Consider the following 57,671-nt stretch of genomic DNA (forward strand, 5'->3'; position numbering starts at 1 on the left):
CCTTGCGGCGGTTTATTTTCTGTGGCACTTTCCTGCGGGTCGCCCCGAGTGGGTGTTACCCACCGCCGTTCCCTGTGGAGCCCGGACGTTCCTCGAATATCTCTACTCGCGACCGCCTGAACAGCTCATTCCGTGGGTCTAGTCTACGCAGATTATTTTCTACTCGCTAGCGCTATGGAAAAATTTTGCGTCACTTATTTACTCGCAGCACCTATTACTGCGTCACTTATTAAGAATCTAGCACTACCACGATGCATTCATATTCTTCCGAGAGATATATTTCTTCCCGATTAGCAGCTCTTACGGCTGCTACTTCCATAGGTGAAAGCTGAATTCCCCCGGTAGAAGTGCCATCAGGATGCAATCCAATTACGCTCAATCCACCACTCGCTTGCGAACGCTGATAAGCTGCCTGCAAATCCGGAGCCAAAGGTTGATAGAGCGCGGCTCGTGCTTCTTCTATCTGTATTTTTTCAGTCTGTAATTCTTCAATAGCCGCCTGGAATTGTAATGCAATTCCTTGCCGCTTTTCCCTAGCTTCTTTAGCTGCATTGTCTAGCTCTTGCAACCGCAATTCTGCTGCGTCGATTTTTTCTAACACCGCCAGCGCTGCTGCTTCCTGCTTTTCTAAAAGCTCTTTACCTTGAGCTATCTCCGTCTGCAGCGCTACCAACATCCGCGAATCCATCCCGGCGCCACTGTGCAGCTTTTGCATTTTTTCTGCAATAAGTGCACTGCTCTGATTCGCCTTTTGCTCCCAGCTCTGCACTTCTTCCTCGGCCGCCCTAATCTCTTGACCAATAGCAGCTATCTGCGTGTCTATCTGCTCAATCTCTGCATCTACTGTAGCAAGCTGCGCCTTCCCCGGATGATTCTCCAGCTGCGTCTGTATTTTATTAATTTGCGCATCCAGTTGCGCCACTTCCATGAGTGCCAATTGGTCACGATGCGGGGCAAAAGCCATATCTCTCTCCTTCTAGATATTCTCTTTTAGATACGCATACTCCACGGATCGGTTTGCAATATCGATATATAGGTTTCTACCGCAAAATTTTCGGCAATCCGCTTTTGCAATGCCGGTAAAAGTGGCCATTCGGAAGCAAAATGAGTAAGGCCAATCAGCGGGCAACCTCCATCCCACAGATGATCAGTAGCTGGATGGTGGCGTAAATCAGCAGTAATATACACATCCGCTTCGCTCTCCCGCACAGCAGCAAGAAAAGAATCTCCGGAACCAGGAGAAAGCGCCACTCTTTTCACAATTCTTTCTGCGTCTCCGCCAATAGTTATCCCCGCCGGAGTGGGTGGAAGCAGCGCCTTTAATCTTTCCGCCACTTCTCGCACGCTCATGCTCATTGGCAGATCTCCTATTTTTCCCAGCCCGATTGCGGAATTTACATACGGAACTAGCGGGCGCTGATTTTGCAGCTCCAGTAAATTAGCGAGAGCAGTAGCCGATCCATCCGGCGCCGCATCCGCATTAGTATGCGCAGCAAAAAGCGCACAACCGCCACGAATCAATTGCGTCACCCACCGACCTTTCGCATTAGTGGCCGCCACGCTAGAGGTGCCGCGCAGATAAAGAGGATGATGGGTAATCAATAGCTGCGCTTGCTTATCGAGCGCTTCTTCGACTGTGCTTTGGCAGGGATCTACCGCAAAACCAATTTTAGTTATTTCAGCCTGCGGATCTCCTACTATTAGCCCTACTCGATCCCACTCTTCTGCCGTTTCCGGAGGGTAATACTTATCTAGCAGCGCTAAAATATTTTCTAATTTTTCTGCCATAGCTAAATTCTAGCAAGCTTTATTAAGGCTGGCATACTGCCAAGCAGGCATCCTACGAAAGCTGCCTATATAATCTCTCAGTGGACTCTACCGGACTCGAACCGATGACAACCTGGGTGTAAACCAGGTGCTCTACCAACTGAGCTAAGAGTCCGTAATGAATCTTAATCAGAATCTACCCACTGGCGCAAACTACCAGCTAAAAAAGTGACGTGCAGCGCAGTATACGGGCATAATTTTCTCTTTACGTATCTATTTCCGTAAATATACCTATGCAGCACGCGCGCCAAATATGGCGACTACCAGCGCAACCGCCCTAGTTTTACCCACTGAAATACTCTTTACCATTTACAGAGGCAAAGAAAACACTAAAATCCGCGCAATACTAAAATCCGCGCGCTGTAATATGAAATGCCGTCCAGCCACTGTGCAGACTAAAGGTGGTGGTAACCGACTGCCCCGCTAGTTTTGCTGCTTCGTCAATATCTGCCGCCGCCACCTGATAGGGGCTTTCGCGGTCGGGAACTACTAAAAATATACTGCCACTGCCCGATTCAAGTGAAGCAGCACCGTCCATTAAATAGTCTGCTAAGTCTTCTACATCACCGTCATCGGAGCGCCACCAAGCCAATACCACATCGGCTATTCCCCGATAATCTTCGTCTTCCAAGTTTTCGCCCGTTATCTCCTGAATGGAATCGCGAAATTGGAAATCGATATCATCGTCGTACCCAAATTCCTGGACTATATAGCCCTGCTTAAATTCTGCTTTTATACCGGTACTTTCGCCGGACACGGCAACCGCCTTTCAAGACGCTAGTTCTACTCCTCTAAGTTACCCCAGATTTAGCGTAAATGTCTTGTATTGACGAAAACCACTTTTATTTTCTTTTCCACTAGCACTGCCTGCGTCCACAGCGTTACCGTAAGCATAAAAACTAGGTCATTTGACCTATTTCAGGTAGATTAGTGCCGAGTGGATTTTTCATAAAATTTTTCCGCAGATATTTTCCATATAAGGAGCAGAAGTGAGCCAGATTCCTATTCGTCCCTTGATTAACGGGTTGCTAAGCCAAGTACCGGATGTAGATAAGGAAGAAACGCAGGAATGGTTAGATTCTTTAACGGCTCTTATTGATAGTCAAGGTAATCCGCGCGCCCGTTATATTTTAATGGCTTTGGAACGGAAAGCGCGGGAACGAGGTGTGCAGCTACCAGGAAATTTAGTGACTCCGTACGTAAACACTATTTCCGTAGACGATGAGCCTTTCTATCCGGGAGATGAAAAATTAGAACGAGAATACCGGCGCTGGATTCGTTGGAATGCAGCAGTACTGGTCACGCGTGCACAACGACCGGGAATAGCCGTAGGAGGCCATATTTCTTCTTTCGCTTCCCAAGCCACTCTCTACGAAGTGGGATATAACTGGTTTTTCCGTGGGAAAAATTCGCCAGGAGGCGGAGATCAGGTCTATTTCCAAGGCCACTCCTCCCCCGGTAATTACGCCCGCGCTTTCTTAGAAGATCGGCTCACTGTAGCTGATTTAGATTCTTTCCGCCAGCAGGCAGCTCCCCAACCGGGTGGGCGCGGCTTGCCATCTTATCCGCATCCGCGCCAACTTCCGGATTTTTGGGAGTTTCCTACCGTATCGCTGGGTCTTGGCCCCATTGGTGCTATTTATCAGGCGTGGTTTAACCGCTATTTACAAGAGCGGGGCATAAAAGATACATCGCAACAGCATGTATGGGCTTTTATGGGCGACGGCGAAATGGACGAAGTGGAGGCGCGCGGTCTTTTACACTTAGCGGCGGCGCAGAATCTGGACAATCTCACCTTTGTGGTCAATTGCAATTTGCAGCGGCTAGATGGGCCAGTGCGCGGAAATGGGCAGATCATTCAAGAACTGGAAGCCTCCTTTAAAGGAGCAGGCTGGAATGTAATTAAAGTGATTTGGGGGCGGGAATGGGATGAGCTGCTACATGCCGATAAAGACCGCGCCCTCGTAAATATCATGAATAATACGCTCGATGGCGATTATCAGACCTTTAAAGCTAATAACGGCGCTTATGTGCGCGAACATTTCTTTGGCCGCGATCCCCGCACTAAAGCGATGGTGGCGGATTGGTCAGATGAAAAAATCTGGTCACTTAAGCGCGGCGGGCATGATTACCGCAAAGTCTATGCAGCTTATAAGGCAGCTACGGAGCATAAAGATCAGCCGACAGTAGTGCTGGCCCACACTATTAAGGGCTATGCTTTAGGCTCTAATTTCGCTGGGCGCAATGCCACCCACCAGATGAAGAAATTAAATTCGGAAGATCTGAAATTACTGCGTGATACCTTGCACCTAGATTTTTCCGATAAAGAGCTGGCCGATCCGTATAATGCACCTTATTTCCGCCCAGATCCAGATTCCCCTGCTTTGCAATATATGCTCGAACGCCGGCAAAAACTCGGCGGCTTCCTTCCGGAACGCCGGGTGCTAAGCAATGGTATAAAATTGCCGGAAGAAAAAGTGTGGGACGTATTGAAATCTGGTTCCGGCAAACAAAAAATTGCCACTACCATGGCTTTTGTACGCCTTCTCAAAGATTTAATGCGAGATAAGGATTTCGGGCATCGAATTGTACCAATTGTGCCCGACGAGGCGCGTACCTTCGGTTTGGATGCTATCTTCCCGACGGCAAAGATTTTTAATGTGCACGGTCAGCACTATCATTCTGTAGATTCTGATCTATTGCTCTCCTATAAAGAATCTACCCGTGGCCAGATTTTACATACCGGAATTACCGAAGCTGGCTCCACTGCCGCTTTCACTGCTGCCGGCACCTCCTACGCTACGCACGCTGTGCCGATGATTCCGGTATATATTTTCTACTCTATGTTTGGTTTCCAGCGGACGGGAGATCAATTCTGGTTAGCAGCCGACCAGTTAGCACGCGGCTTCATTATCGGCGCTACTGCTGGGCGCACTACGCTCACCGGCGAAGGGCTCCAACACTTAGACGGTCAATCGCATGTATTGGCTTCCACTAATCCGGCAGTTGTGCAATATGATCCCGCCTACGCCTACGAAATTCGCCATATTATGCGTGACGGTATTGTGCGCATGTATGGAGATGGCAGTGACGGGCGCGATCAAGACGTCATGTACTATTTAACTCTCTACAATGAGCCACTTTCCCAGCCGGCCGAGCCAGAGAATGTAGACAAAGAGGGGATACTGCGCGGAATTCATCAAATTGCAGCACCGGCTAATAACGGAATGCCGCAAGTCCAGTTGCTCGCTTCCGGAGTAGGCGTACCTTGGGCCCTCGAGGCTAAAGATATGCTGGCACAAGATTGGGGGGTAGACGCCGGAGTTTGGTCAGTCACCTCTTGGTATGAATTGCGCCGCGATGGTTTAGCCACCGATGATTACAATTTATTGCACCCACAGGAAACCCCCCGTTCCGCTTATTTAACTACAAAATTAGCTGCTGCACAGGGGCCGTTTATTGCTTCCTCGGATTGGGAGAAGCAGGTACCAGACGCTATTCGCCCATGGGTACCTGGTGATTACTATGTACTAGGCGCCAATGGCTTTGGTCTTTCGGATACGCGCGCCGCCACGCGGCACCATTTCCGAATTGACGCTCCCGCTATGGTGCTGCGCAGCTTGCAGGCCTTGGCAGATAAAGGCGTTATCGAACGCGCCAAAGTAGCAGCGGCACTAGAGAAATATCAGATTTCTTAAGCGCTACTTTTGCTGCTTTCGCAATTTCCCGCCAGAATAAAAGAGTGACTCTTATTGACTTAGCAAAAAATTTTCTGCGTGCCCATAAATGGCAGGTGGTGGCACTCGTCCTCTGCCAAATTGGGCAAGTGCTGCTGAGTCTCTGGCTTCCAGCTATCAATGCCCGCATTATTGACGAAGGAATTATTCCGCAAAATACCTCGCTTATTTGGCAGCAGGGAATCATCATGCTGATCGTCTCCCTCCTCCAAATTTCTCTCTTGGCTACTGCGGCTTATTTAGCTTCGCGAATTGCCATGAGTTTTGGAAAAGACTTGCGCAGCCAGATATTTCGCAAAGTGCAAAATTTTTCTGAAATCGAGCGGCAAGAATTTGGCGCTCCTACTTTAATTACGCGCGCTACTAATGATGTGGTGCAGATACAGATGGTACTTTTATTCAGCTTCGTCATTATGATAATTGCGCCCATTATGGGAATAGGCGGAATAATAATGGCGCTGGCGCAAGATAGATATCTCTCCATCCTCTTGGTGATTATGGTGCCACTTTTAGCCCTAATAATTGGGGTAGTGATGGCAATGCTCATACCGCGCTACCAAATACAGCAAAAAAGAATTGACCGCATCAATACTTTGCTACGGGAACAACTAAGTGGAGTGCGCGTGATTCGCGCCTTTGGTCGAGAGGGCTATCTACAAGAAAAATTCGCCACGGCAAGTGGAAAATTACGCCAAGTTGGCCTGCAAATTGGCTGGCTCTGGGCTTTCCTTATTCCAAGTACTTCGCTAATAGTCGGATGGAGCAGCGCCGGGGTACTGTGGCTAGGGGCATCGCGTATCGCCGCTGGAAAAATGCAGATAGGGGCACTTACTGCATATATTACCTACTTACTTCTCATATTCTTTTCCATAATGGCGGCCGGAATGATGGCCATGGTGCTACCGCGCGGTGAAGTATCGGCTCGCCGAATAAAAGAGATACTGGAAATTCAACCGGCTATCGCTTCCCCGCTTCATCCGCAACCCCTGCCAGCCCAGCCACATTCGCTGCAGCTACGCAAAGTATCTCTGCAGTATCCGCAGGCAGAAGCAGCCGTATTGCAAAATATAGATTTTACAGTGCAACCAGGGAAGATTTACGGAATTATCGGTTCTACCGGAGCGGGAAAATCTTCTTTACTGCGGCTTCTCCCCCGCCTAATTGATCCCAGTGCCGGCGAGATCTATCTGGGGAATATTCCGCTCACGAAATTTGCTTTGCCGGAGCTACGGCAAAAAATAGCTTATGTACCCCAAAAAGCATTTCTTTTTTCTGGTTCGATTGCCAGCAATATAGCTGGATCACTACCCGGCAGCTCCGCAGCGGCACGCCAATATGCAGTATCTATTCCGCGCATTAAAAAAGCACTACATATAGCGGGGGCAGATTTCGTAGAAAAATTGCCCAATGGAATAGAGAGCAAAGTAGAGAGTAGCGGCAGTAATTTTTCTGGCGGGCAGCGCCAACGCCTGAGTATTGCTCGCGCCGTCTATCGCTGCCTATCTGATACGAATGGAGAAAACGCAGCCGATTTTCTGCTTTTGGATGATTCTTTTTCTGCTCTCGACTACGCCACAGAGGCGGCGATACGCAAAAATTTACGCCAAGAGTTGAGCCACATCGGCATAGTGATCGTGGCACAGCGCGTAGCGTCTATACAAGCAGCCCAAGAAATTATCGTCTTAGACTCCGGAAAAATTGCTGGGCGCGGAACTCACGCAGAGTTACTAGCTACCTGCCGTATTTATCAAGAAATTGTCGATTCTCAAGGCGCCGCAGCGGAGGAAGATAATGAGTAAAGCTACACCCGCTAATCCCGCTGCGGTGGCAAAAAATAGCCGCTACGCGCTGCGCCGTATTTTACATTTAGTTTTTTCGGAGCGCCGGCGCCTATTTGCAATCCTCTTCTTATTACTTCTCGCTACGAGTGCCAACGTGATAGCCCCGAAGCTACTCGGAGATGGCACCAATATAATAGTGGCTGGCATCCAGAGCCCAAATGGAATAGATTTTTCGGCACTTTCCTGTATTTTAATTACGGTATTGATTTGTTATAGCGTCTTCGCACTTATGAACTTTTTAGGTGGAGTCCTAATCCGAATTGTGGTGCAGAATATCGCCTATCGGCTGCGGGAAAAAGCGCAGACAAAAATTGCCCGACTCTCGCTTTCGGTGCTCGATAGTCAAAAGAAAGGCGATCTACTTTCGCGCGTAACTAACGATATAGATAACCTTCATCAGAGTCTGATGCAGACTCTCAACAGCATTATTAGCGCTTTCTATACCATATTGGGAATTACCGCCCTCATGTTCTGGATTTCTTGGCGACTCACCCTAATCTCCCTGCTACTTTTCCCAATCGGAATTTTTCTTATCGGGAAAGTCTTAGGCCGTTCGCGCCCCCAGTTTCATCGGCAATGGGAATTAACCGGAAAAGTTTCCAGCATTATTGAAGAATCTTTTACCGGGCAAGAAATAATAAGCGCTTTCACTATGGAAGATGAATGTGACGAGATCTTTACCCAAGCGAACGAAGAACTCTTTCAAGCAAGTTTTCGCGGGCAATTTCTCTCGCAACTTCCCTATCCCATAATGAGTTTTATTTCTAATTTAAGTTTCGTAGTAGTGGCCATTTACGGCGGTTTACAAGTGATTTCGGGCGCACTCACTATTGGCGGAATGCAGGCTTTTATGCAATACTCCCGCCAACTCAATCATCCGATTTCTTCAATCGCACAAGTGGCAAATTTACTGCAATCAGGAGCTGCTTCCGGCGAAAGAATATTCGATTTCCTTGATCTCCCCGAAATGCCAACCGAGAGGCTTCCGCGCTACCAAGATCTACTTCCACGTGTGGAGCAAAAAGGCCGCGTAGAATTTTCTCATCTCTGCTTCGGATATAATCCCGACATTCCAATAATTAAAAATTTCGATCTCCAAGTACCACCCGGGCAACAAATAGCTATTGTGGGGCCGACGGGCGCCGGAAAAACCACTCTCGTCAATCTATTGATGCGTTTTTACGAAAGCACCAGCGGCACTATCGCAATTGACGGCATACCGATAGAAAAAATCTCTCCCGAATCTCTGCGCGCCCAGATTGGAATGGTGCTGCAAGATACCTGGCTTTTCTCCGGCACTATTAGCGATAATATCGCCTTTGGAAATCCAAATGCCGATATATATCAAGTTGAAAAAACAGCAACCGAGCTGGGAATTGATCAACTTATTCGGCGTTTTCCCCACGGCTATTCCACTCTTATTGACGTCGAAGGAAGTGGAATTTCTGCCGGCGAAAAGCAACTTTTGACGATTGCGCGAGCTTATATAGCTGATCCAGCAATTTTAATTCTCGACGAAGCAACTTCGTCGGTGGATACTCGCACCGAGATGCTGATTCAACAGGCAATGAAAAGACTACGTAAAAATCGCACTTCTTTTGTAATCGCCCATCGCCTCTCTACAATTCGGGAGGCAGATCAAATAGTGGTGATGGAAGACGGAGAAATAGTAGAGCAGGGTAAGCATACCGAACTACTAGCCGCCCACGGTGCCTACTATCACCTTTATAAGGCACAATTAGGCGAGCAATAGCTTTTCTAGATCTAGTGCTGAATCTGCTAGCTGATAGGCTTGCTGATACTCCTCAGCCGGAGCTGCTCCCCAAGTAAGAAGAATAGTAGCTATATTATGAGTTTTTGCTCCGACGATATCGTAGATTCTATCTCCTACCATCACCACATCGGAACGATAATTTTCCACATCGCTAGGCTTATCTAGCTGCCCAGCTTCGTAAAATCCTTGTAAAGCTCTTCCAATAATTGTGGCTTTATCCGCTTTTTTATCTGCCAAATCTGCACCACAAATTTTTGTAAAGAAATGCGCAATATCTAATTCTGCGCAGATTTGCTGTGCTAAATCTTCTCGCTTCGAAGTGGCTATCGCCATGAAAATTCCGCTATTTTGCAGCTTTTTTAGCAACTCCCGCACCCCCGGAAAGAGTGGCGTCTGATTGATAGTTTGTGAATAGAGACGCCGATATTCTTCTACATAAGCGCTAGTTTCTGCCCCGGCCCCTAAATTCCGAAAAGTGGTAGAAAGCGGCGGACCTACGAATTGTTGCAAATCAGCAAGCGGAATATGCTTACCCGTCTTATTTATCATCGTCTGCTGAATTGCCTGCGTCACTAAAGGCGCTGAATCTATAAGGGTGCCGTCCAGATCAAAAATAACTGCGCGTAGCTGCGTCATACGCTAATACTCTCTTCCGTAAAATACACTATTTTCCTTATCAGTATATCGTGCAGAAGAAATTAATAAATTTTGGCATTAAGCCGGCAAAAGAGTGAAATTTTACGTACTCCTACCCAAAAATTTTCCCTACTTTCGCTAGAGAAAAGATGCCGTATCCCCTGCACCTTGCCGCACTACCTCAATTGCGCCGGTAGAAAGATCTAGCACCGTCGTCGCCCCTTTTTCACCCACGGGGCCTTCCACCACTAAATCAAGTGCATTTCCCAGCTGTTCATTTATTATCCACCCTTCAGTAAGTGGTTCAGTACTACCAGGAACTATAAGCGATGATGAATTTAAAGGCTCTCCCATTTCCGCCAAAATAGCTTGCATAATTTTATGCTGCGGAATCCGCACTCCTACTGTGGATTTCCGCGGATTTAAGCTCATACGCGGCACTGCTTTCGTGCCTTTAAGAATAAATGTATACGGCCCCGGAGTGAGCGATTTAATGAGCCGGAACGAAGCATTGTCGATTATTACCAGCTGCCCGAGTTGCGCAAAATCGTGGCAGAGCAAAGTAAAATCGTGCTTCTCTCCCACTTGCCGAATCGTGCGTATTCTTTCTAAGCCAGCTTTATTTCCCAAGGCACACACTATTGCATAACCAGAATCGGTAGGAAGAGCAGCCACTTCTCCGCGGCGTAACCGATCTACCACTTTTTTCACTAGCCGCTGTTGTGGATTATCGGGATGAATTTCTATATAGCCTGCCATAGTAATCTCCTGCCCGTAGTGCCAACTACTTTTCTATACTCTATATTCTAGCTATATACTGGCAATACGATAAGAGGCATTGGGAAAGGAAATTGATGCCTAGCATTTCATCTCTCCAACCGGATCAGCAGTTGGCTTTAGCCCAAATTCGCGTAGAGCTATCCCACATCGCTCCGGAAATTCCGGAAGTAGAAATTCTCCCAGATTCTGAGCTAGAAAAAGATCTTTGCCTCGATCTTCCTTCTCGCTGGGTACTAGCCACTGCCTTAGAGCGCCTCTGTAAAGTACAGCTAAAAGACGCCGACATTTCCCAGGCCGGCACCGTCGCCGATTTAATGAAACTCATTATCCAGGATTCTCCTACCTTTCCTGATTCCGCGGTAGTTTCGCCTAGTTCTACTGGAGGCTCAGCAAATTCCGGAGCAGGAAATACTAAATCAACGGCGAAAAATACTGCAACTGCCGCAGCTATATCCGCTACTTTATCTCCAGATACGAAAATATCCGCGGCAGATTCATCGCCTAATTCGCCAGCCACCGAAGCCGATGCCCTTGCCGCAGCTACCGCAGAGCTAGCTAATTTTTTCAATAGCTAGCACTGGCGTAATCAAAAAGCGCATGTAAGTTCTCCATATACCCAAAACGCGCACAAAATTTCTCCGTATGTGAAAAGTACCAGACGCCCGCAAAGACGCTATTTTCCTAACCGACACGATGCAACCAGCGTACTGGCGCTCCGGCACCTGCATAGCGGAATACTTCTAATTCATCATCCCAGGCCTGCCCCAAGGCCACATCGAGGAGCCGCCGCAATTCGTTCGCATCCCCTGCCGACTGCTCAATAGCTGCCCGAATACGATTTTCGGGCACTACCACATTTCCTACTAAATCAGTCTGAGCGTAAAAAATACCTAATCCGGGGGTGCAAGACCAGCGCCCACCGTCAGAGATTGGAGTAGCTTCTTCGGTGATCTCAAAACGCAGATGCTCCCAGCCTCCTAAGGCCGAAGCTAAAATAGCGCCGGTACCAGCTTCACCTGTCCAAGATAATTCTCCCCGATTCATATTTGGGAGGGCAGGCTGTTTCGTCCACTCAATATAGACTTGGTATCCGAGCACACTAGTAATAGCCCACTCTACGTGCGGTTGCACAGCGGGCGGAACCGAATGAATAAATATGACACCACGGGTGGTGTATTTTTTGCTCACCGTGACCTCCTGCGTTTGGGTGAAATTCCCCTTAACACCTAAACCGGGTCACTTGATTTTAGAATATCGGCAATTAGCAAAAAAATCTATTCGCCACACCCTTTTATATGCCGCTTTATATGCCGCGCTCACTCATCTCTTTTAAGGCAGCTTTTCGATATTTGCGCTGTAATCTATCGATGTAAATATGACCATCGAGATGGTCCACTTCATGCTGAATAAGCCGTGCCCAGATTTCCTCCCCCTCTAGCACCACTTTTTCACCATTAAGATCAATTCCCTCTGCCTTGGCATACCAGGCTCGTTCGCAGGGATACCATAAACCGGGTACGGAAAGGCATCCTTCTTCCCCATCTTGATATTCCTCTTCCGAAAGTTCCACTATCACCGGATTTAGAATATAACCACGCTTTCCTTCGATATTCCACGAAAAAGCCCGATAGGTCTGCCCAATCTGGTTCGCCGCTAAACCAGCTCGACCATCCTCATTCACCGTCTCTAAAAGATCTTCTACCAGCTGGTGAATTCCAGGAGTTATTTCTTCAATAGGGCTGCACACCGTGCGTAGTACCGGATCGCCAATTACGCGGATATCTCTATAAGTCATAGCTATATTCTACGGGATTTTTAAAAATATTATTTTTCAAGCCACTTTTAGCGACGAATTAGTTTTAGCCGAATAATTTTAAAACTAGGCGCTGCCTAGAATCAGAATAATTTTCGAATCAAAATAATTTGCAAACTATGCGCTATCTAAAAACTAATGGCTCCTGCGGTTGGATTCGAACCAACGACCGCCCGATTAACAGTCGGGAGCTCTGCCGCTGAGCTACGCAGGATTGGAACTCATTTAGGATACCAAATTTTTGCCGGTAGGCAAATTCTTAACCGCAGCTTAGGTAGACTGTGCTAATCAACACAGGTAAATCTAGGGAAGAATACGGCAGAAAATCTACCTACCACTACCTACTCCACCCCGTTTAGACCTGCCGCGTCCCGTAAATCTGCTTCTAAATTCCACAAAACTTCTTGATCTTCGGGAGCAGGAGCCGCATCAGCAATTATTTGGGTAAAAAGCGATTCATCTGCATTGCGCCGCACTTGCCCGCGCGCAATTCCTCCACTCGGCAATTCAGTAAACTGCTGGAAAACAACTGAGCGATCAATGCGCTCCCGAATCATTAAAATAAGGGTTTCGTCATAGTCAGCAGGAAATTGAAATATAAGCGCCTCTAGCTTTGGATTCACAAAAGTGAGAGTGAGGGTGCGCGATTCACTATCCCAAGTTCCCCGCAAGAAATCAGCCCACTCAATAAAGTCACATACCTCGGCGCCAATAATTCCCAATTTTTGCGGCCAAGCGGCAAGCCAGAGCTCGGTATCAGCGGCAGTTTCGAGCACTGAAGCAGCGAGCGGCGGCTGGGTGGCAGCAGCATAGATAAAATCCGGTAAAGACGCTCTGCGGCGATTAAACATCTACATCCTTTCCATTCCGGCAGATATTCCTAGATAAGAGAAATCCGAATCCCATACTACTACTGCAGATGCGTGAGGTTCTTTTTCCGCTTGCACCGCCCGGCCGGCAAAAAACCCTAAAGTCATTAGTATTGCTCCTAGCCCACAACCGACTATAAGCGCTTTCCGGCGCGATTTTCGCCGGAGTTCCACCCATTCAGTATCGGAGATTTCGGGCGCAACCTCCGGCATTTCTGCCTTATCTGCCATATCCTTTACTTCTTTCCCTTATTTTGGAGATATCACAGTACCCCCGGGATACCACAATATTCCAACTGCACTACTTACTTTGCGCACCGCACGCTATTTCCGTACCTTATAAAGTGCAGGCTATTTTCGTACCTTATAAAGCAATTATCTAAATTGCCAAGCTAATTTCTAAAAACCATACTTTTAGGAAAATAAAGTGCGGAGAATCCAAAGACCTCGGTAAGACCTCCCCTTTTATCTTAATATTTCACCTCTCCGGTAGGTGAAATCCGCTTCTTTGGATTCTCCGCGTATGCTTACTATAGCAAGCAAAACTCGCAAATAAAGCAGTTTTCCACAGAAATTTTTTGCAAATTTAGGCGAATTTCGCGCAGATATTCACCATCTCGATAGCTCCTAAAGCGGCGTCATATCCCTTATTCCCTGCCTTAGTGCCAGCTCGCTCGATAGCTTGCGTAATTGTATCGGTAGTGACCACCCCGAACATCACTGGAATGCCCGATTCCATACTCACTTGCGCAATTCCCTTTGCCGCCTCATTGCATACGTAATCATAATGCGAAGTGCTGCCCCGAATCACCGCTCCGAGGCAAATTACTGCATCATACTTACCGCTTTCCGCCATCTTTTTCGCCAGCAAAGGAATCTCAAAAGCTCCTGGCACCCAGGCAATCTCCACATCCGCTTCTGCCACCCCATGCCGGCGTAATCCGTCAAGCGCTCCTTCTAAAAGCCGAGCAGTAATAAAATCATTAAATCGAGAGACGACGATGCCAAATTTCTTTCCACTCGCCGTATAGTCTCCTTCGTATACCTGCATAATTTTCCTTTCCACTTTATTTATAAGCAATTTCTTTATAAACAGATATCTTATAGAGCATCGAGAATATGCCCCATTTTTTCTTTCTTAGTACGAAGATAATTTTCATCTGCACTGGTAGGCGGAATTTCAATAGGTACCCGCTCCACAATGTCCATACCGAATTCTTGGAGCTGGTATACCTTATCGGGATTATTGGTAAGTAAACGCAAAGTTTTAATCCCTAAATCTTGCAAAATTTGTGCTCCGATATAGTATTCTCGGGCATCTCCCGGCAGTCCGAGTGCCAAATTAGCTTCTAAGGTATCCATGCCTTCTTCTTGCAACTTATAGGCGCGCAGTTTATTAATTAAACCAATTCCGCGCCCTTCTTGATGCATATAAAGCAAGACTCCCCGGCCGGCCGTTTCAATAGCGCGCAAAGCACTGTGCAACTGTTCTCCACAATCGCAGCGCAAAGAAGAGAAAGTATCGCCAGTTAGGCACTCAGAATGAACTCTGCACAGCACCTCTTCCCCACTACTAATATCTCCTTTTACTAGCGCAATATGGTTTTCTTGATGTAAATGATCAATATAGCCATAGGCAGTAAAATCTCCATACGCAGTCGGTAGATGTACTCCCTCTATCCGCTCCACAAATTTTTCGTGGGTCTTTCGATAATGCTGTAAATCGGCAATGCTAATAATCGGAATTTGCATCTTTTCCGCCAAAGCGTGCAATTCACTCCGCGGCATCATATCGCCATCTGCGCCGATTATTTCGCAGCAAAGCCCCACTTCTTTACAACCCGCCAAGCGCAGCAAATCCACGGTAGCTTCGGTGTGACCATTGCGTTCTAGTACCCCATTTTTCTTAGCTACCAGGGGAAACATATGCCCTGGCCGGCGAAAATCTTCCGGACGCGCCGTTTCCGCTACAAATTCTTGCGCCGTCACCGCTCGTTCTCGGCAGGAAATACCGGTACGGGTAGATACATGATCAATCGAAATAGTAAAAGCAGTGCTGTGATTATCAGTATTGTGCTCCACCATCTGCGGTATCTGCAGTTTTTGCGCATACTTTTCACTAATTGGCATACAGAGCAACCCTTTGCCAATAGTCACCATTTCATTAAGCAATTCATTAGTAGCGTACTGCGCAGCAGCGATGAAATCTCCTTCGTTTTCTCGCTCTTGATCATCCACCATAATGATGAGCCCACCGGCAGCTAGCTGCGTTAAGGCTGATTCTATCGAAGCAAATTTTTCCATCCCTATATCCCTTTTGTTCTATTTCCGAAGTCGAAATAATTCCTGGTAATTCCCTTAAAATCCATTTTTTGCTAAAAATTCCGCATCTATTTCCTCATCCACCTGCGAGTGCGCAGTATCGATAGACGTAGCGTGCAGCATTTTTTCCACGTATTTTCCTAGCACATCGCATTCCACATTCACCCCTCCGCCTAACGGCACTTCCGGCAGATTAGTATGCGCCAAGGTATGCGGTATTACGGCGACGGAGAAAGTACTCTCATCTACTGCACTCACCGTGAGGCTAATTCCGTTGAGAGCAATTGAACCTTTTTCCACTATGTAGCGCAGCAACTGCGGCGCAGCAGCGAATTTATAAATCTGCGCAATTCCATCAACTTGCCGCGAAAGCAGCTGCGCTACCCCATCTACATGCCCTAATACAATATGCCCATCAAAACGGCCATTAGCTAGGAGCGGACGCTCTAAATTCACTTTATTGCCAATACGTAGATCCCCTAAATTAGAACGCTGCAGACTCTCGTGCATCACATCGCAAGTAAAACCACCACTCGGCAAAGAGGTAGCCGTGAGGCAGACGCCGTTTACCGCTATAGAATCACCAATTTTTAAGCCTGCCCCTATTTCGCGGCAGCTGATTAAGAAACGCCGCGCGTTCGCGCCTTCTTCTAACTCGCGAATTTCACCTATTTCCGAAATAATTCCCGTAAACATTAGGGCCTCTTTTCTTCGTTATTAGACGTTACAGAGCTATTGAGAAAAAATAGCGAATCAGCAGCATTTTCGGCCGCCGGGGCGCCGGCAGCTGAGCTCGGTATTTCTCCGGTGAGAAGTAAATCTTTCCCCAATTTCCGACTTTCCAAGTTCTGCAATTTCCAACTCTCCGCAAGTATCGGGAATCCCGCTCCTTCTACCGGAGTCAAAGCTGCAGCTCCACCAATAATCACCGGAGCAATAAATGCATAAACCTTATTTACTAAACCACTTTCTATAAAAGACCAGTGCACACGGCCGCCGCCTTCTACAAAAACTGAATCAATTTTTTGGGCGGCTAGTTTCTTCAATAAGGGGGCAATAGCTATTTGCCCATCCACCAACTCCGTCTGCAGAATCTGCACCCCTTTTGCTTCTAAGAGCTGCGCTTTTTCTGCGCGTGCCGCCTGATTTGTACTAGTAGACTGAACTGCACTAGCGCCCTGAGCTACCTTAGAGAGCGACGCCGCAGATTTCTCAGCAAAGGGCAAAAGAAAATCAGTGGCAATAATAGTGGGAATTTCGCCAGCAGTTTCCACTAGCTTAGCTTGCGGAGAAATGCGTAACTGTGAATCTAATACAATGCGCACCGGCTGATTAGCACCGCTAAAACGCGCAGTTAAGAGCGGATCATCAGCTTGCGCAGTACCTCTCCCAATTAGCACCGCTTTATACTTGTGCCGCAGCCGATGACCATAACTACGGGCTTCAGCTCCGGTAATCCATTGCGAATCACCGCGGCAAGTTGCGATTTTCCCATCTAAGCTCATCGCATATTTAAGCGCCACATAGGGAAGACCTGTGGTGATGTAATGAAAAAATATCGGATTGAGCTTATCGCATTCGCCGCGCAGAAAATCAGCTGTAACCGCAATTCCAGCTGCAGCTAATTCAGCTTGCCCTTTTCCGGAGACGAGCGGATTCGGATCGCGGGAGCCGATTACCACCCGCGTAATTCCGGATTTTTTAATCGCTTCCGTGCAGGGCGGCTGCTGACCTTGATGGCAGCAAGGCTCCAAAGTGCAATACAAAGTAGCGCCCCGGGCATTTGCTCCGGCCGCAGCGATTGCACGCACCTCGGCGTGTTCTGCTCCGTATTTTTGATGACAAGCAGCCGCTAGCACTTGCCCATCTTTTACAATTACCGCTCCCACTAAGGGATTAGGAGATACGAACCCGGTACCTTCCCATGCAAGGCTTATGGCTTGGCGCATAAAGACAGCATCATTCCGTTGCTGAGCTGCTATCTGCGTAGAAGATATGCGCACCGGTTGCCTTTCTCGTATAAAAAATGCCCCAATCTTCGGGGCACTATTCAACGCCAGCACTTAGCTGACTCGGCAAGCCACAGCTCCACAGCTGCTTCGCTTTCAGAATTTCATCTTCTTTCATCCAGACTTTACGGTCGGCTTCGGAATCACACCGAATCATGCCTTGCGGCGCGTGGGCTATAACCACCGGTCGGGAATCGCACCCTGCCCTGAAGATTTTTATTCAGTACCTCAATTCTATACTGCTCAACCTCGGTATTCAACGTACAGATGGAAAATGCGCAGATAGAATCAGTAAAAAATCTCCGACTGCTACTTTTCCCCTCCATATCGCCCATCTAAATATCTTTTTCCAAATAATGAAACATAGATTGCCGTATTTGTATCAAAATATGAAATAGATAGCGTTGGCGTGGAATCTATAAAGCGCGCCAGCTATATTAAAAGATGTCAATACGGCTTTAGATTTTAAAGGATACTTTGGGCGCACAAACACCAAAGTTCCAGCTAGAGCTGCTGGCAGCTCTAAAAAGCACGTCTTTATTCCACGCCGAGACTTCGGAGGGCTCGTGAAAAAAATTGGCATCGTAATGGGGTCAGATTCTGACCTCCCAGTTATCGAAAAAGCAATCAAATATTTGCAGGAAGTAGGTGCCGATTTTACAGTCAATGTATATTCCGCACATCGCACTCCTGATGAAGCAATAGCTTTCGCGCGCAATGCAAAAAATAATGGCTACGGGGTACTTATTGGTGCGGCAGGTATGGCCGCCCATCTCGCCGGCGTCCTCGCTGCCAATACCACCCTGCCGGTGATTGGCATTCCCTGTAAAGCAAAAGCTCTGGAAGGAATGGACGCTCTCTTGGCCACGGTAATGATGCCTCCAGGAATACCGGTGGCCACGGTAGGCATAGACGGCGCCAAAAATGCCGCTATTCTCGCTTGTGAAATTATTGCTCTTACCGATCCGGATTTAGCGGCGCGTTTAGAAGAACAACGCCACGCCAATACGCAGGCGATTTTAGAAAAAAACGCCCAGATTAACGCCGAGTATTCCTCTCACTGACGATTCCGCTACTAGTAAATCTTTTTGCACCAAATTTTAACCACTTAGATCTTTAACCATCCCAAACACAAATCACTAACTCAAAGGAGTAAGTATGGAAAAGAAGCTCGTCTATAAAGGAAAGACCAAAGATCTCTTTGCTCTTCCGAATGGCAATTTCGAGCTGAAATTCAAGGACGACGTGACCGGAAAAGACGGTAAGTTCGATCCCGGGGAAAATCAGGTAGGGCTTTCCATCGCGGGGGTGGGAGATATTAACCTCAAGATGACCACCTACTTCTTCGAAATTTTAAAAGAAAAAGGCATCAAGACGCACTGGGTAGCTTCCGATATGGAAAACACCACCATGGAAGTACTCCCCTGTACCGTATTTGGTAAAGGGCTGGAAGTGATTTGCCGCTATAAAGCAGTCGGCTCTTTCTATCGGCGCTACGGCGAATACTGTGAACTGGGGCAGGATCTTCCCGCTTATGTGGAAATGACCTTTAAGAATGACGAAAAGGGAGATCCGCTAGTCACCAAAGACGCCCTCGTAGATTTAGGGGTAATGAGCGGTGAACAGTACGATGCCACTAAAGCAGCTACGCAGGAAATTACGGCCGTAGTAGCAGAAGAAATGACTAAGCGCGGCCTAGAACTCTACGATATTAAGTTCGAATTCGGCTACGATGCGGAGGGCGAAGTAATCCTGATTGATGAAATTGCCTCCGGAAATATGCGCGTATATCGCGACGGCGAGTATGTGGAACCACTAGAGCTAAATAAGCTCTTCTTCAATTTATAAAATTGCCTGCGGGAGGCCGGCACAGCTAGAGAGCGCGCGACCTCCCGCTCGCCAGCGCGCTTCTAAATAGAGCCGCCTGCCAAACCAAATATCGGAAATCTGCACGCATATGCGCAAAGATACAAACTGAAAGAATAGCTGTGGGTGGATTTTTTGCACTGACCTCTCGCCGGCAAATTAGCGAAGACATTTTTTTCGGCACTGATTACCATAGCCACTTAGGCAACTACCGCGCTGGGCTAGCTCTCTGGGATAAAGAGCTCGGTTTCCAACGGGAAATTCACAGCATTCAAAAAGATTCTTTCCGTTCCCGTTTCTCCGATTTTCTTTCTGAAGCACGCGGTACTGCTGGCATTGGCTGTATTGCTGACGACGCCCCTTCGCCCCTCATTATTTCTTCTCACCTTGGGGTATACGCTATTTGTTTCGTCGGAGTAGTCAATAACCTCTGTGAACTGCGCGATGAGCTTCTGAATAGTAAAAGCATTCATTTTAATGCTCAAAGTGCAGCGCGCATCAACCCAACTGAGCTCATAGCAGCACTTATAAATACGCAGACAGATTTCGCCGCCGGAATAAAGTATGCCCAAGAACGTATTATTGGTACCTGTAATTTGGTGCTAATGCAGGAAGATGGCACCCTAATCGCCGCCCGCGATCGCTTGGGGCGGTTGCCGATAATTATTGGTAAAGACGAAGATGGCTATGCCCTCTCGGTGGAGTCTTTTGCTTTTGAAAAACTCAGTTACACCTACTGTTATGAACTGGGGCCGGCGGAAATTGTAGAGATTCACCCTAGAGAAATTCGCCAATTAGCTCCTCCGGGCAACGAAATGAAGATGTGCGCCTTTATGTGGAATTACTACGGCTACCCCACCTCTACTTATGAAGGGGTAAATGTGGAAATCATGCGCAATCGGAACGGCGAGATCATGGCAGCTAATGAAAAAGATCCAGCCTTTTTCCAAAAACTCGATTACGTATGCGGCGTCCCAGATTCCGGTACTCCCCATGCGCTCGGCTACTCTTTTGCCAGCGGGGTAAAATTTGCGCGCTGCTACATTAAGTACACCCCCACTTGGTCGCGTTCTTTTATGCCGCATCTGCAGGGTTCCCGCAATCGCATAGCAAAGATGAAACAGGTGCCGGTAAAAGAACTAATTGATGGAAAAGATATTCTTTTTGTAGATGACTCGATAGTGCGCGGCACGCAGCTGCGAGAAACGGTAGAGTTCTTAAAAGCTAATGGTGCGAAAGAAGTGCATATGCGCTCCGCCTGCCCGCCGATGATGTACTCTTGCCCGTTCTTAAATTTCTCTTCTTCTACTTCCCAGATGGAGCTAATTACTCGGCGCATCATTATGGAATGTGAAGGCGAAGCCGGCTTTTCCCATATTGATGAATACGCCGATACTCATACGGAGCGTGGGCAAAAACTGCGAAAAATTCTGGCGGAGCGTTTCAATTTTGCCACCCTCGAGTTTCAGTCTCTAGAGGGCATTATTAAAGCAATCGGCATAGATCGCAGTAAACTCTGCACCTACTGTTGGAGTGGCAATAAAGCCGATTTTGGAAGTAGCTATAAAGCAAATCCCGCAATAACGAACCCAGAGCAGCCAGCGCAATCCGAAAATCCAACGCAACCAACCAATCCGGAGCAATCATCACAAAAAGAAAATTCCGGCATTGACCCTTGCCTTAAGCAAAACTCACAGCCCAACCCAGACCTAAAAAATTAAGTAATAAATACCTACGAACAGAGTGGAAAGAAAATGCGTGATTCTCAGTCACAGAGCTACAAAGAGGCCGGCGTTGATATTGAAGCAGGCTACGAAGCAGTAGAACGAATCAAGAAGCACATTAAGACTACCCTGCCCGGAGGGATGTCTTTTGACAGCACTGGTTTCGGCGGCATGCTTCCCTTGGCCGTAGCGGGAATGCGCCAACCTTATATTATTTCCGCGACTGACGGAGTGGGGACGAAACTGAAGCTTGCTTTTTTAATGGATAAGCACGATACGGTAGGTATTGATTGTGTGGCAATGTGCGTAAATGATGTACTCTGCGCCGGCGCACTTCCCATCAATTTTCTCGACTATATCGCTTGTGGTAAGAATTTTCCGGAAAAAATAGAAGCTATTGTACAGGGAGTAAGCGAGGGATGCCGGCAAGCGAATATTCCACTCGTAGGCGGGGAAACTGCTGAGATGCCGGGCTTCTACCCAGAAGACGAATATGATTTAGCCGGATTTTGCAACGGCATAGTAGATTTACCAGACGTATTAGATAAAAATACGGTAAATAGCGGCGATGTACTGATCGGCATTGCCAGCTCTGGGGTGCATTCCAACGGTTTTTCTCTGGTGCGGAAAATTTTCGATATCACTACCCGCACTGGGCTCGAACAGCATTTTCCCGAGTTAGGAGAGCTAAATCTCGGTGAAGTACTACTAGAGCCCACAAAAATTTATGTGCAAGCAGTTGGGGCGCTTCTCCAGTGCAAGCTAGTGAAATCCCTAGCTCATATCACGGGCGGCGGTTTCTATGAAAATATCCCTCGCTCCCTGCCGAGTGGCCACGGAGTCGTGATAGATAAGAGCGCTTGGGAAATACTGCCAATTTTCCGGCTAATTCAGCGTATTGGCAATATCTCCGCACACGATATGTTTAACACTTTCAATATGGGAATCGGAATGACGGCCATAGTTGCTCCCGAAAATGCCGATACGGTAATAGAGATTTTGGCGGAGCACGGAGAAAAAGCCTTTAAAATCGGTCAAGTAGTGAAATCTTCCCAGCTAATAACTTTTACGGAGTAGGCACTTAATTAGCAAAGTAGGTATCTGGTTGAGTAATAGAGTGGTAGCAGGTTAGAGATATGGAAGTAACGAGCGAGCGGCAGGAAACGAAGAAAAAAGCGCGCGTAGCGGTGCTTATTTCCGGCGGCGGCACCAATCTGCAAGCCATCATAGATGGCGTAGAATCTGGCGCGCTTCCCCATGTAGAGATAGCTCTAGTGGTGAGCAATAAGGCAACAGCCTACGGTCTAAAACGCGCCCAAGCAGCTGGAATTCCTAGCGCCGTAATAGCCAGCCCCACATATAGCACCAAAGCAAGCCAGGAAGCTGCTCTGCTCCAGATTCTGCGCGCGCAAAATATCGATCTAGTAGCACTGGCCGGATTTTTATCTATCCTCAGCGCCGATTTTATCGCCCACTGCCCCGCCCCGATTGTAAATATCCACCCCTCCCTTATACCCGCTTTTTCTGGCCCTGGATTTTACGGCCGGCGAGTGCACGAAGCCGCCCTGGCAGCAGGGGTGAAAGTATCGGGCGCTACCGTACACCTGGTAAATGAAGTTTGCGACGGCGGGCAGATTCTCGCGCAAGAAACGGTGCGCGTACAGGAATCTGATACTCCCGATACCTTACAGCAAAGAATCCTCCACGAAGTCGAACACGTAATTTTTCCGCGCGTTATCGAGCAACTCAGTAAAGAGATTACTGGCCAAAGTTCGCCTCATTTCTTAGCGCCTAGCACCTCCACGTCTAGCTCTTCTTCCTCCAGCACTTCTAGTCCTTCCAGTTCCTCCCCGAATTAACCGTATTTCACTAAGCAACAAACCAGCCCAAACACCTAGAAAAGAAAGAAAGAATATGGCTCTGCAGCAACTTACGGAATATCTTGGCGCAAAATCTTATCCCGGGCGCACCTTGGCAATAGCCAGCGATCCGACCGGCAGCAGCGCCACAATTATTTACTTCATTATGGGGCGCTCTGCCAATAGTCAGAACCGTATTTTTGTGCAAGAGGGAGAGAGCGTGGCTACGCAGGCTTTCGATGAATCGAAAGTCGAAGATCCACGGCTAATTATCTATCCGGTCTATAAACGCTACGGAAATACTCATATCGTCACCAATGGTGATCAGACTGCTACTATCTACCAGGCTCTTCATTCTGGTATTGCCCCTGCCGAGGCCTTATTGCAGCGCGAATGTGAACCAGATGCACCTAATTTTACTCCCCGTATTTCTTTAACTACTGACCCCCAGGGATACGGATTAAATATCATTAAGGCTGCCACCAAAGCTGGGGAAAAATCCTTACATTTCGATTATCGTTTTCCCTATTTGCCTGGTCTTGGCCACTGTATCCACACATATATCGACGACGGCAATCCCCTGCCGAGCTTTTGCGGCGAACCAATCGCTTTCCCGTATACCGCTGACTTAGGAGAAAAAGTTTGGAAAGCCATTAATCCGAATTATCGAATATCGCTTCTGGAATGTGTATTAGACCTGCACACTTGGGAAATGCAAAGTATACGAATTTTTAACCGCCACACTGGAGATTAATACTTTCTCCTCCCGGTAACCTCGCTAAAAAATTGCCAATAGAAAAGAGAAGTTAAGAATATGAAGTCTTTAGCTCTGAAATATGGAAATAACCCCCATCAACAGCCCGCCTATATCGATATGCCAGATGGCAATGATTTACCTTTAGCGGTACGCAACGGGCGGCCGGGTTATATTAATCTATTAGATGCGCTAAATTCCTGGCAACTGGTGCGCGAGCTGCGCACCGCCACCGGGCAAGCCTGCGCCGCTTCTTTTAAACACGTTTCTCCTACTTCCGCCGCGGTAGGCAAGCCGCTTTCTCCAGAGTTGAAAAAGGCAGTTTTTGTAGATGATATAGCTGGTTTAGATGATTCTCCGCTCGCTTGTGCCTATGCACGGGCCCGCGGCACCGACCGGCTCTGCTCTTTCGGGGATTTTATTGCACTTTCAGATATTTGCGATGTAACTACTGCGCAACTAATTCGCCGAGAAGTTTCCGATGGCGTGATTGCCCCTGGCTATGATCCAGCCGCTTTAGAAATTTTACGCGCGAAACGCGGGGGAAATTATACTGTCTTAGAAATTGACCCCGCTTATACCCCGGACGCAGAAGAAATAAAGACGGTATTTGGAATTCATTTCCATCAAGGGCGGAATGACCGGCAGATTGACGAATCTTTATTACAAGAGATAGTGACGAAAAATAAAAATTTGCCTCCGCAAGCCCGCTTAGATTTGATTATTGGCCTAATTACTTTGAAATATACTCAATCTAATTCAGTATGTTTTTCCTATGATGGGCAAGCCATTGGTGTGGGAGCCGGCCAGCAGTCTCGTATCCACTGCACTCGCTTAGCGGCTGGGAAAGCTGATACGTGGTTTCTCCGCCAGCATCCGCTGGTACTTGCCTTACCATTCCGCGCTGAACTCCACCGCGCCGAACGCGATAATCTGATTGACGGCTATATTAACCAGAACGAAGAAGATGTATGCGCTGAAGGCACGTGGCAACGGTATTTCACGAGCCGCCCCACCCCGCTGAGTGCGGAGATGAAGGCAGAATACCTGGAAAAAATTACCGGCGTGAGCCTCACTTCGGATGCTTTTTTCCCTTTTTCCGACAATATCAAGCGCGCAGCCAAAAGCGGCGTATCTTATGTAGCGCAACCGGGCGGCTCGATTCGAGACGATGCGGTAATTGCTGAATGTGATGAGCACGGAATAGTAATGGTCTTTAACCATCTACGGCTTTTCCATCACTGAGTTTTAGTTACCAGAAATTTCCATATGCACAAAGAAAGAAAATAGCTATGAAACTGAGCATTATTGGCAGCGGCGGGCGGGAATATGCAATCGCCCAAAAACTTTTAGCAGATAATCCCCAGCTGGAGTTGCACATATTGCCCGGAAATGCCGCAATGGAAGATTTTGCCTATATCCATCCGGAAATTACTGCAGAAGACATCACTGGGGTGCGCGAATTTTGCCAGAAAGAAAAAATTGATTTCTGCGTGGTCACCCCCGATAACCCGCTAGTGCTCGGTATGGTAGATGCTCTCGAAGAAGTGGGAATTCCCTGCTTTGGGCCTCGCCGTGCCGGAGCGATGCTGGAAGGCTCCAAGAGCTTCGCTAAAGAGTTTATGATGCGCCACGGCATTCCTACTGCTAAATATCAACATTTTACCGATTTTTCGGCCGCCTTAGAGTATGCCCGTAATTCCAGTTATCCTTTGGTGATTAAGGCTGATGGGCTAGCACTCGGCAAAGGTGTAGCTATTCCAGATAGTTTCACTGCCGCAGAAGAAGTACTGCGCGATTTCATGCTCGGGCAGAAATTTGGGGAATCGTCGCGGCAAGTGGTGATTGAAGAATATCTGACGGGGCCCGAAATTTCGGTACTCAGTTTCTGTGACGGTAAAACAATTAAACCCTTGGTATCTTCTATGGATCACAAGCGGATTTATGACGGCGATAAAGGGCCGAATACTGGCGGTATGGGAGTAATTGCCCCTAATCCCGTATTTAGCACTGCGGTGGCGCAAGAATTTCAAGAAAAAATCATGCTCCCTACTCTGGCCGGATTGCAGGCAGAGCATATCGATTTCCGGGGGTGTCTCTATTTTGGGCTAATGCTCACCGCTTCCGGGTTAAAAGTAATTGAGTATAATGCGCGCTTCGGCGATCCAGAAACGCAGGTAGTACTCCCCTTACTCCGCGGAAATCTCTTGGAAATTTTCCAGGCTGTGGCTCGGGGAGAACTCGAAAAAGTAAAAGTAGAATCCACCGCCCAGCATGCCGCCTGCGTAGTAATGGCGGCGGCGGGCTACCCGGGGCCGGTAGAAAAAGGGCAAGAAATTACCTATCCTCCAGAAATACTCCCCTATCTAGTATTTGCCGGAGTAAAGCGCAGCGCAGCCGGCACCCTGTTAAGTAACGGCGGGCGCGTAATTAACGTATTAGGATACGGCGATTCTCTAACAGCAGCACTGAATAAAGCCTATGAAAATGTAGAAAAAGTAAAGTTCGGCTCATGCCAGTTCCGCCGGGATATTGGCAAACGGGCTCTAGAGATTGAGGCAGGAAAATGATTTACCGAATTTATGTAGAAGCAAAAGCAGAAACTAATCCGGCAGCCGCCTCTTTAGCTGGCGAACTGCGAGAATTCTTAGGAATTCACAATTTAGTGGGTCTGCGCATTATTAATCGCTACGATGTGGAGGGAGTGAGCAGCAAAGTATTCCAATCCGCAGTTACTAATGTATTTGCCCAGCCCCCACTCGATAATTACTTTAGTGAATTAAAGATTCCCGCTAATACTACCGCTTTCGCTGTCAGCTATCTGCCGGGGCAGTACGATCAGCGGGCAGATTCAGCTGCGATTTGTATTCAGATGCTGGCACAGGTAGATAAACCGCTCGTCAATTATGCCTGCATATATCTGCTGGAAGGTGAGCTCACTAACGCCGAAATTGCCGAAATTAAAAAATATTTAATCAATCCGGTAGATTCCCAAGAAGTGGGATTGGAGATGCCGGAGAGCCTAGAGCTGCGCACTACTCCCCCCGCTCCTGTACCTATTATTGACGGCTTTACCTCTTATGATACGGAGCGTTTAGAAAAATACTTAGCAGATAATTCTTGCGCGATGGATTTAGCAGATTTGCAGCTAGTGCAGAGCTATTTCCAATCGGTGCAGCGCGATCCGAGCGAAACCGAATTAAAAGTAATTGACACCTATTGGTCTGACCATTGCCGGCATACTACCTTTAATACTGCCCTGCGCCAGGTAGAAATTGCAGATGCCCGCGTACAAGCCACCTACGATTCTTATCTGAAGATTAAGGAAGAAATTAACCCTGACCGCCCCGTCACTCTTATGAGTATGGCGACTATGGCGATGAAGCAATTGCGGCGGGAAGGGAAATTGGAGCAGCTGGATATTTCGGAAGAAATTAATGCTTGCACTATAAAAGTAGCGGTAGATGTAGACGGGAAAAACGAAGATTGGCTACTCCTTTTCAAAAACGAAACTCATAATCACCCCACTGAAATTGAGCCTTTTGGCGGTGCGGCTACCTGTATTGGTGGAGCAATTCGCGATCCACTTTCCGGGCGTTCTTACGTATATGCGGCTATGCGCGTCACAGGCGCAGCTGATCCGCTCACAAGCCGAGAAGATACTCTGCCTGGAAAATTACCGCAGCGGAAAATCGTAACTACCGCTGCCGATGGTTACTCATCTTATGGTAATCAAATAGGTTTGGCTACTTCATTTATTGATGAAGTATATGACCCCTCTTATGCCGCAAAGCGCCTGGAAATCGGGGCAGTTTTAGGAGCGGTACGGCAAGCAGATATTAAACGCGAGACTCCCATTCCGGGCGATATCGTAGTCCTAGTAGGCGGAGCTACTGGCCGGGATGGCATCGGCGGAGCTACTGGCTCTTCGCGAGCACATAATTTAGATTCCGTATCGGAATGTGGAGCACAGGTGCAAAAAGGTAATGCTCCAGAAGAGCGAAAATTGCAGCGACTTTTCCGCCGGCCAGAAGTGACGCGCTTCGTAAAGAAATGTAATGATTTCGGTGCGGGCGGCGTCTGTGTAGCGGTAGGAGAATTAGCTGCGGGTCTCGATATCCATTTAGATGCGGTTTATAAGAAATATGAGGGACTGAATGCTACCGAAATTGCGGTGAGCGAATCTCAAGAACGCATGGCGCTAGTAATCGCCAAAAAAGATTTAGCGGAGTTGGCCAAATACTGCGCAGAAGAAAATCTACGCTATGCAGTGGTGGCCGATGTGACGGCAGCACCAGTACTAAGAATGAGCTATCAGGGGCAAGAAGTGGTGAATATTGAGCGCTCTTTCCTCGATACAAATGGCGCTCCGAAGCAGATAGATGTGAAAGTAGCCGAGCCGAAAGCAGCTACGCGGGCGGAAGCAAATACCGCAGAAATATCTGCTCATGCGGATTGGCGCAGCCGCTTAGCCGATATGCTTACCGATTTGAATCACTGCGCGAAAGAAGGCCTAATTCAGCAATTTGATTCCACTATTGGAGCCGGCACCGTGCTCATGCCTTTAGGAGGAAAGCTACAAAAGACCCCTATTCAAGCTATGGTACATAAATTCCCGGTATTGGGAGCAGAAACCACTACTTGCTCCGTCATGGCTTATGGCTTCAATCCCACTATCAGTAAAGCTGACCCCTACCGCGGCGCTTATGAAGCCGTAATAGATTCAGTAGCGAAAGTAGTAGCGGCAGGAGGAGATCCCGCGCAGGTACACTTAAGTTTTCAAGAGTACTTCCCCTCTCTCCAAACAGATCCAGAGAAATGGGGTCTGCCTTTCGCTTCACTTATGGGGGCCTTTCAAGCCCAGCTAGATTTAGAGATGGCCGCAATCGGTGGCAAAGATTCCATGAGCGGCACTTTCGAAAATTTAGAAGTGATTCCTACTCTGGTATCTTTTGCCGTCACCTTAGCCCAACTTGATCAGGTGATTTCCCCGGAGCTGAAAGAAGCAGGCGGAAAATTACTAGTTGCTGCCCCGCGCAAAGGCACCAAACTTTCTAAGGCGTATTTCCTGAAAGTAGCTCAGCTGCTGGCGAGCGGAAAGATCCGGGCTGCCTACTCTTTGACTGGTTCTTCGATTCATGAAGCAGCTTTCAAAATGGCACTCGGAAACCAGCTAGGAGTTCAATTTAACTCTGATTTTGCGCCAGAGACGGGGTTTGTCCCTATTTGTGGCGGCTTCCTGCTCGAGGCAGCGGCAGATTTTTCACCTCATCCAGCCGAAGAAGAATTAGTAGAGATACAAGAAATCGGAGAAGTAATTTCTCCGTATGAGTTACGGGCAGCTGGACAAAAAGTAGCTATTGCCGAGCTCCAAAAAGGCTATGAGGCCAAGTTGGAACCGGTCTATCACGTACATACTCCAGCTCCGGATGCGGGGTCTGGGGCTAATTCTTCATCGGCAGCAGACTCACTAGCAGACTCTCTAGCACCGGTAAATTCCACCCCCGCGCTCCGGCCAGAGGTCAAAAGCTATCCGTGGATTAAAAACAACCTGCCCGCCCGCAAATATAGCGGTCAGCCGCACCCTAATCCCCAAGTACTAATTCCGGTATTCCCTGGCACTAACTGTGAATTTGATACGGCACGGGCTTGGGAAAAGGCTGGGGCCAAAGCAGATATTATGGTCGTCAAGAGCCTTACAGTGGCGGATATTGAAAGAAGTATTAGCGAGTTTGCTGCTAAGTTGGCAGCAGCGCAGATTCTTTTCATTCCGGGTGGTTTCTCGGGCGGTGATGAACCAGATGGATCAGCTAAGTTCATTACTTCGTTTATGCGCAATGAACAGGTAGCAGAGGAAATTAACCAGTTGCTGGAAGAACGCGATGGGCTAATTGGTGGCATCTGCAACGGCTTTCAAGCTTTAATTAAATTAGGGCTACTCCCCACTGGGCGAATTTGTGAACCAAAAGTTGATATGCCTACTCTCACTTATAATACGATTGAGCGCCACCAATCGGGAATCGTCAATGTGCGTATCTGCAATACGAGCAGTCCGTGGCTGCAAAAAACTGAAATGGGCGCAATTTATCAAGTGCCCATATCGCATGGTGAAGGGCGAATCGTCGGAGAAGTAAAAGCGCAGAATATAGCCACCCAATATGTGGATTTAGCGGGCACTCCGACTTCTGATATTCGATTCAATCCAAATGATTCACAGCTAGCTATCGAAGGAATGGTATCTGATTGTGGGCGTATTTTTGGAAAGATGGGGCACGCAGAACGTTTCTCCGCTGGCACCTATCAAAATGTACCCGGCCGTTATGATATGCAAATTTTTGCGGCGGCAGTGGATTACTTTCGTAGCTAATTCCGGTATATAGCCAATTGGAAGAATGTGGAATATACCGCGAAAAGCTTCGGCCAAAATAGCACTCAGCAGTGGAGGATTCATTTAAGTGGCGCAACTATCCGATATTGAGATTGCCCAGCAATCCCAGCTTCGCCCTATTACAGAGATTGCCGCAAAACTGGGAATCGACGCAAAATACCTCGTACCCTATGGGCGTGCTAAAGCAAAGCTAGATTTACAGTTGATAAATGACGAGCAGATTACCCGTAATAAGCTTGTGCTGGTGACCGCGATGTCTCCTACTCCGGCCGGAGAAGGAAAAACTACCACCACAATTGGACTAGCGGATGGTTTAGCGCACATCGGAAAACGAGTATGTGCAGCCTTACGTGAGCCTTCTTTGGGGCCAGTTTTCGGCTTGAAAGGCGGCGCCTGCGGAGGTGGCTATGCGCAGGTGCTTCCGATGGAAGATATAAATCTACATTTTACCGGCGATTTTCACGCTATTTCAGCAGCCAATAATCTACTAGCCGCCCTGCTAGATAACCATATCTACCAAGGAAATGAGCTCCGTATCGACCCTCAGCGCATCGTCTTGAAGCGCTGCCTCGATATGAACGACCGCCAATTGCGTAATATCGTAGATGGTCGGGGAAAGACCAGCGACGGGCGAGAACGCGAAGACGGCTTTGAAATTACTGTAGCTACCGAAGTGATGGCTATTTTTTGCTTAGCTTCTTCCTTAGCTGATCTAAAACGCCGGTTGGGGAAAATAATCGTCGCCTATAATGAAGACGGCAAACCGGTGACGGCCGCTGATTTACAGGCAGCTGGAGCCATGACGGCCTTGCTTAGAGAAGCCTTATTACCGAATTTAGTGCAGAGTATAGAAGGGACGCCGGTGATTATGCACGGTGGACCTTTTGCTAATATCGCCCACGGATGTAATTCAATTATTGCCACAAAAATGGCGCGTTCTCTCAGCTCTTACACAGTTACAGAAGCCGGTTTCGGGGCAGATTTAGGGGCCGAAAAATTTATCGATATCAAGTGCCGCCTAAGTGGTATGCAGCCAGATTGCGCCGTAGTAGTGGGCACAATTCGCGCCTTAAAAATGCACGGCGGAGTAGATACGAAGGATTTAGAGTATGAAAATTTGCCTGCCTTACAGGCGGGGCTGCCTAACTTACTGCGCCATATTTCCACTTTGCAGAATGTATTTAATCTGCCAGTTGTGGTGGCTTTAAACGTATTTCCCAGCGATACGGCGGCAGAAATAGCTTTGGCTAGCACCGAATGTGCAAAGCTTGGAGTGAAGCTAGTGAACTCTACGGTATGGGCAGATGGAGGAGCTGGCGGAGAGGAGCTAGCTCAGGAAGTGGTGCGCCTCTGCGAAGAAAATAAAGGAAACGAAACAGGCCGCAAAAATTTGGATCTGCTTCGCTTTGCTTATCCACTTGGAATGCCGATAGCCGAAAAACTTAATCTGCTAGTGCAGAACGTATACGGCGGTTCCGGAGTAGATATTGCTCCGGCAGCGCGGCGAGAAATTTCTCAGCTCACAGAGTTAGGCTTTGCAGATTTACCTATATGCATGGCGAAGACCCAATATAGCTTCTCAGATAATCCCCAGCTCCGTGGAGCTCCGCGTGATTTCCAGGTGCATGTGCGGCATATTAAAGTAAATGCGGGTGCTGGTTTCTTGGTGGCTTATTCGGGAAGCCTGCTAACTATGCCGGGGCTTCCGAAAGTACCAGCCGCAAATTCTATTGACGTAGCTGAAGATGGCCGTATTACGGGGCTTTCTTAGGGTAAAAAATACCCTCTGAAAGGTCGAAACCATCCAGAGGGTAAGAAAATTTTTCTTTAGAAAATATATTTTTGCTACAGGGGCTTACTTCTTATCTTTTGCAGAAAAACCCATGTAGATTCCGATAAGTACCATAGCAGCGATTATCGATACGATCCACTGTATCCAGGAAATACCGCCGTTCGCATTAGAGTAACCAAATAGGCCTACTATCCAGCCTCCTAGCCCCGCTCCTAAGGCACCGAGGATAATAGTCCACAGAATACCAATAGGCTGTTCACCTTTCTTAAAGAATCGGGCTAAGGCTCCTACTATAGCACCGGTAATAATCATTCCAATTAGCTGACCCATGAAACGCTCCTTTCTTATTCGCGTTTGTTTTCGTCAGCTACTGCAGTAAATTTCTTTCACTCCAGTAGTTCTATTCCAGTTTATCAAAAATACAACAGATATTTTAATTTTGAACTTTCTTGCGATGTGTTATACATATAAGGAATTCTATAAAGTGGCTATGCGAAAAATTTCTGCCTAACTTTATTCGCTTATTAGTTAAGGCTAGATAGAAACTGGCGGGTTAATCCCAACAGGAGCCGTAACTACCCGCTGGAATTAACCCGCCTAGAGGAAATCCACCCGTCGCTAGTACAAAACCAGATGGCCAATTAGGCGTTAAACGCCTGTGCTATCCGCTCGTGCGCGGCCCAGATTTGCTCAGGTAGATTCTTGAACTGTGCAAGGTGTTCGCGGCGGTAGTCCATCTCCTTTTTCCACAGTTCAGTGTCAATGGAAAGAAGCTTATCCAGATCGGCGTCGTCACCTTCGAAACCATCCAGATTTAGCTCTTCCTTCTTCGGCAAAATACCTACCGGCGTTTGCACGCCCTCAGCGCGTCCTTCCTTAACATCTAGCAACCAAAGCAGCGCCCGCAGGTTGTCGCGGTAGCCAGGCCAGAGAAAGTGGCCGTCTTCCGGATCGCGTTGGAACCAGTTCACGTGCGCAAAAATAGGCTGTTCCCTCGCGGAACCAATCATCTCCAACCAGTGGGCCGCGTAGTCCCCTTCGGGGTAGGACATGAAGGGGCGCATCGACATCGGATCATAACGCAACACGCCTTCCTTGCCCTCGGCCGCGAAAGTAGCCTGGGCACCCAGGGTCAAACCGTCGTAAACCCCCTCGGTTAGGTCGGTGATTGCCCGAATAAGCGGCTCCCTGTCCTTTACTCGTCCGCCAAAGATGATGGCGTCAATTGGCACACCTTGCGGTTCTTCATAGTCGGGGGCCACGTTGGGCACGTTAGCCAAAGACGTGGTGAAGCGGGAATTGGGGTGTGCCCACTCGTCGCCCTTGGCCTCGGAGCGTTGCCGATCGGCCGGGCGGTCGGAAATCTTTTCGCCCTTCCAATCCAGCCAGCCAGTAACATCTTCGGGGTAATCCGGGGTCTTACCTTCCCACCACAGCTCTTGGGTTTCGGGGTTGTAAGCGACATTGGTGAAGAGCGTCTTCGAGCCTTCTTTGATGGCGTCCATGGCGGTGGGATTAGAGTTCCAGTTGGTGTCCTTTGCCACGCCGAACGCGCCGTATTCTGGGTTCATGCCGTAAAGCTTGCCGTCTTCGCCAACGCGCAACCACACGATGTCATCGCCGTAGAAGTAAACTTCGTAGCGCTCCCCCAAAGCGTCGGGGGCTAGCATCATAGCGAGATTGGTTTTACCGGAAGCTGAGGGGAAGCCGCCGCACACGTAGTAGGTGCGATTCTTGAGCTTATCCTTAATACCGATCAACATGAACTGTTCGGAAAGGAATTCCCCGGAAGCCCAGCCATCGTAAGAGGCTTGGCGCAGACCGTGGGCAATCTTCCCGAGCAGCGCGTTGCCGCCGTAGGAGGAACCGAAATGCAAAATTGTGCGCTCGTCGGCCACCGTGGCAAACAGGCGCTTATCCTTATCGGTACCCTGCCCCAAGTTCTCCAGGTCGCCGGTCACGTGCACTGCACGCACGAATTGTCCCGGATCTTCCAAATTGTTCAGGTGTTCTATGCCAACCCGAGCCATGCGGATCATGTGCAGAACCACGGTGAGGTTGTCGGTAAGCTCCACCCCGCGAGCCCACTTTTCTAGCGGCGATTTCGGCGGTGCCATCAAGTAGGGCACCACGTACATTGTTTTACCCCGGGAGGCCCCCTTCATGCTTTCCAGCTGCCGGGCAGTTACTTCCGTGGCGTCGTACCAGTTGTTGTAGATTCCGGCTTCCTGCGGATTGTGGGTGGCAACGACGGTGCGTTCCTCGCTGCGCGCCGTGTCCTTGTAGTAGGAACGGGAGTAGTAGAGTCCATCGCCCGCAGGTGCGATTTCACCGGTGGATAGGCCTTCAGTGATGAGCCGGTCGTCATCCTTTGCAGAAATGACTTCGATGGCAGCGGGTTCGGTAATTCCGGCCCAGTACGCTACGTACTCAGCTACTGCAGGATTTTTCAGCCCGGCGTCGCTGAGAATCTTGGCAATATTATCCATATTTACACTCCTATTTTCGGTAGTCTGAACAATAATTTTAGTTTAACCGAAAATTTTGAAGCGAATTTGGATTTAAGTCCCGCCTAGAAGAAATATGGTTTACATCGGGATAATCCTTGGCAGGTAAGGAGTTTCATTAGCTGGCAAATCTAACCGGCACTTACGTTATAGCAAAACAATTATTTCTCACATTCCACCTCTTTCACTAGATCAAGATAGGCATGTTCTTTTCCGCCGTGCAGGCAAGTAATCCCGGCTGAATCACCCGTGTAATCGGCATACGGCGCAAAATAGCGCTGCCATACTTCTCATCCAGCTCCATTGCATAGAGCGAAACCGCCCATACGCAAAACACATATGGGCGGTTTCAATTATCTATTTCTTAGATCTTAGCTATCTATTTTTAGATTTTAGCGTTCGATTCTTCTCTTTCTATTCAGAGTAAGAGCTCCACCGGACGCAAGGAGGATTGCAGAAGCAAGCGCGGAGAATGCGATTTCTGCTCCCGTCTTAGGAAGAGAAGAATTGCCCTTCTTCCCCGCTGCGTTACCACCCGGAGTTGAACCTTTCGCATCCGGAGCAGGAGCGGGAATGTCTTCCCAGACAGCTTCTACCTTGGTGTCTTCCTTAACCGTAATCTCATCACCAGGAGCATACTCAGTATCGCCAATCTTCCAGCCCTTAAACTTCTGATTCTCAGGAGCAGTAAAGCCATTAGCAACCAACTTATAAGTGCTGCCCTTCTTCATAGTCGCACCTTCTGTTGCACCGGTACCGCCGTTACCGTCGTAGGTGACAGTGACCTGGATGTCTTTCCAGATAGCTTTAACTACCGTATCTGCCTTGACTATAAATTTGTCATTAGCAGCATATTCTTTGTCGCCTATCTGCCAGGTCTTAAATTCTTGATTCTCATTAGGAGCAGTAAAGATATTAGCCAAAATTGCATACTCAACGCCCTTGTTCAGAGTCTTCCCAGCCATACTGCCCTTACCACCGTTGCGGTCATAGCTGACAGTGGCAGTTTCGAGCGTCTTGGTTGCCGGAGCTGAATCAAGCTTATCGGTGTCACCCTCCAGACCGCCTTTATCTTTCGCTTTTGCCGTGACAGTTCCACCAACTTCGATGTCTTCAACTTTCAGAGTAATCACACCGGTGTTCGCATCAACCGTGGCATTATCTGCTGACCAAGTGGTCTTACCGGAAGCTTCGTCCACAGTTCGCGTTGCGGTGACGGTTTTCTCTGCTCCAGAAGCATCCTTATAGGTGACGGTGTAAGACAGCAAGTCGGTATCATCACCGGGATCTTTATAAGCCGGTGGAGTAATGGTAACTTTGCCAGTATCCGTATCTACCGCAATCGCAGGAGAATTAGGTTTGATATTTTTCACCAGATCCTTGGCTGGGATTGTTCCTTTTGGTTCAGCTCCGTCTTTTACCTTGACTGAACCATCTGCATTTTTTACAGGTACCGGATTCCAATTACTATCATAAGTAACTTCCGCATCATTACCGCTAAATATCTTAACGTTTCCGTTGTCATCAAATTGTATAACTGCCGGAACCCCATCCCAGTCTCCAGTCCCATCGGGAAGTTTAGATGTACCATTTACCGTATTGGCATCTCGAATAGCTTTCTCGATGGCTTTTTTATCGGCATCAGTTAATTTGTGAGGATCCCTCACGGCGACTTTGTCGGGGGTTGTTATTACCGGCTCAGACTTCGCGCAAGAACGGAATTTATGTGGCTCTTTGACAAGGATACCGAACTCTTTTCCGAGTTTTAAATCGTTAACCTTATCATTGATTGGGAAAGTAACTGTTGTTCCGTCTTTGGATACTGTTTGAGACATATCATCTGAGGTAGATTTGTCCACTTTGCAGCTTCCATTTTCGCTAAAATTCTTGTCCTCTCCATCCGTAAAATTTTTGACAAAATAAAATTTCGTACCTTCGGCAACCTCTTTATCAAGCGTAACGATAATCTGTCCGTCTGTTACCTGAACTTTTTGTATTGTCGGAGCGGCAGATGTATCCGTTACCGTTTCGATTTTTAGGTCCGTAGCTTCAACTTTGCCTGATGTCGAACCATCAGTATAAGTTACTTCATAATAAGCATGGTCAGTACCATCAATAGAAAACTCAACTGATTTAATATCCCCTGCTATTGCAGTGTTTGCATCTTTCAACATTTGAACAGCTTCTGCTTGTTCATCTGTACTAACTTGGTTGGATGAAGTTTGTTCTATCCAAATTTCACCTTTTGGCATTTTCAAATCATCTTTATGCTGATCCTTTAAAGATGGTTGAACCTCAATAGTGATGGTCTTAGAGGTCTCGCCTACTTCCGTCACAGTTACCTTGTCACCTTCGGCAAGGGCACTACCTAAAGTTACACTCCATTTTGTTTTTCGCTCGGTGGGTGGGATAGAGACCGTTTTTTCTTCGGTTCCTCCGGCTTTGCGATTCACAGTTACAGTAATCGTAAAGGTTAGGTTTTTATGTGTCCGTTGACCTTTACCCATTTTTATGTCTCCGGAAATAGTTTTATTGCCGACAGATATTGTATCGACCTTCGGCTCGCCCGCTGCACGCACACTTTGGCTAGCGAGCGGTTCACTTATCTCTAAATCTTCTGCCTGCACCAAAGCTGGCATAGCCAGCGTAAAGCATAAGGCACAGAAAAGAAACATAGTTAGCAGTTTCCGGTAAATACTGCCGCGTTTACGCGCTAATTCACCCGAATTCTCTGCGGAAAAAACTTCGGATTTATTTTGAAAGTTAAGCATAGTGCATTCCAACATATCTTCATTTACAGACAATACAAGGCAATTCTATCATCTCCGTTTTAAAAGATATATCCTTCAATAAATGGTGAGGTATCTTATGTAAATCCAGCAGATAAATTGTAGGATAGGAAAACCGTAGTACGGATATTTTTACCTCGAACTTTTTATTTAAATACAAATTAACGAGTAGCTATTTTTGCAATAAAATTTGCGCGCTAAAAGCAAGACTACAAAACCTTAAAACAAATAAACGAATAAAATTGAGCGTTCATAGAAAAAAGCTTCTGCCTAGAAAACCTAGCAGAAGCACTGGTGGAGCATAGGGGATTCGAACCCCTGACCTCTTCCATGCCATGGAAGCGCGCTACCAACTGCGCCAATGCCCCGCAGAATTAAAATAATTCAGCCAACTGTTTAATGATATGCAGAGCGCAGAAATTTTGCCACTTCGCATCTCAGATTAGGCGGTGATTCTCACCACGGGCGATCAAATACCGCTGTATCGGCATATTTTCTATTGTAGGTGCTGATTCTCCACGGCGGATTAGCTCCTATCCGCGGCACGAGCACTGACCAATGGCAATTATCCATTCCTTGAAAACCCACCCACGTAGAGGGATTCATGCCAAGCAAGCTCATAATACCGTTGGCACTAACTCCCCCATGCGATACGAAAACTAGATTTTCTTCGCGCCCGGAATCAGCTTTTTCTACCGTTGCCACTGCATCTAGTACTGCATCACGAAAACGAATTCCACAGTGTTCGCGCGTCTCCAGCCCCACTCCATCCGGCTGTTCCCCGCGCCTCCAAACTTGCCACTGCTCGTACCAGCCGGCTTTGATTTCTTCATTAGTGAGCCCTTCCCATAACCCATAGCTGCGCTCGCTGAGCCGCTCATCAACTTCGAGAGGTACTCCCGCTAATTCCTGTAATACAGCTGCCGTAGCTCGCGCGCGCCGCAGATGTGAAGTATAGATTCGCGTAGGGTGAAGTTTCAGTAATTCTGGTGCAACCTCTTGCGCCTGGAGCACGCCAGCTTCATTCAGAGGATTATCGGTAGAGCCTTGAATGCGCAGCTGGATATTCTGATCAGTCTGCCCATGCCGCCAAAATATTAATCGCTTTATAGTCATATGCTCCAGCTATTCCGATCCTAAATCAGTAAAATCAAAATAATTAGCCAACGGTATCTCAGCCGCCGGAGCCGCCTTTATATCTTCTGGCAAAGCTATACTCGGGCAATCTCCCCACAATTTATCCAAGGCGTAGTGGGCAAGATCTTCTTCTTGCTGAACATGCACCATAACTTCACCATAATCCAGCAATACCCAGCGCGCTTCCCCTTCTAGGCCTTCGCGCCGCAGCCGCTTATATCCTGCTTTGCCGAGTGTTTCTTCCACTTTGTCCACAATTGCTCGTACTTGCCGTTCCGTGGATCCAGCTAAAATCAAGAAGACATCCGTCAGCACCATCCGCTCCGACACGTCTAAAGCCTGCAGAGAAGTAGCTTTCACTTCCGCAGCGCCGCGCGCGGCCAGTATCGTCATTTCAATTGCTTTATCTGTAGCGCTCACTATTCCCTTTCCTCAGCGGCAATTTTTCTCACTTCTCCGCCACATTATTTTCACCGCAAACACTTAAACAACTATTTTTCCATAGTTGCGCTAGCTTTTCCGCTTTTATATTTCCAAAGAGCTTCTCTAGAGTAATAGCGCGGTGCTCACCGCAAAATCACTTAGTTCTCCCGCGGCACTGAAAAAGAATAAATTTATTAGCGAGCCGCCTAGATAGCCGACAATAATCCCGATTGCTATGAGCACGAATAGCACAAACCAGGCTCGGCGGGAAGAACGCTCCCCACCGCTGTTAGCTTTCTTTTCTTTATCGCTCTTTTCGGATTTTATCTCCGCTGCTTTTTCTTCTACGGCAGCGGCGGCTTTTGTATCCACCTTTTTTGCTGGCTCTACTGATTCTGCTGGCTCGGCTACCTCTACAAGCTCTGCCGCTGCTACTTTTCCGCCCGCTACGCTCTCCTCGCTAGCTGCTGCTTCCAGATTTTCATCTGCAGAATTTTCCTCATGCGCAGTGGCAGCAGAATCGTCTGCCGCTTTCCCACTCGGCACCTCTGGAGCAGCTGCCTCTACTTCTTCTGCAGATATTTCTTCTGCCGCAGGGCTCTCATTCGCTTTAATCTTATCGCGCCGCGTACGCATCACCAGCCGCTCACGCAAGCTACGCGGAGCGGCGTCGTTATCAGCATCCGTTGCTAAAGCTGCATCCAAATCTATATCAGCATCCGCAGCCGCATCTGCATCAGCAGTTGCTTCTTTATCCAGCTCTTTCTCAGGTGTAGCGGTGCTTTCGGGTTTTTCGGTAAGTTTTTCCGCCGCAGCTGGCTGCACTACAATTGGCTCCTCCGCCGTTATTACCGGTGATTCTCCATTCGCTGTACTTGCCGGCGTTTCCACTTCTCCGTCTTCACTTTGAAAACGCGAAAATACGGATTTCCGCTCTAACTTTTCCGGCGCCTCTGCTGCCGCCCGAGCTGCAGCACGCAGCTTCTCTGCCTCACGTAATTCTTTTCGAGATGGACGGCGCAAACGCAGCTCTTGCGTATCAGTAAGAGAAGGAGCATCAGGAGATTTAACTTCCAATTTTCCCAACTCACGTAGCTGTTTACGAGTTAAACGCGGGGTATCGCTCATTACAGTCCCTTTCCTTCAAACTCTTCTAACTTCTCTTCTGTAGCTTCCGAAATACCGGCACCACTTAAAGCAGTAGTATCTAACTGCCCGTCCTGATACAAATTATACTTACTAATATATTGTACGACGCCATCTGGCACTAAATACCACACCGGCCGATTGTTATGCGCCCGGTGGCGAATATCGGTAGAAGAAATAGCCATAGCTGGCACTTCCAGAAGGGTAATCCCGTCTGCCGGCAATCCCGAGATATCTAGCTTATGCCCGGGGCGAGTGACCCCTACGAAATGCGCCAATTCCCAAAGTTCATCATTATTTTTCCATCGCAGTATCTGCGGAAGTACATCTGCACCAGTGATAAAAAATAAATCAGCATCTGGATACTGTTTAGAGAAATCTCGCAGCGTATCGATTGTATAGGTAATACCGCCTCTATCGATATCTACACGCGATACGGAAAAACGCGGATTATTAGCTGTAGCAATCACCGCCATTAAATACCGGTGCTCAGCGTAAACCACCTTTGCATCCTGCTTGAAAGGTTGCTGGCCAGTAGGCACAAACACCACTTCGTCTAAAGAAAAATAGTGCTGCACTTCCGATGCTGCCACCAAGTGCCCGTTATGGATAGGATCAAAAGTACCACCCATAATTCCAATACGGCGACGCCCCGGCGCGGGATTTACATTATTCGAGGTGAAAGCGTTTATTTCGTCCACAGCCTAACCTTAAGGAATTATTTCACGCTATTATGCGTTGTAGTTAATGACAATTGTAACGCAGAACCTGCACACAACTGAAAGGATATTTCATGGCAAGCGTAGAAGTAACCGCGAAGAATATTGAAGAATTGACGAAAGACGGCATTACTATATTGGATTTCTGGGCACCTTGGTGCGGGCCCTGCCAAAAATTTGGACCAGTATTCGAGGCAGTTTCGGAAAATCATTCTGATGTTACCTTTGGAAAGGTAGATACGGAAGAGAACGGCGATTTAGCTCAGTCGTATGGAATTATGTCGATTCCTACCCTCGTGGTCTACCGCGATGGCATTAAAGTTTATTCGAAACCAGGCGCCCTCGATAAAAACGCTTTAGAAGATCTAATTGGGCGCGTAAAAGATCTGGATATGGATAAAGTGCGCGCACAAGAAAATAATAACTAGGAGTGCGAACTAAGAGCGCTAATAGCGAAATAACGGCAAATCTTTTTGCCCTTTGGCGCGCTCTTGGAGTAGTGGCAGTACGCCACGCATAATCGAAGCCAAATCGGTGGGGAGTGAAGCTGGGCGGAATACGATTCCGTCCGCCACTCCCCTCTTTATATAGTCTTCTATCTGATACGCAGCGTCGTATACCGTACCGATTACTGCCGCAATATCCGAAAAAGCCGGACGCTGCGTAAGTTGCTCAATAAGCACTAATCTTTCTTCCGCTGCCCGCAGAGTAGCCGAAATAGCCACCCCTAGTTCTAGAATTATCGGCAACGGCGCGCTATTTTTTGCTCGCTCCTGCTGCAGGGAGATACGCCCGCGGCGAATTCCCTCTATATCCGCACTCCGGCACCACACCGCCTGAAAATATTTACTGAGGAGAGCAGATTTATTCTGCAATAGCTCCGCTTCCGTAATTACCGCACTCAACTGTACTTTTCGTGCAACTGCGCCGCGGGCAAAGCCAGCTAACTGCTCTGCAGAGGGGAAATCTGCCGCCGATAAGGGCAGCAGAATTTCGCGGCAGCTCTTTAAGTCAAGAGCCGAATTACTGAACACTTCGGAAGCGGCGGCGAGCGGAATCTCTACGGCGAGAGTAGCCGGCGGAATCAAATCCTGCAACTTTGCCGCTGCCTTTAGCCCGTCTAAAAAATTAGCACTCTGCTTGCTAGCAATAGGCTGCCTACCTGTAGCAAAATTCCCGCTGGCCGGGCGCTGTGCACCTACTGCAAGCCGCTTATCTAGTGAAGAATCGTCACCCCGCGTAGCTTGCTCTGCGGCAGCTTGGATATGAAAATCTTGCTTTAAAGCTACAAAATCCAAGCCTCCTTGCTGCGCAGCATTAATCGCCCCTGCTAGGCGCGGCAAATTGAGATGCCCAGCTAATTCCTCTACCCCATATTCACCCGGCACCCGCATACTATGAGCACCCAAGGGAGAAAGATCAATACCCATAAATACTTCTCGGCGAATATCTACTTCACCAGTATTATCGGCATCACCAGCCGTGAGCATACTTTCTGAGCTACCTAATACAGCAGCTTTTCTCGCTGCCAACTCAATCGGCATATTTCTCCCCTTAGTTCAAGAATATTTCCACTGCGAATACTCCGGAATACTCTCGCGATATATTCTTTCCTTAATCCAAAGCAGATTCTACTTCCGGATTCGTCCAATGCCCAGCTTCTCTCTCTTGCTGTAGCTCTTGCCGGGCAGCTTCTTTTGCATCCATCGACTGGTGATAGGCAGCTTTCCGCTCGCGCCGCGTGGGGCGCATTTGCTGAAGCAAACGAGAATCCTCACCACGCGGAGCTACATTCTCTTCTACAGAGAGCACACTCGGCTCCCAATCAAAAATCATTCCTCCCTCGAGCGGACCAATTACTACCATATCGCCGGCTCGCGCACCCTGGCGTGCCAGCTCCTTTTCAATACCCAGACCAGCTAAACGCTCTGCCAAATATCCCACTGCTTCATCGTTACTAAAATCAGTTTGCCGCACTAGGCGCTCCGCCTTATCGCCGCGAATTTGATAAAATTCCTGATCTCCCTGCCGCTGCTTTTGCACATTAATAGAAGCGCTGCGTTTATCTAGCGGGCGAAGCACTGGGCGTGGTTGCGTAGCTGCCACTATTTCTTCGCGCTCCCGCACTCGTTTAACCATAATCCCTAAATCATAGCCCAGCTTATCTAGCCCTTCCCGACTGACAGCGGAGACGATAAATACCGGCAAACCCCGCTGCTTTATATCTCCGGCCACGAACTGGGCTAATTCTTTAGCTTCTGGCACATCAGCTTTATTCAGCACCACTGCCCGCGGGCGTTCACTTAGTGGCACAATTCCCGGCTCATAGGTAATTTGCTGGCTGTACTCCGTAAGTTCATATTCAATTGCCGCTAAATCACTGAGCGGATCGCGGCCATTTTCTAAAGTGGCGCAATCGATTACGTGCAAAATAATTGCGCAGCGCTCGATATGGCGTAAAAATTCCAGCCCTAAGCCTTTACCCTGCGCTGCACCCGGAATCAGCCCCGGCACATCTGCAATGGTATAGCGCATATCCCCTTTTTCTACTACCCCTAGATGCGGCTGTAAAGTAGTGAAAGGATAATCAGCTATTTTCGGGCGAGCAGCACTCAAAGAAGATATTAAAGAAGATTTACCTGCGGAGGGAAAACCTACTAGAGCCACATCCGCCACCGATTTCAACTCTAGACGCAAATCGCGCTTCTCCCCGATGTCACCTAGCAAAGCAAAACCAGGAGCTTTCCGCTTACGGGAAGCTAAAGCGGCATTTCCGTATCCACCCTGCCCTCCGGCAGCAGCTACGTATTCAGCTCCCAGATTCACTAGATCAGCGAGAATATTTCCTTCCATATCTTTTACGACTGTGCCCGCCGGTACGCTTACAACCAGATCTTCCCCACGCTTGCCATTTTGTAAATCTCCCGCTCCCGGAGCACCTTTTTCTGCACGCAGATGCGGGCTGTGGCGCAGATGCAACAAAGTAGTTTCTTGCCCATCTACCCGCAAAATAATATCGCCGCCATGCCCGCCGTTTCCTCCGTCCGGCCCTCCGAGTGGCTTAAATTTTTCCCGGCGTACCGAAGCTACACCGTTTCCACCGGCACCGGCTTCTAAATGCAAAGTCACTTGGTCTACAAACATTGCGTTTTCTTTCTTAAAGAGTGCTCACCCAGAATGTATTGGCTTTTTCCGAAATTCTAATTCTGAGTATTTTCTCGTCTAGTATTTTCTCGTCTTCCGAATTAATAGCTATCTCTAGGATATACAAGAAGGACGGAGATTAAAGCTCTCCGCCCTTCCTAAAATATTATTACCGTGAATCGGCGCCTACTGCTCCTAGGCGTTCGGTACGATGCTGATGGTCTTCCGGTTCCGCCGAACTCCAAATTCTACGGTACCTTCTGCCAGCGCAAAGAGCGTATCGTCTTTACCACGACCCACATTGGCACCTGGATGGTACTTAGTGCCACGCTGACGCACGAGGATTTCTCCTGCATTTACCATCTGACCGCCGAAACGCTTAATTCCTAAACGTTGGGCGTTAGAATCGCGACCATTGCTAGTAGAACTAGCGCCTTTCTTATGTGCCATTTTATCCTGCTCCCTTAGAGTTAAAAGCTCGTTAACGAAAATTCCGGAGAATCAGATCACTTAATAGCGGTGACTTGCAGGCGCGTCAATGCTTGGCGATGCCCCATGCGCTTCCGATAGCCCGTCTTATTCTTGTACTTGACGATATTAATCTTCGGACCTTTTGCCGCCCCGAGAATCTCTGCAGTTACCTTAGCGGTAATTCCTTCTGCAGCAGTGGTGATCTTTTCGCCGTCCACGAGCATTATCGGCTCCAGCTCTACCTTATCGCCGGCTTCGCCCTCTAGTTGATTCACTAAAAGAATCGAACCTACAGACACCTTCTCCTGGTGTCCGCCCGCCTTTACAATCGCGTAAACCACGTTCTGCTCATCTCTGTCGATTTGATTATGAATGCTTTACACATTCACCCTGAAAATTCTTAGCGCATAAATGCGCCGACACATCACTCTACTAAAATCTCGCCACCACTAACAAGTGGAGAAATCGCGACAATCACCACACTCTGGAATCAGGTGCCTTTTTCTTATCTGTTTCGCCGCCATTTCTTCCCTATTTTTCTTTAGTTTTTCCTAGTTCTTTTCGACTGGGAAACTCATAATAGTAAAAGAATCAGCGGAAACAGGGGTAATAGTACCCGCAGAGCTGACCCGGCGATGCCCATTTTCTTCTGCAGCGGGCGCCGCCGCTTCAGCTGCCGGAGCAACTTTTTGCGCAGCTTTCTTTACATTCTTCTGCGTATTTTTCTTCGCATCTTTCGGCGCAGTTTCTTTCGGCGCCCGCGCTTTACGCGACTCTTTCGCCGCTTCTCGCCCTCTCGCCTTAGCTGCTTTTTCCGCCTTAAGCTGCTGCTCCGCAGAATCTTCCATCGAGTTTCCTACCGGTTTTTCTACCGATTTTTCTGTCTCTTCTGACTCTTCTTCTGCTTCCTGCTCATGTTTCTGGGCTGCCGCCGCAGCAATATTGGCTAAAGCTGCCTTCACCTCTGCCTGCTTTGGGTCTTCTTTCTCGGGAGCTTTATGCACCTTTCCGCCCAAAGTAGCTTTATTTTCTTCGCTATTCTCTTCGCCTTTTTCAATCGGATGGTCATGGCTAATATAGCCACGCCCCGCACAAGCAGTACAGACCGTCGAGAAAGCTTCCACTAGGCCTTGCCCGACCCGTTTCCGCGTCATCTGCACCAATCCTAGGGAAGTAACTTCCGCTACCTGGTGCCGAGTGCGATCGCGCCCCAGGCATTCGATCAATCTCCGCAGCACTAAATCCCGGTTTTCTTCCATAATCATATCGATGAAATCAATGACTATGATTCCGCCAATATCGCGCAAACGCAGCTGCCGCACAATTTCTTCTGCAGCTTCCAGGTTGTTCTTAGTTACGGTTTCTTCTAAGGTGCCCCCCGAACCAGTAAACTTACCGGTATTTACGTCAATCACCGTCATAGCTTCAGTTCGATCTATTACTAAGGAACCGCCAGAAGGCAAAAATACGATTCGATCAAAAGCTTTCTGCAACTGCTCATCAACCCGATATTTGTGGAAAATATCTGCGTCTTTATCGGCTTTTATGAGGCGCTCTTCCAACTCAGGCGAAAGCTCTTCTACATATTCTTTTACAGTTTTCCAAGTATTTTCCCCAGAAACTGTGAGGGAAGCGAAATCTTCATTAAATACATCGCGCACTACCCGCACAGCTAATTCGGGCTCCGCTTTTAATAGTGACGGCGCATTCTTCGAGCTCTTAGACTTAGCCGAGATATCTTTCCACTTCTTCAGCAGTCTTTCAATATCACTTGTAAGCTGCTCTTCTGTGGCTCCTTCTGCCGCCGTGCGGACAATTACTCCGTACTCTTCCGGCACTATCTTCTTCAAAATTCGCTTCAACCGCGTGCGCTCTTTTTCGGGAAGTTTGCGCGAAATTCCCGTCATATTGCCATTCGGCACCAATACTAAGTGCCGCCCCGCCAAGGTAATCTGCGCCGTCAATCGAGCCCCTTTATGGCCGATTGGATCTTTCGTGACCTGTACCAATACCGGATCACCAGATTTAAGTGCATCTTCAATTTTGCGCGGCTGCCCCTTGATTCCGGTAGCTTCCCAATTCACTTCTCCGGCATAGAGCACCGCATTGCGGCCTTTACCTATATCCACGAAAGCAGCTTCCATAGAGGGCAATACATTCTGTACTCGCCCTAAATAGACGTTTCCAACCATAGAAGTTTGGGTATGCCGGGCCACGAAATGCTCTACTAGCACTCCATCTTCGATTACAGCAATCTGATTTAAGCCATCCCGCTCTTGGATGAGCATCTCCCGCTGCACTGATTCGCGCCGCGCCAAGAATTCCGATTCAGATACGGCATAGTGCCGTTTCCCTGCCGCGCGCTTCTTCTTCCGCCGCAACTTTTTCGCTTCCAATCGAGTAGAACCACGCGGAGCGGTGACCTCATCTTCTGCTCCAGCTTTATTCCCACTCCGCCGCCGGCGCAGGCGCACTTTGGGAGAATTTTCTTCATCATTCTCGCCACTAGCAGCACTCTCTCCGGAAGTTTTTGCCGCTTTTTCTGTTCCACCCGCTGCTGCGTCTATCTCGGCAGCTTCCGCTTTCGCTTCTGCTCGCTTGGAGCTTCTCGAACCAGCACCTTTAGATGTTGCTCCGCGCTGCCCCTTATCTACGCTGTCTTCTTCTGCACTATTTTCTAAATCTTCGGGCGTATTCTCGTTTTCCACTATTTCTGTGCCGCGGCGCCGTTTACTGCGAGTACCCCCACGCGATCCACGCCGAGAACGCCGCGAAGTAGCAGCCGGCTCTTCTACCAATGCTTCCGAATTATCTTCTACAGCACTCGAAAAATCTTCGCCAGCAGCGTCCGCTTTTTCTTGGCTCTTCTGCCGGCGCACTCTCCGCGCTTCTGCCACTTTCGTAACGTCTGGCTCTTGGAAGAGCAAAGTGGTGAGAGGAGCTGCTTTCTGCACTGGCTTTACCGGCTTTGACTCTTTTTCCGCCGGCATCTCGCTGAGCCCTGCCGAAAAAGTAATATCGGCATTCAACTTTTTCACATTGCGCCGCCGGCGCTTTTCTGCAGTGTTATTTAATTTTTCTTCTGATTTCTTATCAGCAACCATTTAAAAGGTACTTTCCCTGCTCCGTAGCCGCCTGCATCTGACCACTAGCGAAGCAATTTTTCCCGCAACCACTTCGGCTGCAAAAGTCTATGGGGGCATTTCCCTCCGGCAGCTACGCAGTACAAACCGCGGCGCTCAGGTAAGGAAAATTTTAAGCTGATGCTCGCTCAAATTGCCTAATGCTACTTTAGCACGCTTCCGCTCTCCAACCACCATAGCAAAGCTGACTATCTCAAAATCGCTTGTGGAGCTACTCACTTACCTCGCAATTTCCTATTTATTTAGCCAACTTCCCCTATCGATAAAGTACCGCTCACTTAGCTAAAAATATCGAGCCACCCTCACTATTAAAAAATAAGTAAAATCAGAATAAGTAAGCATTTTTCCTTACTTAGCCACCTAATTATGAAAGACTTTCCTTGCAAAAATAGTTTTCCTGCCTACTTAGTGCCTGCCGCGGGATTTTTTCTAAAGAATAAGTGTAATAATAGGTTACGAGAATAGTATTCAACGCGTAAGTTTTTACTTCGAAAGTAGATAACAACGCAGTTGAACGGATTTTTCCCGAAAAAATACTGGCTCTGGCATACACGGCGTTACAGTGCCTTAGGTCCCACAGCCTTTAGATTTTCGCATTATCCGGCTCCGCTGGCATAGCACCCGTTTCGGGGAGCCAATGCCGGCGCCTATTCATAGCTGTAAATTTATACGTCTGACGAAAGGTAATCGAGGTGGAAGCTCTAGACCTTGCCAGGTGGCAGTTTGGAATTACCACGGTCTACCATTTTATTTTGGTACCGCTGACCATAGGTCTTTCCCTGCTAGTGGCAATAATGCAGACCAAGTGGCTCAAGAGTGGTGAAGCTAAATGGCTAAAAATCACTGAGTTCTTTGGCAAAATTTTAATAATTAACTTCGCACTCGGCGTGGCCACCGGTATTGTGCAAGAGTTTCAATTTGGTATGGGTTGGTCGGAATACTCCCGCTACGTAGGAGATATTTTCGGAGCCCCCCTCGCTTTCGAAGCTCTGCTTGCCTTCTTCCTAGAGTCCACTTTCTTGGGCGTCTGGATTTTCGGTCGGGGGCGCGTATCGCCGAAAGTACACACTGCCTCGGTATGGCTCTTCGCCATCGGCACGAATGTATCGGCCCTCTTTATTCTGGCCGCAAATTCCTTTATGCAGAATCCAGTGGGAGCCATCTTTAATCCGGAGACGGGGCGGGCCGAACTTGACGGCGCCACCGGCTTCTTAGATGTGATTTTCTCCCCCACGTCGATGTACGCCTTTGCACATACTTTCACCGCTTCCTTATTACTCGCTGGCTCACTAATTGCTGGAGTGTCCATGTGGTGGCTAGTGCGGAGAGTAAAGGCTGGCGACAAAGCCGAAGCTCTCGAGTACTGGAAGCCTGCCGCTCGATTCGGTTTCATTGCTATGCTGATTGGCGCACTACTCGTCATCACTACCGGGCATTTCATGGGGCAGCATATTTATAAGGCTCAGCCCACGAAGATGATTGCCGCAATGGGAATCTCCCAGACCGAAGAATCGGCGCCACTCGGCTTAATTATGAAGGGCACAGAGCTCAATGCGGATTCAGTAATCACTTTGCCGATTCCGGGCTTAGAATCCTTTATGGTCACCAACCACTTCAGTGGCCCTGAATCGCAGATCACCGGAGCTGACGATATTAATAAGCAGTTCCAAGAGTACTTTGCCGATACCTACGGAGCAGATCAAAACTATCTTCCCAATCCTTTCATCTCGTTCTACTCGTTCCGAATCATGATGGGGCTGGGCTTTGCTTCGACTCTGCTAGCGTTGCTAGGGCTCTTCGTACTGCGAAAAGATAAGCTACCTGATTCCCAGGGTTTAGCAAAGCTTTTCGTATGGACGATTCCTTTCCCCTATCTCGCTTCTACATTCGGCTGGATTCTCGCGGAAATGGGTCGCCAACCTTGGGTGGTATATCCGAATTTCCAAGCCCAGCCCATGGAAAGCACTCCGCCTACGCAGTTAATTAATCAACTTACTGACTATGGTGTATCGCAGAACGTACTCAGCATTGAACTGCTGGCTTCGTTAATCATTTTCACTCTCCTTTACTTGGCGCTCGGTATCGTCTGGTTCTTACTGGTAAAGCGCTATGTAGTAGAGGGCATCAATCCGCGCGCAGAAATATCAGTAGAAACTATTGATGTAGATGCGGAAGATGCCAAGCTGAGTTTCGTCTACTGAGGAATGCAGGTTAGGAAATCATAATGGAACTTTCAATCTTACAAATCATTTGGTTTATCCTTATCATCGTCCTCTGGGCGGGATATGTGACGCTGGAAGGCTTCGGCTTCGGCACCGGCATGCTCCTCAATATTTTGCCAAAAGATGCAAAAGAAAAGCGGGCATTGCTCAATTCAATTGGACCGCACTGGGATGGAAACGAAGTATTCCTCCTCACCGCAGGCGGTGCCACCTTCGCCGCTTTCCCCGAGTGGTACGCCACTATGTTCTCCGGAATGTACTTAGCACTCGTACTAGTACTGGTCATGCTGATTGTGCGCATATGCGCAATTGAATGGCGTGGCAAGATTAATTCAGCGCGCTGGCGTGCTGTATGGGATAACCTGCATACCGGTTCAGCTTGGATCGTATCGATACTCTGGGGCGTAGCTTTCGCTAATTTAGTACAAGGAATGCAGATTCAAGTAGGAAACTACGTAGATGGCGAATTTATCGCCGCTGCTCCCGAAAATGTAGATGCTGCCCTGCTCGACGGAGCACAGCACTTCCTCACCGGTGGATTTTTCTCCCTCCTCACGCCTTTTACCATTGTCGGTGGCGTGGTAGTGTGCAGCCTCTTCCTTAACCATGGAGCTCTCTGGATTGCTTTGAAGACGCAAGGAGATATCCGGACTCGGGCAATTGCTCTGGCGAAGAAGACTTCTATCTTCTCCACCGCAATAACCGCTATCTGGGCACTCTGGGCACAATTTGCATACTCCGCTAGTATCTGGGCTTGGATTCCGCTCCTGCTCACTGCGGTACTGCTTATTGGCGCAGTGGTTCTCACCTGGATGGGTAACGAGAAAGGCGCTTTCTTCGTACACTTCGGAGCACTAGCCGGTGCAGTAGCCTTCATATTCTTGACTTTCGGGGCCAACGCTCTGAAGTCGAGCATTAACGAAGCCTATAACCTCACTTTGGTACAGGCTTCCGCTACTGCTCCTACCCATACGGTAATGCTTATTGCCGCAGTAATTTTCGTGCCAATCGTACTTGGCTACACTGCTTGGGCTTATAGCATATTCACCAAGCGTATTTCGGTACAGAATATTCCGGACGAATTTGCCGGACTACATCCTACCGAGGTGCGAGAATTTGCTTCCACGCAGGCTTAAATTAAAGCTATAAAAATGTAGAAGGTGGAGGGTCACATGGCCCTCCACCTTTTACTTCGTATTTTATCCACCTATAATCACTTACAAATTCTTTAGGAAAGTTTGGTAGTGAAACCTTTTGATGCTCGTCTCTTAAAATACGCCCACAGCGCCCGGCGCTATATTGCTTTTTTAGTGCTGCTGGGATTCATAATGACGCTACTTATAGCAATACAAACTATTCTCATTGCCGCGGCACTCTCCCCCATTTTTTATGGCACAGCTAACCGGGCAGATATTATTCCATTACTACTCTGGTTGGCGTTAATCTTTTTACTCCGTACCGCTCTCCAATATCTGCGCAGCAGCGTCGGACATCGAGCTGCTTTACAAGTAATAAGCACTTTCCGCACCCAGGTATTGCGTCACGCTGCAAATCTAGGCGAGCGCTGGCTTTCCCAAGGAAATACTACGCGCGTAGTCACCCTAGCTACTCGCGGTTTAGACGATTTAGAGGCTTACTTTGTCTCTTTCCTTCCCCAATTATTTCTCTGCGTCACTGCTTCTCCGGTACTAATAGTAGTTATGCTGGCTATCGACTGGGTATCAGCTTTAGCTGTAGTGCTTTGTATTCCGCTCATACCACTTTTCATGATCTTGATTGGGAAAATGACCGCTAGCTACTCGGGGCAGCGGCTTCGCGCTATGCAGAAGCTAGGAGCGCAGTTGCTAGATTTACTAGCAGGTTTAGCTACTTTGAAAGCGGTCGGGCGCGAAAAAGGCCCACAGAAGCGGGTATATAAACTTGGGAAAGCTTTTACCGAAAAAACTATGCAGACTCTCTATGTAGCTTTTCTTTCTGGAGCTGCTCTCGAATTCCTCACCACCCTTTCCACCGCCATAGTGGCAGTGGAAGTAGGATTCCGAATGGTGGCCGGGCAACTAATGCTTTTTGAAGGATTAGTACTGATTATGCTCACTCCCGAAGTATTCAAGCCCCTCCGCGAAGTAGGTACCCAATTCCATGCTTCATCAAACGGCATGGCCGCCGCAAAGCAAGCCTTCGCTATTTTAGAAACGCCCTTGCCAGCAGATACCCCGTTGCCGGCGGATGCGCAGTTACCGTCCGCTAAACTTCTATCTCCAGCTACGGCGAATCCGACTTTAAATTCCGCTGCTTCTGCACAAAATATCTCTGAACTAAGCTCTGATTCACCAGTAGATTTAGACTTAAAAAATACGGTAATACGCTTAGAAGACTTAAGCGTCTACGCTCCTGGGCGCGCTACGGTAGCTCCATCTAACCTGAGTGGAACAATCAGCCCCCGAAAAATTACCGTCTTGCGTGGGCCAAGCGGAGCTGGTAAAAGCACCACTGTGCAGGTCCTTCTAGGGCTACTTTCCCCAGATAACGGCACCGTCTTTATCGACGATATTCCACTTTCCCAGATTGATAAAAATTGGTGGTGGAAAAATATCTCGTGGGTGCCGCAGCAACCTGTGTTGGTGCCGGGCACTATTAGCGAAAATTTAGAGGTAACTGATCCCGAACACAATCTCCCCCTCTTAGAAGCCGCAAAACTCACCGGCTTTTTAGAGGTGATTCACTCTCTTCCCGCCGGTTGGAATACTAAGGTCGGGCAAGGCGGAGTGGGGCTTTCTGTCGGCCAACGCCAGCGCCTCGCCCTCACGCGCGCGCTTATCTCGGAAAAACAAATAATAATTTTAGACGAACCTTCTGCTCATCTAGATGCAGTTAGTGAAGAGTACGTGGCAAATGCGCTGCAATTCCTGAAAGCGCGCGGGCATACGGTAATCGTAATCGCACACCGCGCCGCGCTAGCTAAATTAGCAGATACCGTGATTGATATTGAATCCGGTACTCGCGATATTTCCACAGAGATTGCTCTACAGAAACAACAGGCAGAAGATGCTGCCACTAAAGCACATCGGGAAATGCAAAAATATGACTATGCACTGCCCACTTCGTGGGGAAAAAAGACCGGAGGAAATAATGACTGAATCTATATTTCCGCCCGCTGAGCGGGCCGCCCTCCGCCGGATATTGCATATGCTGGAGATCGATAAAAAACGCTTTGGACTTTCTATAGTCTTAGGATCCGGAGCTATTGGCTCTGGTGTGGGACTAGGTGCCGTCTCGGCTTGGCTAATTGCGCGCGCTGCCCAACTTCCCCCGGTACTCGATCTTTCTATTGCTGCCACTTCTGTGCGCGCTTTCGGAGTAGGAAAAGCTATTTTTCGTTACCTGGAACGCATTTCCTCCCACCGTGTATCTCTCAACGGCATGGCGGCACTCCGCACCCAGGTATATAGCCAACTAGCTGATTCTCCAACCGATGTAGTTGCTTCAATCCGCCGCGGAGATCTGCTGGCGCGCACAGGCTCGGATGTAGATGAAATCGGGCAGGTAGTGGTGAAATCGCTACTTCCCGCTGCTATCGCTGTGGTAACTTCGCTTATTTCTATTGCAATTGTGAGCGCTCTCTGCTTACCTATCGGTCTAGTATTGGCTTTTTGTTTATTACTATCTGGCTTGGCTGGCCCGTATTTTGCCGCTCGCAGCGCACGCAGAGCCGAAATAAACCAGGTAAAGGAACGCAGTCAGCTAAATATAGAAGCTCTCACACTTCTCGAATCAGCTAGTGAATTGCGGGTAAGCGGCAAACTTTCACACTTAGAAGCAGCGCAGCAAAAAACCGAAAAATTGATTCAGCAAAACCGAAATAAAGCTGCTTTTTCTACTGCTTTTGCCAGCGCCATAGATGTATTCGCTTTAGGAATCTCCGTAATTGCCGCTATTTTAATTGGCAGTGGGCAAGTATTAAACGGCAATTTATCTGCGGTGGGGTTAGTAGTTTGCACCCTCACGCCCCTTTCCGCCTTTGAATCCACTCAAAGATTGCCAGATGCCGCTATTCAACTAGTGCGCTCTGCCCGCGCCGCCCTGCGCATTACCGAACTGCTAGATACCGGCAAAAATACTGCTACAAATTCCGCCAATGATGAGGTAGCTACCGAATTACACTCGCCTGCACCTTCCACCCCCATGTCTTCCACACCCGTAACTTCCGAAGCCGCAACTTCCACACCTACAACTCCGGTTACAAGTACTCCTCTTACAAATACTCCCCTTTTAGAGGCAAAAGATATTGTACTGGGGTGGCCTAGCGGCCCCGATCTTAGCGAAAAGCTAAATCTGCGCCTCGTGCCTGGGAAAACTATTGCTATAGTCGGAGCTTCGGGAATCGGCAAATCTACCCTGCTCTACACCTTGGCCGGGATGATTCGCCCTCATCAAGGCGTAGTAGAAATATCGGGAGCCGATATCGCGGCCCTGGAACGCACTACCGTAGCCGATAAAGTAACACTCACAGCGGAAGATGCCCATATTTTCCACACTTCAGTGCTGGAGAATCTCCGCGTAGCACGCGCCGATATTACTCCGGAAGAAGCCGTAGAACTCCTGGAAGCGGCCGGCTTAGGAGAATGGCTAGCACAATTACCGGAAGGAGTAGAGACGGTGCTGGGCGAAAATTCTCGCACTCTTTCCGGCGGAGAACGCCGCCGCATTTTACTGGCGCGCGCTTTCGCGTCTCCAGCAGATTTCTTCCTCCTCGATGAGCCCGGCGAGCATCTCGATTCTGCAACGGCAGATAAGTTGATTCGCGATTTACTAGCTGCCGGAAATCCTCCTCTCTCTCCGCAAATGCTTGCTTCTGCCGAAGTAGAATCAACAGCCACAGCCACTGATACCTCCGAGGAAAACAAAAAAATCTCTTCTATTCCCGCCAAACAACGCGGGGTAATATTGGTTACGCATCGTCTACATCCACTCGATGCCGCTGATGAAGTGATAGTTTTAGGTGAACATCCGGCACGGATACTAGCCCGAGGCACCCACAAAGAAGTAATGCAGCAACTCCCAATTTACCGCTGGTCTGCAGAACAGGAGTAAATAGATGCCTGATAATTCTTTTCTTACCGAGCTGCTGGCCAAGGCGCTAGAATTAACCGGAAAATTAGAGCGACCCGAGGCGATGAAATTCTTCGTCGATACTGCCCGTGAACTCACTGGAGCGCACTACAGCGCCTTAGGAGTACTCGATGCCCACGGAGATACCGTAGAGTTTTTCTTTTCCGGTTTAGACGCAACGCATGCCAGCAAAATCGGCTCTCCACCTGCGGGGCTAGGAATAATAGCTGAGATTCCCGCCCAAGGAGCACTCATTATAAATGATTTGCCGCATCACCCCCGCGCCGCTGGATATCCTAAGCACCATCCCCATATGGAAAACTTTTTAGGCGTAATAGTACCGGTAAATGAGCAAGTATGGGGGCGGCTATATCTGACCGATAAACCGGGTGGATTCACGAAAGACGACGCCACCAAGATGGAGATGCTGGCTCATGCCGCATCTATCGCCGTACAAAATTCCTATCTCTACACAGCTTCGCAAAATCGCGCCCGCTGGCTAGCTGCTTCGCAAAATATCGTTTCCTCCCTTCTCGAAGGTACCGAAGAAGAAGAATCTCTACAGGTAATTACGGAGGAAATGCGCATAGCTGCCCGCGCCGATGTGGCGTTGATGATTCTGCCGTCTATAAAGAATAATTGGATGTGTGAAATAGTGGCTGGAGCGGGAAGTGAAAAATTCCGCGGCCTCAATTTTCCTCCGGATGGGCGCGCCCAGACGGTGATTCGAGAGCAAAATGGGCTCGTAATAGACTCTATGCAGCGTCTAACTACTGTGCGTATTCCCTTAATGCGGGAATATGGCCCGGCGCTCTATGCTCCACTGGTATCGAAAGGAGTAGGGCGCGGAGTAATTATCCTGTTGCGGCATCTAAAGGCTGCAGAATTTGATTTGCATGATTTAACTATGGCGGAAAATGTGGCCCAACAAGCCGCTTTCGCGATGGAACTAGTACAGGCTCGCCACGCACAAGAAATGGCTTTGGAGCTAGATGAGCGCGCCCGCATCGCCCGCGATTTACACGATTTAGCTATTCAGCAACTTTTTGCTTCCGGCATGCATATTACGGCAGTAAAAGAAGATTTAGATGCCAATGCCAGCCCAGAAGTAAAGAACGCTCTAGATAATGCCATATGGGCTTTAGACGAATCGGTGACGCAGATTCGAAAAATAGTGCGTTCGCTGCGCGATGATTCTCCGGCGGCGGCACTGCTCGAACGTCTCCAACATGAAACTACTCTTTCACTGCAGTCACTGGGATTCGCTCCCTCGCTAATTATCCGAAAGGATGGCGAAATACCACCGGCAGATTTTGATTACACCACTATCGACGATTTAATCGGAGCTGATATTGCCGACGATGTGACGGCAGTAGTACGAGAAGGTCTTTCCAATGTGGCTCGCCACGCCCACGCTGCCTCAGTAATAGTAGAGATTAATGTAGATGCCCAGCAGATAGAGGTACAAGTACTAGATGACGGCGTGGGTATTACTGCGGCGGCAGCTCGCCGTTCTGGATTGGCTAATTTAGCAGCCCGCGCCCGGCGGCATCATGGCAGTTTCACGATTGGCCCGCGCCGCGATGGCACCCGGGGTACGCGCACTTACTGGCAAGTGCCACTCGCTTAATAAAGCTATATAAAGTTAGAACCAGCCGCTCCGGGCACTAGTCAATAGCGCATAATCAATGCGTTAAATTACAACTGTAATCAGAGTTATTGTTGGCGCCAACCAGAAGCCCGTTGCCCAGCTACCCAGGCCGCCACTTGGGTACGGCGCTCCATCCCCATTTTCGACAGCAACGAAGTAATATGGTTCTTCACGGTTTTTTCTGCCACTCCGAGTTTCTCCCCAATTTCTCGATTAGAGAGCCCTTCCCCAATCAAATTGAGTACTTTCCGCTCGGAAGGAGTTAAATCAGCGGTTGGATCGTCATGGTCAGCCCGCCGGCGCGTCACAGTGCGTTCATCTAATAAGACCCGCCCATCTGCTACTGCTTTAATTACATCCGTAATTTCTGCCCCGCGCACCGTCTTAAGCAGAAAAGCTTTTGCGCCCGCTTCGAGGGATTCAGCTACGGCGTCGTCGTCATCAAAAGAAGTGAGCACAATGCATTGTGTATGCGGAGAATATTCACGCAGCTGCTCGATAATATCTAGCCCGGTTCCATCCGGCAGACGTAAATCAATTAATGCTACTTCCGGCTGCATAAGCTCCGCCCGACGCAAAGCTTCACTTACAGTACCGGCTTCTGCCACCACATTTAGCCCTTCAGAGCGGTCTATGACTTCCGCTATTCCGCGTCTTACCACTTCGTGGTCATCGATAATCATCACATTAATCAATTTGTTCTTCATAGATTTCTCCTCTCATCTTGGCCTTTGGCATTGTGGGCAGTAGTACGAAGATCGTCCGGAAATTTTTTCTCTTACTAAAAGTGTGCCACATCGCGCGCAAGGCTGCCCAGCGCGGCCATAAGCCTGCAAAGAACGCGAAAAATAACCGGATTCGCCATTTACGTGCACATAGAGCGCGTCAAAAGAAGTGCCACCAGCTGCTATCGCCGCGCGCATTACTTCTTGTGCCTGCTGATAAAGCATAATTATTTTCGCCGCCGCGAGCTTATCAACTGCCGTGCCCGCATAGATCTGTGCGGCATAGAGGGCTTCATCGGCATAGATATTGCCAATTCCAGAGATACAATTCTGCTCCAGAAGCAGAGCTTTTATCGAAATTTTCCGGTTTTTTACCCGCTCTACACAAGCGGAAATATCTACTGCCGGGTCTAGTGCGTCGCGGGCAATATGAGCCGCGCTGCGAGGAATAAAAGCTAAATCTGTGCCGCATCCTCCCGCTTTCTCATCAAAAG

At 48.4% G+C, this 57,671-nt stretch carries 47 protein-coding genes, 3 tRNA genes and 1 riboswitch (1 of these 51 cut by a window edge); of the genes, 20 read left to right on the forward strand and 30 right to left on the reverse strand.

What is annotated here, in order from left to right; all coding sequences use genetic code 11:
- Positions 1 to 229: 229 nt before the first annotated feature.
- The 4 genes from BQ7117_RS05120 to BQ7117_RS05135 form a co-directional block, all read right to left on the reverse strand.
- Positions 230 to 964: a zinc ribbon domain-containing protein gene (locus tag BQ7117_RS05120; RefSeq protein ID WP_073996497.1), complete on the reverse strand. Its 735-nt coding sequence runs from the start codon at positions 962 to 964 to the stop codon at positions 230 to 232.
- Positions 965 to 990: 26 nt separating this feature from the next.
- The gene (locus BQ7117_RS05125; RefSeq protein ID WP_073996498.1) at positions 991 to 1,788 is read right to left on the reverse strand and encodes a Nif3-like dinuclear metal center hexameric protein; all 798 of its coding nucleotides are present in this window, start codon (positions 1,786 to 1,788) and stop codon (positions 991 to 993) included.
- Between the two features lie 81 nt (positions 1,789 to 1,869).
- A tRNA-Val gene (locus BQ7117_RS05130) sits at positions 1,870 to 1,942 on the reverse strand.
- A 231-nt stretch (positions 1,943 to 2,173) separates the two neighbouring features.
- Entirely contained in the window at positions 2,174 to 2,584 is a 411-nt protein-coding gene (locus tag BQ7117_RS05135; protein WP_084789921.1) for a DUF3052 family protein, read from the reverse strand.
- 232 nt (positions 2,585 to 2,816) lie between these two features.
- Here BQ7117_RS05135 and aceE point away from each other — a divergent pair, with 232 nt between their 5' ends.
- From aceE to BQ7117_RS05150, 3 genes are read left to right on the forward strand one after another with little or no spacing between them, the layout of a single operon-like run.
- Positions 2,817 to 5,525 carry a pyruvate dehydrogenase (acetyl-transferring), homodimeric type gene (aceE, locus tag BQ7117_RS05140; RefSeq protein ID WP_073996499.1) on the forward strand — a complete coding sequence of 903 codons (2,709 nt, stop codon included), beginning with the start codon at positions 2,817 to 2,819 and terminating at the stop codon, positions 5,523 to 5,525.
- 44 nt (positions 5,526 to 5,569) lie between these two features.
- Complete coding sequence (locus BQ7117_RS05145; protein WP_073996500.1) at positions 5,570 to 7,363, forward strand: ABC transporter ATP-binding protein; 1,794 nt, start codon at positions 5,570 to 5,572, stop codon at positions 7,361 to 7,363.
- Complete coding sequence (locus BQ7117_RS05150; RefSeq protein WP_073996501.1) at positions 7,356 to 9,158, forward strand: ABC transporter ATP-binding protein; 1,803 nt, start codon at positions 7,356 to 7,358, stop codon at positions 9,156 to 9,158. Before BQ7117_RS05145 ends, BQ7117_RS05150 begins: the two co-directional genes overlap by 8 nt.
- On the opposite strand, the gene BQ7117_RS05155 is transcribed toward BQ7117_RS05150, so the two are convergent.
- Positions 9,144 to 9,815 (reverse strand): HAD hydrolase-like protein, encoded by a 672-nt coding sequence (locus BQ7117_RS05155; RefSeq protein ID WP_073996502.1) that lies wholly within the window; start codon positions 9,813 to 9,815, stop codon positions 9,144 to 9,146. The genes BQ7117_RS05150 and BQ7117_RS05155 overlap by 15 nt on opposite strands.
- A 138-nt stretch (positions 9,816 to 9,953) precedes the next feature.
- On the reverse strand, positions 9,954 to 10,574 hold the full coding sequence (locus tag BQ7117_RS05160) for an L-threonylcarbamoyladenylate synthase (RefSeq protein WP_073996503.1): 621 nt from the start codon (positions 10,572 to 10,574) through the stop codon (positions 9,954 to 9,956).
- Between the two features lie 95 nt (positions 10,575 to 10,669).
- On the opposite strand from BQ7117_RS05160, the gene BQ7117_RS05165 reads away from it, so the two are divergent.
- Positions 10,670 to 11,170: a hypothetical protein gene (locus BQ7117_RS05165; protein ID WP_073996504.1), complete on the forward strand. Its 501-nt coding sequence runs from the start codon at positions 10,670 to 10,672 to the stop codon at positions 11,168 to 11,170.
- 106 nt (positions 11,171 to 11,276) lie between these two features.
- Here BQ7117_RS05165 and BQ7117_RS05170 read toward each other — a convergent pair whose 3' ends face one another.
- The 9 genes from BQ7117_RS05170 to ribD form a co-directional block, all read right to left on the reverse strand.
- The gene (locus tag BQ7117_RS05170) at positions 11,277 to 11,783 is read right to left on the reverse strand and encodes a DUF3145 domain-containing protein (RefSeq protein WP_073996505.1); all 507 of its coding nucleotides are present in this window, start codon (positions 11,781 to 11,783) and stop codon (positions 11,277 to 11,279) included.
- A 115-nt stretch (positions 11,784 to 11,898) separates the two neighbouring features.
- On the reverse strand, positions 11,899 to 12,390 hold the full coding sequence (gene def, locus BQ7117_RS05175) for a peptide deformylase (protein WP_073996506.1): 492 nt from the start codon (positions 12,388 to 12,390) through the stop codon (positions 11,899 to 11,901).
- 157 nt (positions 12,391 to 12,547) lie between these two features.
- Positions 12,548 to 12,622: transfer RNA gene (locus BQ7117_RS05180), tRNA-Asn, on the reverse strand.
- Positions 12,623 to 12,749: 127 nt separating this feature from the next.
- Positions 12,750 to 13,259 carry a hypothetical protein gene (locus BQ7117_RS05185; RefSeq protein WP_073996507.1) on the reverse strand — a complete coding sequence of 170 codons (510 nt, stop codon included), beginning with the start codon at positions 13,257 to 13,259 and terminating at the stop codon, positions 12,750 to 12,752.
- Entirely contained in the window at positions 13,260 to 13,508 is a 249-nt protein-coding gene (locus BQ7117_RS05190) for a hypothetical protein (protein ID WP_073996508.1), read from the reverse strand.
- A gap of 355 nt (positions 13,509 to 13,863) precedes the next feature.
- Positions 13,864 to 14,328, reverse strand: coding sequence for a 6,7-dimethyl-8-ribityllumazine synthase (ribH, locus tag BQ7117_RS05195; RefSeq protein ID WP_073996509.1), 465 nt, complete (start codon positions 14,326 to 14,328; stop codon positions 13,864 to 13,866).
- Between the two features lie 50 nt (positions 14,329 to 14,378).
- Positions 14,379 to 15,581, reverse strand: a complete 1,203-nt coding sequence (locus tag BQ7117_RS05200; RefSeq protein ID WP_073996510.1) for a bifunctional 3,4-dihydroxy-2-butanone-4-phosphate synthase/GTP cyclohydrolase II — start codon at positions 15,579 to 15,581, stop codon at positions 14,379 to 14,381.
- A gap of 54 nt (positions 15,582 to 15,635) precedes the next feature.
- Positions 15,636 to 16,295 (reverse strand): riboflavin synthase, encoded by a 660-nt coding sequence (locus BQ7117_RS05205; RefSeq protein ID WP_073996511.1) that lies wholly within the window; start codon positions 16,293 to 16,295, stop codon positions 15,636 to 15,638.
- Positions 16,295 to 17,602 carry a bifunctional diaminohydroxyphosphoribosylaminopyrimidine deaminase/5-amino-6-(5-phosphoribosylamino)uracil reductase RibD gene (gene ribD / locus BQ7117_RS05210; protein WP_073996512.1) on the reverse strand — a complete coding sequence of 436 codons (1,308 nt, stop codon included), beginning with the start codon at positions 17,600 to 17,602 and terminating at the stop codon, positions 16,295 to 16,297. The genes BQ7117_RS05205 and ribD overlap by 1 nt, the downstream gene beginning before the upstream one ends.
- A 108-nt stretch (positions 17,603 to 17,710) precedes the next feature.
- Positions 17,711 to 17,826: riboswitch (FMN riboswitch) on the reverse strand.
- 348 nt (positions 17,827 to 18,174) lie between these two features.
- Here ribD and purE point away from each other — a divergent pair.
- The 10 genes from purE to BQ7117_RS05265 all read left to right on the forward strand — a co-directional run bounded on the left by purE (position 18,175) and on the right by BQ7117_RS05265 (position 31,970).
- Entirely contained in the window at positions 18,175 to 18,672 is a 498-nt protein-coding gene (gene purE, locus BQ7117_RS05220) for a 5-(carboxyamino)imidazole ribonucleotide mutase (RefSeq protein ID WP_073996514.1), read from the forward strand.
- 94 nt (positions 18,673 to 18,766) lie between these two features.
- Entirely contained in the window at positions 18,767 to 19,456 is a 690-nt protein-coding gene (locus BQ7117_RS05225; RefSeq protein ID WP_073996515.1) for a phosphoribosylaminoimidazolesuccinocarboxamide synthase, read from the forward strand.
- 140 nt (positions 19,457 to 19,596) lie between these two features.
- Positions 19,597 to 21,195, forward strand: coding sequence for an amidophosphoribosyltransferase (locus BQ7117_RS05230; RefSeq protein WP_073996516.1), 1,599 nt, complete (start codon positions 19,597 to 19,599; stop codon positions 21,193 to 21,195).
- Between the two features lie 33 nt (positions 21,196 to 21,228).
- Entirely contained in the window at positions 21,229 to 22,275 is a 1,047-nt protein-coding gene (gene purM / locus BQ7117_RS05235) for a phosphoribosylformylglycinamidine cyclo-ligase (protein ID WP_073996517.1), read from the forward strand.
- Between the two features lie 59 nt (positions 22,276 to 22,334).
- Positions 22,335 to 23,057: a phosphoribosylglycinamide formyltransferase gene (gene purN / locus BQ7117_RS05240; RefSeq protein ID WP_073996518.1), complete on the forward strand. Its 723-nt coding sequence runs from the start codon at positions 22,335 to 22,337 to the stop codon at positions 23,055 to 23,057.
- A gap of 55 nt (positions 23,058 to 23,112) precedes the next feature.
- Entirely contained in the window at positions 23,113 to 23,811 is a 699-nt protein-coding gene (locus BQ7117_RS05245; protein ID WP_073996519.1) for an IMP cyclohydrolase, read from the forward strand.
- Positions 23,812 to 23,871: 60 nt separating this feature from the next.
- Positions 23,872 to 25,056, forward strand: coding sequence for a phosphoribosylaminoimidazolecarboxamide formyltransferase (locus BQ7117_RS05250; RefSeq protein WP_073996520.1), 1,185 nt, complete (start codon positions 23,872 to 23,874; stop codon positions 25,054 to 25,056).
- 47 nt (positions 25,057 to 25,103) lie between these two features.
- Positions 25,104 to 26,381 (forward strand): phosphoribosylamine--glycine ligase, encoded by a 1,278-nt coding sequence (purD, locus tag BQ7117_RS05255; RefSeq protein ID WP_073996521.1) that lies wholly within the window; start codon positions 25,104 to 25,106, stop codon positions 26,379 to 26,381.
- On the forward strand, positions 26,378 to 30,178 hold the full coding sequence (locus BQ7117_RS05260) for a phosphoribosylformylglycinamidine synthase (protein WP_073996522.1): 3,801 nt from the start codon (positions 26,378 to 26,380) through the stop codon (positions 30,176 to 30,178). The genes purD and BQ7117_RS05260 overlap by 4 nt, the downstream gene beginning before the upstream one ends.
- A gap of 88 nt (positions 30,179 to 30,266) precedes the next feature.
- The gene (locus tag BQ7117_RS05265; RefSeq protein WP_073996523.1) at positions 30,267 to 31,970 is read left to right on the forward strand and encodes a formate--tetrahydrofolate ligase; all 1,704 of its coding nucleotides are present in this window, start codon (positions 30,267 to 30,269) and stop codon (positions 31,968 to 31,970) included.
- 84 nt (positions 31,971 to 32,054) lie between these two features.
- On the opposite strand, the gene BQ7117_RS05270 is transcribed toward BQ7117_RS05265, so the two are convergent.
- The 8 genes from BQ7117_RS05270 to nadD all read right to left on the reverse strand — a co-directional run bounded on the left by BQ7117_RS05270 (position 32,055) and on the right by nadD (position 40,625).
- Positions 32,055 to 32,321, reverse strand: a complete 267-nt coding sequence (locus BQ7117_RS05270) for a GlsB/YeaQ/YmgE family stress response membrane protein (protein WP_073996524.1) — start codon at positions 32,319 to 32,321, stop codon at positions 32,055 to 32,057.
- A 311-nt stretch (positions 32,322 to 32,632) separates the two neighbouring features.
- Complete coding sequence (locus BQ7117_RS05275; RefSeq protein WP_073996525.1) at positions 32,633 to 34,480, reverse strand: phosphoenolpyruvate carboxykinase (GTP); 1,848 nt, start codon at positions 34,478 to 34,480, stop codon at positions 32,633 to 32,635.
- A 410-nt stretch (positions 34,481 to 34,890) separates the two neighbouring features.
- Positions 34,891 to 37,302: an LPXTG cell wall anchor domain-containing protein gene (locus tag BQ7117_RS05280; protein WP_143273976.1), complete on the reverse strand. Its 2,412-nt coding sequence runs from the start codon at positions 37,300 to 37,302 to the stop codon at positions 34,891 to 34,893.
- A gap of 277 nt (positions 37,303 to 37,579) precedes the next feature.
- Positions 37,580 to 37,655, reverse strand: a tRNA-Ala gene (locus BQ7117_RS05285).
- A gap of 88 nt (positions 37,656 to 37,743) precedes the next feature.
- Positions 37,744 to 38,403, reverse strand: a complete 660-nt coding sequence (locus BQ7117_RS05290) for a histidine phosphatase family protein (protein ID WP_073996527.1) — start codon at positions 38,401 to 38,403, stop codon at positions 37,744 to 37,746.
- A 9-nt stretch (positions 38,404 to 38,412) separates the two neighbouring features.
- A complete protein-coding gene (gene rsfS / locus BQ7117_RS05295; protein ID WP_073996528.1) occupies positions 38,413 to 38,844 on the reverse strand; it encodes a ribosome silencing factor in 432 nt (143 codons plus the stop codon).
- 126 nt (positions 38,845 to 38,970) lie between these two features.
- Positions 38,971 to 39,975 (reverse strand): hypothetical protein, encoded by a 1,005-nt coding sequence (locus tag BQ7117_RS05300; RefSeq protein WP_073996529.1) that lies wholly within the window; start codon positions 39,973 to 39,975, stop codon positions 38,971 to 38,973.
- Complete coding sequence (gene nadD, locus BQ7117_RS05305; protein WP_084790061.1) at positions 39,975 to 40,625, reverse strand: nicotinate-nucleotide adenylyltransferase; 651 nt, start codon at positions 40,623 to 40,625, stop codon at positions 39,975 to 39,977. Before nadD ends, BQ7117_RS05300 begins: the two co-directional genes overlap by 1 nt.
- Positions 40,626 to 40,786: 161 nt before the next feature.
- Here nadD and trxA point away from each other — a divergent pair, with 161 nt between their 5' ends.
- Entirely contained in the window at positions 40,787 to 41,140 is a 354-nt protein-coding gene (gene trxA, locus BQ7117_RS05310; RefSeq protein WP_073996531.1) for a thioredoxin, read from the forward strand.
- Between the two features lie 18 nt (positions 41,141 to 41,158).
- On the opposite strand, the gene BQ7117_RS05315 is transcribed toward trxA, so the two are convergent.
- From BQ7117_RS05315 to BQ7117_RS05335, 5 genes are all read right to left on the reverse strand, one after another.
- Positions 41,159 to 42,256 carry a hypothetical protein gene (locus BQ7117_RS05315; RefSeq protein ID WP_073996532.1) on the reverse strand — a complete coding sequence of 366 codons (1,098 nt, stop codon included), beginning with the start codon at positions 42,254 to 42,256 and terminating at the stop codon, positions 41,159 to 41,161.
- Between the two features lie 70 nt (positions 42,257 to 42,326).
- Positions 42,327 to 43,856: a GTPase ObgE gene (obgE, locus tag BQ7117_RS05320; RefSeq protein ID WP_073996533.1), complete on the reverse strand. Its 1,530-nt coding sequence runs from the start codon at positions 43,854 to 43,856 to the stop codon at positions 42,327 to 42,329.
- A gap of 195 nt (positions 43,857 to 44,051) precedes the next feature.
- Positions 44,052 to 44,306, reverse strand: a complete 255-nt coding sequence (rpmA, locus tag BQ7117_RS05325) for a 50S ribosomal protein L27 (RefSeq protein WP_073996534.1) — start codon at positions 44,304 to 44,306, stop codon at positions 44,052 to 44,054.
- Positions 44,307 to 44,362: 56 nt separating this feature from the next.
- On the reverse strand, positions 44,363 to 44,668 hold the full coding sequence (gene rplU, locus BQ7117_RS05330) for a 50S ribosomal protein L21 (RefSeq protein ID WP_073996535.1): 306 nt from the start codon (positions 44,666 to 44,668) through the stop codon (positions 44,363 to 44,365).
- A 210-nt stretch (positions 44,669 to 44,878) separates the two neighbouring features.
- Positions 44,879 to 47,431, reverse strand: a complete 2,553-nt coding sequence (locus tag BQ7117_RS05335) for an Rne/Rng family ribonuclease (RefSeq protein ID WP_073996536.1) — start codon at positions 47,429 to 47,431, stop codon at positions 44,879 to 44,881.
- Between the two features lie 731 nt (positions 47,432 to 48,162).
- Between BQ7117_RS05335 and BQ7117_RS05340 the strand changes: the two genes are divergently transcribed.
- From BQ7117_RS05340 to BQ7117_RS05360, 5 genes are all read left to right on the forward strand, one after another.
- Entirely contained in the window at positions 48,163 to 49,671 is a 1,509-nt protein-coding gene (locus BQ7117_RS05340; RefSeq protein WP_084789923.1) for a cytochrome ubiquinol oxidase subunit I, read from the forward strand.
- A gap of 23 nt (positions 49,672 to 49,694) precedes the next feature.
- A complete protein-coding gene (gene cydB / locus BQ7117_RS05345; RefSeq protein ID WP_073996538.1) occupies positions 49,695 to 50,828 on the forward strand; it encodes a cytochrome d ubiquinol oxidase subunit II in 1,134 nt (377 codons plus the stop codon).
- Between the two features lie 108 nt (positions 50,829 to 50,936).
- Positions 50,937 to 52,829: a thiol reductant ABC exporter subunit CydD gene (gene cydD, locus BQ7117_RS05350; RefSeq protein ID WP_073996539.1), complete on the forward strand. Its 1,893-nt coding sequence runs from the start codon at positions 50,937 to 50,939 to the stop codon at positions 52,827 to 52,829.
- A complete protein-coding gene (gene cydC / locus BQ7117_RS05355; RefSeq protein WP_073996540.1) occupies positions 52,822 to 54,783 on the forward strand; it encodes a thiol reductant ABC exporter subunit CydC in 1,962 nt (653 codons plus the stop codon). Before cydD ends, cydC begins: the two co-directional genes overlap by 8 nt.
- 4 nt (positions 54,784 to 54,787) lie before the next feature.
- Positions 54,788 to 56,431: a sensor histidine kinase gene (locus BQ7117_RS05360; protein WP_073996541.1), complete on the forward strand. Its 1,644-nt coding sequence runs from the start codon at positions 54,788 to 54,790 to the stop codon at positions 56,429 to 56,431.
- 86 nt (positions 56,432 to 56,517) lie between these two features.
- On the opposite strand, the gene BQ7117_RS05365 is transcribed toward BQ7117_RS05360, so the two are convergent.
- Together BQ7117_RS05365 and mutM are read right to left on the reverse strand one after the other, a co-directional pair.
- Entirely contained in the window at positions 56,518 to 57,135 is a 618-nt protein-coding gene (locus BQ7117_RS05365) for a response regulator (RefSeq protein WP_073997007.1), read from the reverse strand.
- A gap of 36 nt (positions 57,136 to 57,171) precedes the next feature.
- On the reverse strand, positions 57,172 to 57,671 hold the 3' portion of the coding sequence (mutM, locus tag BQ7117_RS05370) for a bifunctional DNA-formamidopyrimidine glycosylase/DNA-(apurinic or apyrimidinic site) lyase (protein ID WP_073996542.1). It continues 373 nt past the right edge of the window; 500 of the gene's 873 nt are visible here — the last part of the coding sequence; its start codon lies off the right edge, out of view; its stop codon occupies positions 57,172 to 57,174.

The organism is Arcanobacterium urinimassiliense (assembly GCF_900119495.1).
GTDB classification, from domain to species: domain Bacteria; phylum Actinomycetota; class Actinomycetes; order Actinomycetales; family Actinomycetaceae; genus Arcanobacterium_A; species Arcanobacterium_A urinimassiliense.

What these genes read in the sequence shown, in the direction of transcription:
- cydB (WP_073996538.1), top strand. Translation starts at nt 49,695, where the DNA reads ATGGAACTTTCAATCTTACAAATCATTTGGTTTATCCTTATCATCGTC.
- BQ7117_RS05190 (WP_073996508.1), bottom strand. Translation starts at nt 13,508, where the DNA reads ATGGCAGATAAGGCAGAAATGCCGGAGGTTGCGCCCGAAATCTCCGAT.
- BQ7117_RS05315 (WP_073996532.1), bottom strand. Translation starts at nt 42,256, where the DNA reads ATGCCGATTGAGTTGGCAGCGAGAAAAGCTGCTGTATTAGGTAGCTCA.
- BQ7117_RS05150 (WP_073996501.1), top strand. Translation starts at nt 7,356, where the DNA reads ATGAGTAAAGCTACACCCGCTAATCCCGCTGCGGTGGCAAAAAATAGC.
- BQ7117_RS05275 (WP_073996525.1), bottom strand. Translation starts at nt 34,480, where the DNA reads ATGGATAATATTGCCAAGATTCTCAGCGACGCCGGGCTGAAAAATCCT.
- purN (WP_073996518.1), top strand. Translation starts at nt 22,335, where the DNA reads ATGGAAGTAACGAGCGAGCGGCAGGAAACGAAGAAAAAAGCGCGCGTA.
- BQ7117_RS05125 (WP_073996498.1), bottom strand. Translation starts at nt 1,788, where the DNA reads ATGGCAGAAAAATTAGAAAATATTTTAGCGCTGCTAGATAAGTATTAC.
- trxA (WP_073996531.1), top strand. Translation starts at nt 40,787, where the DNA reads ATGGCAAGCGTAGAAGTAACCGCGAAGAATATTGAAGAATTGACGAAA.
- BQ7117_RS05165 (WP_073996504.1), top strand. Translation starts at nt 10,670, where the DNA reads ATGCCTAGCATTTCATCTCTCCAACCGGATCAGCAGTTGGCTTTAGCC.
- BQ7117_RS05205 (WP_073996511.1), bottom strand. Translation starts at nt 16,295, where the DNA reads ATGTTTACGGGAATTATTTCGGAAATAGGTGAAATTCGCGAGTTAGAA.
- BQ7117_RS05120 (WP_073996497.1), bottom strand. Translation starts at nt 964, where the DNA reads ATGGCTTTTGCCCCGCATCGTGACCAATTGGCACTCATGGAAGTGGCG.
- BQ7117_RS05245 (WP_073996519.1), top strand. Translation starts at nt 23,113, where the DNA reads ATGGCTCTGCAGCAACTTACGGAATATCTTGGCGCAAAATCTTATCCC.
- BQ7117_RS05335 (WP_073996536.1), bottom strand. Translation starts at nt 47,431, where the DNA reads ATGGTTGCTGATAAGAAATCAGAAGAAAAATTAAATAACACTGCAGAA.
- BQ7117_RS05200 (WP_073996510.1), bottom strand. Translation starts at nt 15,581, where the DNA reads ATGGAAAAATTTGCTTCGATAGAATCAGCCTTAACGCAGCTAGCTGCC.
- BQ7117_RS05365 (WP_073997007.1), bottom strand. Translation starts at nt 57,135, where the DNA reads ATGATTATCGATGACCACGAAGTGGTAAGACGCGGAATAGCGGAAGTC.
- BQ7117_RS05160 (WP_073996503.1), bottom strand. Translation starts at nt 10,574, where the DNA reads ATGGCAGGCTATATAGAAATTCATCCCGATAATCCACAACAGCGGCTA.
- cydC (WP_073996540.1), top strand. Translation starts at nt 52,822, where the DNA reads ATGACTGAATCTATATTTCCGCCCGCTGAGCGGGCCGCCCTCCGCCGG.
- ribH (WP_073996509.1), bottom strand. Translation starts at nt 14,328, where the DNA reads ATGCAGGTATACGAAGGAGACTATACGGCGAGTGGAAAGAAATTTGGC.
- BQ7117_RS05155 (WP_073996502.1), bottom strand. Translation starts at nt 9,815, where the DNA reads ATGACGCAGCTACGCGCAGTTATTTTTGATCTGGACGGCACCCTTATA.
- purD (WP_073996521.1), top strand. Translation starts at nt 25,104, where the DNA reads ATGAAACTGAGCATTATTGGCAGCGGCGGGCGGGAATATGCAATCGCC.
- BQ7117_RS05270 (WP_073996524.1), bottom strand. Translation starts at nt 32,321, where the DNA reads ATGGGTCAGCTAATTGGAATGATTATTACCGGTGCTATAGTAGGAGCC.
- BQ7117_RS05300 (WP_073996529.1), bottom strand. Translation starts at nt 39,975, where the DNA reads ATGAGCGATACCCCGCGTTTAACTCGTAAACAGCTACGTGAGTTGGGA.
- BQ7117_RS05260 (WP_073996522.1), top strand. Translation starts at nt 26,378, where the DNA reads ATGATTTACCGAATTTATGTAGAAGCAAAAGCAGAAACTAATCCGGCA.
- BQ7117_RS05185 (WP_073996507.1), bottom strand. Translation starts at nt 13,259, where the DNA reads ATGTTTAATCGCCGCAGAGCGTCTTTACCGGATTTTATCTATGCTGCT.
- nadD (WP_084790061.1), bottom strand. Translation starts at nt 40,625, where the DNA reads ATGGGTGGTACTTTTGATCCTATCCATAACGGGCACTTGGTGGCAGCA.
- BQ7117_RS05290 (WP_073996527.1), bottom strand. Translation starts at nt 38,403, where the DNA reads ATGACTATAAAGCGATTAATATTTTGGCGGCATGGGCAGACTGATCAG.
- BQ7117_RS05225 (WP_073996515.1), top strand. Translation starts at nt 18,767, where the DNA reads ATGGAAAAGAAGCTCGTCTATAAAGGAAAGACCAAAGATCTCTTTGCT.
- purM (WP_073996517.1), top strand. Translation starts at nt 21,229, where the DNA reads ATGCGTGATTCTCAGTCACAGAGCTACAAAGAGGCCGGCGTTGATATT.
- BQ7117_RS05250 (WP_073996520.1), top strand. Translation starts at nt 23,872, where the DNA reads ATGAAGTCTTTAGCTCTGAAATATGGAAATAACCCCCATCAACAGCCC.
- BQ7117_RS05360 (WP_073996541.1), top strand. Translation starts at nt 54,788, where the DNA reads ATGCCTGATAATTCTTTTCTTACCGAGCTGCTGGCCAAGGCGCTAGAA.
- def (WP_073996506.1), bottom strand. Translation starts at nt 12,390, where the DNA reads ATGACTTATAGAGATATCCGCGTAATTGGCGATCCGGTACTACGCACG.
- obgE (WP_073996533.1), bottom strand. Translation starts at nt 43,856, where the DNA reads ATGTTTGTAGACCAAGTGACTTTGCATTTAGAAGCCGGTGCCGGTGGA.
- rpmA (WP_073996534.1), bottom strand. Translation starts at nt 44,306, where the DNA reads ATGGCACATAAGAAAGGCGCTAGTTCTACTAGCAATGGTCGCGATTCT.